Raw genomic sequence first — 47,371 nt, 5'->3', positions numbered from 1 at the left:
GTTTAAATTGGCCCTAACTAATCAAATCGAAGGCACTATGTTGATAATCAATAATATAAGGACCGAAAGATTGTTTTGTGGCAGGATTAAACGAAACATATTCTAACACGCGATCGCGGTTGAGGCAGGCCATAATCATTCCCACGGACATGGGTTTAGTCCCCCCGGTGAAATCTGCCGCAATTTCATCGGCAGAATAGTGACTTTGGCGGTAGATTTTGTTAACGGTACTAAAGGTTTCTTGAGCATCCGCAGGAGAAACACCTTTTTCAACAATTACCTTCAAGGGCGGTAAAGTCGGGCGATTTTTGCTTGCTGCATCTTTTTGTACATTCAAGTATAGTTCTTCACACTGTTTTTGAATGTCGGGAATTTTATCTTTAGAACTGCTGCCGAATTGGTCGCCGTGACTATCATCAGAAGGAATTAACCAGACGGTTTCTAAAGTCCGGTGAGTTTCGTAGTGATATTTAATAGCAAAGATAGCACTTGCTGGATTACTAACCAGCAAAATTAACCCTTTTTTGCCATCGGGTTGGGTCAATCCATTCTTGCTAAACCTTCCTTGGGTGAGAGGACGACGGAGTTTAAATCCGACACTCATCGCCATGATTAATCCTAACCCCACAACGATCATAAGACTATGGACGAGATAGTTTTCTGGGATGGGAATCGGAGTGGTTTTTAAGAAATCCTTAATACCGAATTCCAGCAGTTTGAGGAGATTATCGACGATTAAACCGGCGATCGTCAATCCCACTAAGACTCGAATCGGCAACCCCACCCACCGGAAAATTCGCCCCAGTTGCAGGCTGGACGAAAATCCGGCGATCGCACTCCCGCAGCGACGGGCGATCGCCTGGGTTCCTTTGTTTGTGGAGGTTACTATTTGGGCGATCGCATCTTTTCCCTGCTTTGCAACACTCATTGTTCCCGTTGCACCTTTTTTCATAACGTGCAGACCCGTTTTTGTAACTTTTTTTAACCTAGATGATAACTTAGGTTGCGAATTGTGAGGTTTCATAACGATTTCGAGGAGTGGGTGGCTGGATACTATAGAATTGTAGTCGGAATTGGAAGGTTAGCCTTCCAGGGCCGAGTACAATGGCAACACAGACCGGAAAATAGCTAATGCCATGAATGAATCTTGTTATACCGCTATTACTTTTGCCCCTGTTCAAGGATTTATCGAAAAGTCTCGCAAATTGCGCGACTTGTATGGCAGTTCCTTTCTGCTATCATATCTCTCCCGCATCCTCTGCCAAGCGGCAATTCAGCAAGATTTAAAGGTGATTTCCCCAGCGATTATTGATGTGACTCAGGGAACGCCCAATCAGATTATTATCCACGGTTTATTTAGCAAAGCTGATGCTGAGGCGACCTTTAAACAAGGGTGGCAAAATATTGTAGAAACCTGCCGCCAATGGATTGAAGAACAGGTGTCGGTTTTTGACTATTGCTGGAAGCGAGAGTGGAAAGATTGGAGTCACTATGCCTGGGAATTTTTCTGGGCCACTGGCGATACTATTACTGCTGCGAAAGAAGCCCTCAATGATATCAAACGTCCCCGGGATTGGGTGGGAATTAATTGGAAAGGGGAAAGTTCTACTCTATCGGGAACTGATGCGATCGCTTGGCCGAAATTGGGATTAGTTAATCCTAAAATCAGACCGGCAAAACCCGAAAAACAGGAAATTGAAGAATTTTATGCTGCCTTGAGTCAAAAACTCGGGGAAAGTTATCTCGATCGCAGTCCTAAATTCAAGCTATTAAAAGGAACGGGACGAGAGATAGTAGCCCAAAAAATTGGCGAGGCAATTATTACCCCTCGGGAACACTTAAGCATTCCTGAACTGATTAAACGCTTGATTACGGTCGATGCCGTTGCGGAGAAAATTCAACTGGAAATCAAGCATCCCAGCATCGAACTCTCGGAAGAGTTCATCCAAAAAGCCCTACAATCCACAACGATTGAAATTCCCGAAAAACCGTTTAAAGAAGTGAATCGCCATGAGGAAGAATCTTGGACGGGATGGTTTCAGGGGGATGGCGATCGCATGGGAAAATACCTCCAAGAGTTAGCAGCAGAAGGAGAAGAAACCGAACGCGAAGAACTAACAAAATTTAGTAAAGCCTTAATGGACTGGGGTGAAAAGGACCTAAAACCCTACATGAAAGATAGCAAACTCGGTCGGATTGTCTACGCCGGGGGCGATGATTTCATGGGGGTGTTATTTCAAAGCGCTACCCCGGGCAAACTTAGTGCTACCGACTGTTTAGAGTGGTTTGCAGGATTCCCAAAACTGTGGAAAGAACATGGCTATGCTGATAAAATTACCGTCAGTGTCGGATTTGTTTGGGCGGCCCCGAATGTCCCTCAGCGGGATGTGTTACAACATGGGCGAGAAGCCGAAAAAGCAGCCAAAAGTTGCGGACGCGATCGCCTTGCTTTGCGAGTGTTATTCAACAGTGGCAATCACCTAGAATGGGTTTGTCCCTGGCGGTTTTTAGATATCTTATCCGCCTATCGCGATCGTAGCCAAAAAACCCAAAATTGGGCGCATATTTACCAAGATGTTGCCATGTTAGAAGCCCGTCATGCTTTCACCAAGCAGCAAATTAACATTGCAGAAGCATTAGTCGATATTTATTTCCCAGGCTACAAAGACATTTTATACCGAAAAAACTGGTTTAATACAGCGGGAAGTGCCGGAATTTTGGGCGAACCAGAAAACCACTATGAACAGGGAGAAATCAGCCAATACAAGTTTAATGCAGCCGTGAATGAATGGATTATCAATCTGGCGAAAGTAGGCTTTCATTTATGTTCCAATACCTCATCCTCATCCAACCTCTCGGATTCCTCTACGGTAGCGCAGGAAGATTCCTCTCTCCTGAAAATTTAGTCGGGCGATCAGGCACCAGTTTCCCCCCTTCTGCGGCCACATTATCTGGCATTTTTGCCGCACAATGGCAAACCGCAGCGCATAAAGAAAAACTGGAAAACTTGCAACTAGCGGGGCCATTCTGGGCCGAAGAGAGTGATGTTCAAAACTTCTATGTTGCCACCCCCTTTAATTGTTTAGTCAAAGACCAGATTATCCAACATATCCTCACTTGGCAGGGCGAAAAATGGTTACTCCCCTCGGGAGAGAAACCGCCTAATGATAAATTTTCAACTGGCAGTTGGGTGGGGATAAAAGATTGGGAACACCTGCAAGGCAAGGGAGAAATAAAACCAAAAGTCAAAACAAAAAATCCTTGGAAATTTTTACCCCATCTCCATCCTCGCCTGCGAGAGAATGAACGCCACGTCAACACCGACGCTGCGGATCATCAAGGCAGTTTATTTTTAGAAAACGCCGTTCAACTTGATCCAGAGACTTGTTTAGTCTATTTATCTAACGAAGAAATCCCCGAGGGGTGGTATCGGTTTGGGGGAGAAGGTCACTTGGTAGAAATCCGTTGTGAGGCGATCGCAGAACCGGCGAAAACCTTACTCGCACAACCCTTGCAACGCAGTTTTGCCCTAATTACACCGGCAATCTGGGGTTCAAATCGCCTGTCCTATCGGGAACCCAAAGTCAACAGAAGGAACGAGTGGCAAAGCGTGTGGTACGGCACAGACTCCAACCCCAAATCCATGTTAACCCAGCGATCGCAACCGATGAGATTTCGCTTAGGCAACTGCAAAGATGGACCACCCAATCAAGCGAAACTCCTCTCCCGAGGGCGATATGCCGTTCCCCCTGGAACCGTCTACATTGTAGACCAACCCCTAAACAAAACCTGGCAAGAATGGCCCAAAGACTGGTTTCCCACAGAAGGATATTCCTTCAAACGCTGGGGATGCGGACTATCCTTGTCTCTGGATTGGGCAGTATCTGAACCTCTCACCTAACTATCGGAGAATCTGAAGAATGTATCATAAAGCTTATGGCATCATCGAAACCTTAGCCCCCCTCCATGTGGGCGCATCTGCCGGAGAGGAAACCGGCAACCTCAACCTAATTTTTCGCGACCAATTTACCCTCACTGGGATTATCCCCGGCAGTTCGATTCGGGGACGATTTCGGGCAGATATGCGCAATCGCAACTGGAAAGGTGCGAATCTCTGGTATGGACATGAAGCGGACGCAGACGAGGAACAACAAGCACAAACGAAGGAAAATGAATCTAATCAAGATCGAACCACCGAGGCGATCGTTAAATTCGAGTATGCCTCCTTGGTTTGGCTTCCCGTGTACTGTCCCAACCAACCCATCGTCTGGGTATCCTGTCCTCGCTTGCTGAATCGCTATCAAAAACTCTCCGGTTTACCCAAAGCCGAATTTAAGCCGTACAGCTATTATATAAAGGGTAGCTTATCGATGAAAACTCTATTTTTTAGCTTGGGATTCTTGAACCTTCAGGAAAAAGACCCCAATCTAAAGAACTACATCCCCGCCTCTCTGGAAGACCTCAATTGTGAGAAAAATATTGTCCTAGTGGTCAACGATACCGATATGGCAATTATTCATGAAATGGCCTTATTTCGACAAAGCCGCGTTGCCCTTGAACCTACAAAGAAAACAGCAAAAAAGGGGGCATTTTTTGATGTAGAAGCTTTACCCCAAGGAACCGTATTGACCTTTCCCCTCGCCTTGAAACCCACCGCAGAAAACCACCAGCCTTGGGAGAAATTTACCGAAGCAGCAGGGTTTAGTAGTAGCAAAGAAATGTACTTTGGCGGCTTAGAATCTATCGGATTTGGTCGCACTCACGTCACCTTAAATCCCTATCCAAAGGCAAACTAATATGACTCAAACTCACGACCAACCGGGATTATATCTATACGACATTGACCATCATGCCCAGGATTTGGTGATCCAGAATCGTAATAAAAAGAACGTCCTCAACGAATCCCATAAAATGAGGATGGCGGTTGCTTATGGCTTAGAACGGTTTTGGGGCGAACATTTGCGCTTACAAGGAGAAAACACCGAAGAGAACAAAAATAAAGGGAAATATTGGAAAGCCGTCTGGGATGCTTTAGAGGAAATTCTTCAGCCCACCGAAATTAACTTGCCAAATCAGAATATTAAATCTCAAAAAGCCAATAAAGAAGAAAGCCAAAAGATCCAAGAAATGGCAAAAGCGATTTGGGAGTTGCCCCTAGAACACCAGCGAATTGCCTTGATGGTACTCACTCAGCTTTGTGACTCCCTAGTTTGGTGGACCCAACGCTATAAGAAAAAAGGAGACGATTAGACAATGGTATTTGCAAAAGCATTTGAAGACGCCAAGACAACAGCAGTTAAGCAAGGGAAAAAAATTGAAATTGAGATTCCTAAAACCGCAGCACCCGTGAATATAGAACCCGAACAAATCCCCATGATGTATCGCGCCCAAGTACAAGGGCGTTGCAACCTCCAGTTTGCCGGAGATAATAAGGATTTAAACCGTTGGACAGAGGAATGGGTTTATCCAAAAGATGATAAAAGCCCTACCTATCAGTATCCCGAACCCCCTCTTGGGCTTCATGGGGAAATTTATCGCATCAAAGTCAAGTTTCCTTTTCGATTGTTTAGTAACTGCGGACAAGACAACATCGCCCGTCCGATCATGGGAAAAAATGGCATTCCTTTTCTACCTGGTAGTAGTATCAAAGGGTTATTTCGACGGGCTTGCAGTGATGAAAAAGCCCTCAAATATTGTGGGGATAAGGATAACTTAAACCCGGGAATTTTGCGCTTTATGGGGGCCTATCCCCTGGGCAATTGGGCCAAGCAAATCAATGATATCGTCCATCCCCAACAAGAACGACAAGTGCAAGGTAAAGGGTCCCCAAAAGCTTTTGCCTTAATTAGTTTGTCCCAACCCGAATTAATTTTTGAGTTTAGCAGTTCTAGTCCGGAAGTAGATTGGCAGGATGTCGAACGAATCTTGCTAAGTGCATTGCAGCAAGGTGTCGGAGGGAAAACCAGTAGCGGTTATGGCATGGGGGGAAATTTTCCCGGAAAACCGAGGATCACCCCCGCTTATCCGATTAGTTTCGAGTTGAAAAATACGGGAGTGAGTTCGTTATTGAGAACCGGGGAACCCGAATTTCGACCCAATTTGTTCAAAGCCACTTTGCGGGGTCATGTTAGCCGCTTACTGGCAGGCGTCTGTCCGGATCAAGAGGCGGTTAACAAAGAAACTAATCGCTTGTTTGGACATACGGCTGAACCGAGTCAGGTGCAGTTTTTGTGGCAGTCAAAACCGGAAGATTTTGATACCGGGGGCAAAAATACCACCTACACCACGCAAGGGGTTTTATATGTCAACACACCCCGAGGGGATGTTGACTTTATTGAAAATGTCCTAAGATTCGCTTTTGTGATGGGGGGATTTGGTAAGTCTTGGCGCAGAGTCTGGCACAAACAATTTTATCCCTCCTATCAAAAACTAGAGATTGGTTGTCATTGGGAATCCCCGGATATTGATGAGATTCAAACTCGTCAGGATTTAAACAAGTTTTTGGAAAGTTTGTTTGATTTAAGTTGCGATCGCCTAGGTTCTAAACCGCCAAAACCTCTAAATTGGAAAGAAGCATGGAATCCAGAACGTGTGGCAGTATATAGCAATGTCGTCACAGAATCAGCGGCAGTGATATTGTTTCACGATGACGTTTTTAAAACTACCCCAGCGATCGGGGGACGTAACCCAAATGACAAAAAACCCACTTCTGTCAGTTCCGTTTGGCATCGGATGTTGCCGATCGCCGGAAATCAGTATTTAGAAATTGTCACCGTTTTTCATGGCGATCGCACTCCTTGGAAGTATCAACAAGAAGACAATCAACTCCATAAATTTATCCAGAAATTAACCGATAAAGGACTACAATTGACCTGGGGAACTGCTCCAGCAGAATCAAGACGCTTAATTCGGTGAATGAATGGTAAGCGCCCTAGAGGCGATCGCCATTTTCGATAGTTTGAAAATGGCGATTGCTTCTTCAGTCCTCAAACGTCCCGATTTATCCCTAATTTAGGTTCTGTATCCTGCCTATAAATTTTATACAATCCCATTCAATACTTAAATAATTTTATACATACAAAGTAAAATAAAGTAGAATAAAACTAACATTAATTTAATGAAATATGGCAATTTACGAACCCATACCAGCGGACTATGACCAACCCTGGAAGGAAGCAATTACCCTCTACTTTGAAAGTTTCCTCAGCTTGTTTTTCCCTGGAATTTATGCCAGCATTGACTGGAGCCAGCCTTATCGTTGCTTAGACAAAGAACTGGAAGAACTGGTGCGCGACTCGGAGATTGGGACGCGATTTCCGGACAAGCTGTTTGAAGTGAAATTACTGAATGGGAAAACCCAATGGATTCTAATTCATGTAGAAGTGCAAAGCCAGTACGATGTTGAGTTTACCGAACGCATCTATCGCTATAACTATCGCGCCTTTGACAAATACAACAAGCCGATAGTCAGCGTGGCAATCTTAGGAGACGATCGCCCCAACTGGCGACCCTCGTCCTATTCCTATCGTTTAGATGGATATCGGTTACTGCTCGAATTTCCCACAGTCAAAGTGCTGGACTATCAAAACCAGTGGGAAAGCTTAGAAGCCAGCGATAATCCTTTTGCTATGATGGTGATGGCGCATTTAAAAACCCAAGCCACCAGCGCCAACATGGAAGAACGACAACAGTGGAAACGGTTGTTATTCCGGCTGCTGTTGTCAAAAGGTTATAGTAGAGAGCAGGTAGTGAATTTATTTCGGTTTGTTGACCGGATGATGAGCTTACCTAAAGAACTCGAAGAACAACTTACCACAGAAATCATTGAGGGTCGGGAGGAGAGACAAATGCCGTTTATGAGTCAGTTTGAAGAAATAGCACAAGAAAAGGCAACCCTGCGAACCCAGCGTCAGAATACTCTCGCAGTTTTGGAGGTGCGGTTTGGAGAAGTGCCACCGGAAGTGGTGGAGGTGGTGAATGGGATTGAGGACATCCCTACCCTCACGCAACTTCATCGACAAGCGATCGCCATCGGTTCGGTGGCACAGTTCCAGGAATTGCTTAATTCGGTGATTGAAGGTTAAGCGCCCTAGAGGCGATCGCCGTTTTCAAACTCTAGAAAATGGCGATCGCTTCTTCAGTCCTCAAATGTCCCAGTTTATCTAGGATTTAGGCTCCCTACACTGCCTGTCAAATCAATCCAAACCTCGTTAATATGGGTGAAACAGCATCGCTAAACCGCAGGCGCTTTAGTATCTCGTCAGTGCGAGAGGCGATCAACGGTGAAACTGCGATCGCCTCTATTGCGTCTAGTTGCACCACCTGCTTAGAACCTCTCAAATTAATTATGTTTAGAAAACCTAAAATAATTGCGACAATTCTCCTAGCATTCGCGATCGCGGTTGCTGTCCATTGGATTGGGTTCGATCGCCCGAACTTTGCCCAATCCCCCATCCCAGAAACGACCATTGCTGCCAATTCCCTGCAATTAGCCCCTCCCATTGACTGTACCTTAGATGAGGATTGCTTTATTTTGCTGTATCCCGATCGCGACCCCGGACCGGGAGAAGTGGATTTTGGTTGTGGCAGGCAAACCTATGATGGTCACAAAGGCACCGATTTCGGCATTGCCAACATGGATAAAATGAATGCCGGGGTTGCGGTGATTGCGTCGGCACCCGGTAAGGTGTTGCGGGTCCGGGATGGGGTCAGCGATCGCCTGATTACGGACCCGAAGCAAGTGGAAGCTTTGGAAGGGCGAGAATGTGGCAATGGTGTGTTTATCGAACATGGTAATGGGTGGGAAACGCAATACTGTCATCTGCGCAATGGTAGCGTTGCCGTAACTCCGGGAATGGAGGTGGATACCGGGACGGTTTTAGGAATGGTGGGCGCTTCTGGGGCGGCATCGTTCCCTCACGTTCATATTACTGCGCTGTATGAAGGAAAGGTGGTTGATCCGTTTGTAGGACCGGAAGCGGGTCCCGGTTGTCAGGTGTCGCCGAGTCCGATTTGGACGGTTCCCCTGGATTATACACCGACGGGGGCGATCAATGCCGGTTTCGCGGATACGCCTCCGGACATGAACGATTTGTGGGAAGGGCGGTTTCCCCAAGGTGAGCTATCTCAAGATATTCCGGCCCTGTTGTTTTGGGTACATACCTACGGTGTGTTAGCGGGGGATAGTTATCAGTTTAAGTTGATTGCACCCAATGGAGAGGCGATCGCTGAAGATACCACAGAAATCACGTCCCCCAGTAAAACCTGGATGGGTTATGTCGGTAAACGCAACAATCCCGAACGCCCGATCGCACCCGGGGTCTGGCGCGGGGAGTATCAACTCACCCGAGGCGGCGAGGTTCTGGTGGATCTTGTGCGAGAAATTGAGGTGAGGTAATTTATATATATTCTCGTGAGTTGCTTAAGCCAACTCACGAGAATATGTGCGATTACAGTACGCAAGAGCTTGTGCTATTTTTGAGTTATCGCTTCTATTCCGGCCCAGTCTTTAGGAACACCCTGCTGAATATACTTTTCACAACGTTGTAAATACAGAAGCGCCGCCCGATCGCTGGGGTTGGTGTTGAGAATTTGCTGAAAGAGGGTTTGGGATTGCTGGAAATTTCCTTCTCGATAGAAGGCGATCGCCATTTCAAACAGGGCTAAGGTTTTGTTTTTGAGTTCGATGCGATCGTGGGGTTCTGAATTGTAAATTTCAAAGACGGCTACACTGGCTTTTTTGCCTTTAACTTGGACTCGATCTAAAAATCGATATTGATACATCTCCCGGTTTTCTAGTTGATTTAGGGTATCTTCACTAATTAAAATAGCGGAACCATATTGTTTCGTTAATCCCTCTAACCGGGAGGCTAAGTTGACGGCATCGGATATGACGGTACTTTCCATCCGTTCCGCTTCGCCAATGGTTCCTAGCATTAAACTGCCGGTATGTAATCCGATGCCGATTTGAATAGGAATTTGTCCGTTTTCCTGCCGGTGTTCGTTAAATAATTTCACTTGATCTTGCATGGCGATCGCCCCGGATACGGCATCGTCCGCAGAGTTGGGGAAGAGGGCCATAATCGCATCGCCAATATATTTATCGATGAATCCGTTGCGATCGCGGATAATCGGACTGACTCGGCTTAAGTAACTATTAATAAAATGGAATGTTTCTTCTGGGGACATTTCCTCGGATAGGCTGGTAAAATCTCGAATATCCGAAAATAAGACAGTCATTTCTTTTTTGATATGATTGCCCAATTTTACATCGACTATACTTTCTTGTCCCAGGAAATGCAAAAAATCATGGGGGACAAACCGTCCATAAGCCGCATTAATTTTAGCTAATCGAATATGAGTTTTAATGCGAGTGAGGAGTTCATTTTTATTAAAGGGTTTCATTAAGTAATCATTAGCCCCGGCTGTAAATCCTTCTACGAGGTCCGAGACTTGATTTTTGGCGGTGAGCATAACAATGGGAAGGTCGATCGCCGGAAATTTTTGGCGGATTGTTTCGCAGACTTCATATCCCGTCATACGGGGCATCATAACATCGAGAAGGATTAAATCGGGTTTGAACCCGTTATCGATAATTTCCAGAGCTTTTAATCCGGTTTCGGCGCGGGTAATGGCATAATTTTGGAGGGAAAGGGTGTTGGCGAGGACCTGAAGGTTAATCGGTTCATCATCGACAATTAATATTTTGAATTCTGACCCATCTGCTAGGTAGTTTTGGGGCGCAGCAGCGGGGGTTTTTGTGGGTTTGGCGGTGCTAACTGGGGTCGAATTTCGGGCAGGTTCAGGACGCACTAAGGGAGGAGTGGTGGGGATGGCAGCCGGAGTCGCTTGGGGGAGGGTAAAGGTAAAGCGTGACCCTTTTCCCACTTCGGATTCAAAGTAAATGATGCCGTGATGTAATTCGATGAGTTGCTTGGCGATCGCCAGTCCCAGTCCAGTTCCTCCATATTCTCGGGCAGTGGAACCATCCCCTTGCTCAAAGGACTCAAAAATGCGACTATGTTTGTCTTCAGGAATGCCAATGCCGGTATCAGTGACGGTAATTGCGACAAAATCACCCTCGATTTTAGCAGAAACTTCGACGATTCCCGATTCGGTGAATTTAATGCCATTGCCGACGAGGTTATGCAAGATTTGCTGAACCCGATTTTCATCAGCATTAACGGCAATAAAGTCCGGGGGGATGGCATTAATGAGTTGCAAGTTTTTCTCCCCGATGAGGGGTTTACTGAGGTTGAGGACGACTTGGGCGATCGCCCGCAAATCTAGGGGTTTGAGTTGCAGTTCTATACTTTTATGTTTAAGTTGAGAAAAATCTAAAATATCATTGATTAAATGGGACAAACGCCTGCCGCTACTGGTAATAGTTTCGAGGTTATATATTGTTTCTTCTAATAACTCCCCGGTTGCGCCATCAATTAAGGAATCGGCAATGCCAATAATCCCATTGAGTGGGGTTCTTAATTCATGGGAGGTATTCGCTAGAAATTCATCTTTGAGTCCATCAAGGCGTTTAAGTTCTTGATTTTTTTCCTCTAAGGTTTTAGCATATTCGGCTAATTGCTGATAGGATAATTTTAGGTTACTCCACAGGGTGTAACCGATGCTGAATACTCCCGCACTCACGAGGGCTAAGACGGGGGTAAAGACGGGAATTAACCAACCGGATAAAAAGGCGAAGTAGGAACTACCAATGATGACCACTGCCCCCAGGAGAATTCCGGGTCCGGACCAGCGGGTTCTCAGCCAGAGGGAACCGAGAATGGCACTATATCCCGAAGTGAGAAAAATTAACCCCCATTTTAAGGATTGAGGGGTGGCATACAGCATCGGACGATTGTCCAGGGCGCTACTTAAAATTTGACTGGTTAAATTCGCATGAATGACCACTCCGGGCATTAATTGGGGATTGCCGAACAGGGTATTGGTATAGGGGGTTTGGAAGGAGTCATTCAGACTGGGTGCTTCGGCCCCGATGAAGATGATGCGATCGCGGAAGAAATCCGGGGGAATGCGATTTTCCAATACCTCGGTTAGGGAAATGTGAGCAAAGTGATCGAGTCCACCGCGATAGTTAACTAAAATTTGATAGCCACCGCCGTCTCGTTTACTATATTCTCCCTCCTTGCCGGTGAGGGGAATAAATGTAGCTTGACCCAGTTGATAAATGGATTTGGCTTCATCAGCAATTGCTAATTCAATCCCTTCGGTTTCTAAATATTTTAAGGCCAAAAGGGTGCCAATTCCTTCAATTAATGTCTGATCCGGTTTACCGACCAACACCATGCCCCGGCGGATTTTACCATCGCGATCGAGTAACATATCGTTGGAGGCAACTTGTCCAAGTTTAGCTAAGCTGGGCGGGGGGGCAATCGGGTTGTCAACTACTTTTTCTACCCCAATTAGATTAGGGGTAACTTCAAATAAAGCATTTAATTCTTCATGGCCCGGTTCTACAGGCAAATCCCGATAAATATCTAATCCAATCAATCGCGGGTTTTGAGCTTTGATATTTTGGATTAATTGGGTCATGATGCGATCGCTCATCGGCCATTGTTGGACATACTTGATGTCCGATTCATTAATCGTAACAATGGCAATGCGTGAGTCTACAGGTTCTTGGGGACGGAGGCGAAACCAAGTATCTAAGGCGGCCCATTCAAATAGGTGCAAAAACCCGGCGCTACTCAAAGCAACAATCACCCCGGTGACTGCCGGAGTGATTAGGATTGGGCCACGCCACAAGCTGATTTTCTGTTGTAACTGTTGCCACATAGTTTGCTCGAACCCTGTCCTGTTTTAAGAGATAGATGCACCCGGTGGAAATTGCCCATCAATGTCTTACGCGCACCCTGAAAGAGAGACTTAGGGTGAGGATTGGATCATCACAGGAGTCGCAGCGATCGCCTCTAGTCCGACTTGTCCAAGGAGACTGCGCCACTCTTCGGCTACAGTGAGATTGTCCGGCTGATTGACTCGGGCAACCGCTAAGGTTGTGAGGGTATCGTACCAAACCCCGGCTTCTGCATAAGCAGTCGCCAAGGAGAGGGCCTCTAAATCCCCTGTCGTGGGGATGGCCGCCACGCGCTTCACCCATCCGGTGACGCTGTAACTATCGGGCTGTAGCCTGCCACTGGCATCTAAGGGGACGAAGAACCAAAGATAGTCCGTCTCAAGTTCCAGTTCCGGTGCCGTTTCCGGCAGGGTAAAACTGACAATTGAGCCACCCCCGTTGATTTCCAAGGTGGTTTGGTAGTGATGATTCCCCTCTTTATCTTGGATGCTAAAAAAGACTTTCTCCGTTGCCGTGGGTGGCACATACACAAAGAAAGTCGGACGCGCAGACATGGTGCGTCCATGTTGGCTGGCGGGTAAGAGGGCGATCGCCTCTAGCCCCTGACCCTCCTGGGTGAGAGTCCCCTCATTCCCTCGGCTACCGCCACCGACGCTGGTCACGGGGGCAGCTTCTCCCGGAGGGGCAAATCTCACGTTACCGCGAGTGCCTCCCCCCACGCTGGTCACGGGGGCCGATTCCCCCGGAGGGGCAAATCTCACGTTACCGCGAGTGCCTCCCCCCACACTGGTGGCCGGTACCGGGTCGCCGGGGGGCTTAAATTGCAGACTAATCAAGGCAGGAACTTTGACCGATTCAGCTTGGACAGGCTGGGCCAAAGCCGATAGGGCCACTGCCCCGGCTAAGGTTGCAAACATGAAGCTAGGAATAACAATGCGTGGCCTGTGGTTCATGGGAACACCTCGTCAGTTTGGGGAAAACATAGAACAGTAGAAACCCCTTCATAACCAATTTCCGACTAAAATAAACGCCGACCAATAATAGGGATGTTTGTACAAGGGGTCGTTTAATAGGGCCAATTGTGCTTGGCGCAACGCCTCGCTTTTCGTCATTCCTGCCTCGGATCGGGTTAATTGGCGATAAAACTCGCTCATTAAATCGGCGGTGGATTGGTCGTGAACGGACCAGAGACTAGCCAGGGTGCTGCGGGCTCCGGAACGGAGTGCAAATCCGGCTAAACCGAGTGTAGCACGTTTATCTCCAGTTGCTGTTTGACAAGCACTCATCACTAATAGTTCAATGGGTTTGAGAACCCCTAGGCGTTGCTTATTGAAAAACTTATCGAAATCTTTAATTGAAATTCGACCATCCCAGGTCAGCAGAAAGGTTTCCTCGGGATTAGAACTAAATTGTCCGTGGGTTGCGAGGTGAATGATCGGGTAAGATTGGCGATTGAGTTGCGCTTCCAATTGGGCCCGGGTAAATTCGCGATCAAGCAAGGTATCCCCTGGAACTTCTTGGGTAATTTGTTGGAACTCTTCGGCGACTCCAGGGAGGGGGGAAAATCCTTGTCGCCCCTCGGTTAAACCGGCAGTGAGGGCGGTGAGTTTTTCCTGGGTGAGACCCTGGGGAAACAGTTGTAACCCGGGACTCAGGGCGGTATTATAGGTTTCAATCAAATAGCGGCTGCCGTCATACAGGGCGGCGAGGGGAATGGACGCGAAACCGCCATCGGGGATAAAAACCAGGGTAGTAATCTCACTTTTGGCTAAATCCGCTGCGGCGGGTCGAATCAACCAGTCATAGACTTGGGCGCACAGGCGCAAGCGTTCCGGGGAGGAATAGCCGGGGTGCATGGCCGATCGCAGTTCTTCGAGAGTGGCTTCGACGCGACTGCCACTCAGGGGCGTAGTATAGTGGCGCAAGGGTTGACCGGGCAGGGAGAGTATCACTTCCAGGCGATCGGGTAAGACAATGGGATAAATGGCTGCCGCATGGGTATCGATTTCCTCTAATTGTACCGGCTGCACATCTAAACAAGCCTCGCGGAAAAAGTTGTCTAATTCGGCGATTTGTAAGGCTTCCATGACTTGTCTAGCCTGTTCAATGTCTTCCGGGGTCGCATCGGGTTGGAGGAGTAAACTCACCAGTTCACGATATACAGGTTCTACACTTTCTTTGAAATCAAACTGCAGGTCCGGAGAGATGGCTACTAAGTCGCGGCGCAAGTTTTTCAAGGTTTCAAAGGCAATATTATACGCACTTAGGGCCGGTTGGAGTTGTTGCTGTTGGGTGAGAATCTGACCCAGTTGCCAAGCAGCCGGGGCGATAATTTCATCGGCTTGGATGGATTGGGCGATTTGGAGGGCTTGTTGGGTCAGGGTTTCGGCCTCTTCCCACTGTTCGGTCTGGCGGTAAAGCTGGCCCAGTTGGGTGAGGGCGTAGGCTTGCGATCGCCCATCTTGCAGGTCCTTGGCGATCGCCAGGGTTTCGGCTAACCCTTGGGCAATTTCAGGCAAGTCTTCCCCCATTTTGCTCCAACTGGCGGCAAAATTGACGCGGGCATAGAGGGCCGCTTGACTCGCGGGAAGGGTGGCAAGGTGAGATTGCAGTTGGGGGCGTAATTCGCGGGCAGCAGCCCAGTCTTTGAGGGCGACGAATAGGCTAAACTGGTTGAGTTGAGCTTGCGATCGCGTTAAGGGTTCGGTGGCTAATTGTTCCGCTTGTTGATAGTAGGCAATGGCGATATCATTGCGGTCTAAATACCGGGCGATATTCCCGATATTGAGTAAGGTAGCGCTAGTATCCCCCGGGGATTTGAGGCGATCGCTAAGTCGCCAACTCTGTTCTAAAACCGCCTGGGATTGTTCTAAATCCCCGATGGTTTGGAGGGCAACCCCCAAACTCCGCAACCCATCCGCTTTCAAGAGAGTATCCGGTTTTTGATCTAATTCAATAATCCATTCTTCTAACAAAGTGCGGGCGCGGCGATACTGGCCCAAGGCTTGCAGGGCTTGGGCTTGGTTAATCAGACTCCCTAATTTACCCAGGTCATCTCCCGCCCGAGTATAAGTCGCTGCGGCTTGTCTCCAGGTGTCTAAGGCGGCTTGATTCTGTCCCGCAGCCAGTTCCAGAATACCTCGGGTATTCAGGGCTTGGGCGAAAATTGCCAACCCTCTGGAGGGCAGGGGATTAACCTGTTGTAAGAGTTCCAAACTCTCAGCGATGGCGGTGGCTGCTTGGGGGCGGCGGCCTAACTTATGATAGGCTAAGGCCAGATAAGTGAGGGTTTGGGCTTGGTTTAAGGGGGCGAGGCGATCGCTATAAATGGCGGCTGCCTCTTCCCATAGCTTGGTTGCTTCTAAGAATTGTCCCTGTTGATAGTGGGTTGTGCCACGGTGGACTAATTCCGTGGGGTCGGGGGTTTGGGAGATAGGGGAGGTGGGGGAGATAGGGGAGGTGGGGGAGGTGGGGAGGATGGGGGAGATAGGGGAGATAGGGGAGGTGGGGGAGATGGGGGTGGCTGGATGGGGGTGGATGATGGTGAGGAGGGTGAGGAAACTGAGGAGGAGGAATTGTCGGATTTTACGGGACTTTAGATAGGTGGTGATGAGTTTTAGCATGACTATTGTGCCTGCTTTATGCGTTCGGTGGGTGAGGAAGGACAGGGAGGGAGGCGATCGCCTAAAGTTGCGGGTAGGGTCGCAATTAAGGCGATATTTCCGTCTGGATTCAGGGTCCATCCGGTGGCTTCTATCAAGGGTTGCGATCGCCCCGGGTTTACAGTCTCGGTCTGGGTTGTGAGATCGGCAGGAAATTGGCGCAAATCTTCCCAGACAGTTTGACCCTGGATTGTCTCCTGGGGGTCTTCCGGTAATCCCCCCCGTCCGACGATGGTAAACGAATTGCCCTGGGCTGCTACACACCCGACGGTGACTTGGTTAGCGATGTCCGAAAGCTGCTGGGGTAAGTCTACCAATCCAGACCCCGGAGTGACTTCGGGGGTGGAGAGGGTGACATTGCCCGAGACTCCCAATTCAGAACTCGCCGTGATATCACTTCGGGGGGTGGGTTGGGATCTAAATTCTAATCCTAGAATCCCTTCGGCGATCAGTTGAATATTGCCTCCATCCCCTTCAAAGGCATTGGCAGTAATATCACTATTTTCCCCGGGAAAGGCGAGAATAACCGGGGCAGAAATCTGGATATTTCCGCCATCGCCACCGGCCCCATCGGTTCCTGCTGTGGCGGTAATTTGACTGCCTCCACGCATCAGGAGGCCACTGGTTAATTCTAATTGTAAATTTCCCCCTTGAGAGGAGGTGGTTTGTCCGGTAATAAATGACTGATTATCTAACAGTAAACTCCCCGCTTGAAGTTGCACATTTCCCCCAATGCCCTCCGTAGCGCTACTGGTGGTAATTGTACTATTATCCAAGGCGATCGCATCGCTGATCTGAATCCTAACTTGTCCCCCATCTCCTTGTCCCTCAGTTTTAGCACTGATTTGAGAACGGTTCATTAAGGAGAGGACTCTAGCATTAATATTCACCTCTCCTCCATCACCCACTGCCGTTGATTGCACACTACTATCAATTGAACCTTCAGATACCACCATCTCTCCCGCCTGAATATTCACACTCCCGGCATGGCCAAGACCTTGGGTAAAACTGGAAATTGCTGCCCCATCATCCATGAAAATCCGGGGAGTAATCAAGGTAATATTCCCGGCATTTCCTCGCCCAGTCCCTCGGATGCGACTCCAGATAAATGAACCCCGCCCATTCGGTCCTAAGCGGGTTAAAGTAACTCCTTCTCGGGCCTCAATTGTAATCGGACCCGCATCTCCTTCTCCATAGCTGGTGGAATTAATTCCTCCCCCATCTCCTAGAATGAGTTCTCCTGTATTTAACTCAATTCCAGCGGAATTGCCGACGGAGGAAGGGCCTCCCACCAAATTTAAAATCCGACTTTCAATATTGTCCAAATTTCCCGTTATCACCAGGCGATCGCGAGCATTAATAGTCACCTTGCCCGCATTCCCCCTCAGATAAGTGCTATTATTAATAATGCTGCCATTGAGTAAATTAACCCTTTCAGCATCAATGTGAATATCTCCTGTATCCCCTTCCCCAAAATTACTGAGATTGAGAATTCCATTATTGTTCAGAGTAAAGGATTCAGCCACCGCAAAAATGCTGCCAGCACTCCCCCTGCCTCGGGTAATATTGGCAACATTAGCCCGGTTGAGTTCCACTGAATTAGCGACTAAACTAATATCTCCCGCTTGTCCGGTTCCAAAAGTGGTAGAGAGAATTTCTCCCGGGGAACCTCCCCATAAACTCCCGGTATTAATTTGGATATTGCCACTGTTTCCCCCAGTCCGAGTCAGGGAAACAATTCCACTACTGCCGCCATAATTGGGGTTAAAATTACCCAAAGCAACGCTTTCTTGAGGCAATGCCATATTTATTCCGGGATATTCCACAGAAATGTGCAAGCGATAGGTATCTCCCCTATCAATTTTATCCCCTTCCAGCAGTTCGACGGGATGAGGAACCGTATCAAATTCCCCAATCCCAATTACATAACTTCCGGGCTCTAACCTATCAAGGGAAAGATAGGAATCTTGCTCTACTGTACTCCCGATCGCCCCATCATTAATACTAGAGTCATCATTTAGGGCAATAATTGCTCCAGTCGTGCGGTCAAACAGGACCATTTCTGTATCTAAACTGCCGGGAATATCCTGATATCCATCTCCCCCATCTATATCAAAAACACCTCTTCCGGGTGCAGCAACGGTAAATGAAAAATAGTCAAAACTATTAGTTGCTGGACCTAATCCGCTATTTCCACTAATAATTTGCTCGGGAGTCCGTTCCACGGTAAGATAAGGAATCTCTCCCGGTCCTGATGCCTCCAGTTCGGGATTCAAATTACTGGTAAATTCTAAGTTATCCAAATTAAAAACTGTTTCCTCTTTCTGGTCAAAGGGAGAGTCCAAAAAGCGCCGACTATTTCCACCAATGCTTACGCTTTCCGTTGCTGTAACGGTGATGTTTCCCCCATTGCCTGTATGAGTGGCGATCGCAATAATTTGTCCCCCAGCTTCTAAGGATAAAGTATTCACATGAACTTCTATATCCCCCCCGGGTTGATGACCCTCAGTCACCGTGGCAATAAATCCGCGATCGCTCAACCGAACATCCCCTAACGGATTATTCGCACCATTAATCCTAATCTGCCCACTCCCTCCACTATCCACCCCTTGGGACTGAGAGAGAATTCCACTAAACAACCCATCAGGACTAAACCCAGAAATATCTAAAATAGGCGTATTAATCTGAATCTGTCCAGCGCTTCCAATTCCTGCTGTCTCCGTGGTAATTCTCCCTCCATTTGTCAGACTCACCAAATTGCCAGTTAGCTCAATATTTCCTCCAATTCCTAATGCTCCCAATTGGACTAAATTGCTAATAAAACTGCGCTCAATCAGGCGGATATCCCCCCAGGCATTGACTCGAATATCCCCAGCCCTAGACCCAATTTCACCCCCATTCCGAGGCATTCCCGCCTGCAACTGAGAACCCCCCATGAGGGTGATATGATTTCCCTGGACCTGAATACTCCCATTGCTGCCGGTGACATCCACCCTCGCCCCATTCGTGAGAGTAACATCAGCCCCACCGATGGGTTTAGAAAACTCAGGGATGGTACTTTCTAGGGCAATTTCTCCCGAACTAATTCCCGCTAAAGTAATGTTACCGAACGGGGCGACTAGCTGTGCCCCATTCAGGACAACATTGCCGCCGAGAATAGCTAAATTACGCTCTTGTACCACTTCTAAGCGGGAACCTTCTAGGGTGATATTTCCGACGGTTGGACCATATTGTAAACCGATGGGAACTGCTACGGTGAGTAGGGGTGATTCGGTGGGATTTGTAGCACTAAAGAGATAGCGATCGCTAAACTGTATCGCCTCCGCTGTAGACAAAACAAATGACCCGCCAATATCCAACGTAGCATTGGGACCCAAAACAATCCCCTTCGGATTGATTAAAAACAGATTGCTGTTGCCATTGGCCCGAATTAACCCATCAATGCTGGAAAGATTGCTGCCCGTAATTCTACTAATAATATTGACAATATCCGGAGCATTATTAAAATAGGCTTCCCCACCCGTGGGAACGGAAAACTCCGTAAAACTATGAAATAAATTTCCCCCGGCAGGGGTTCCCCCTTCAATCCTCAAACCTGTCCCTTGATTGATGACTTGGGACGGATTGGGTAAAGTGCGATCGGGGACAATTTGCCCCTGCACTGAATTGACCAGTCCCCCTCCAGAAAGGGCCAAGAATAGGGCGGTGACTCCAGTCCGGTGCCACCGAGGTTTGAGGATTTTTCCGGCTCGTTTTGCCTTTACCATTGTTTTGATAGACACTAGCAGTTAGCTGGAATTTCACACCCTATTTTCAGAGATTTTTGGACCCTTATGGGGATAAAAAAGGTTGAGGTGAGACCTTCTGCCGAACTCAACGACCTTCAACCCTTCCATCTCCTCAACAATTATACAGCCACAGCATCCAAAATAGCTCCGGAGCCAACTCCCTCAAAATTTTTTAGGGTGATTGGATCTTAGGCGATTTTGACTCTTTTGGAGTGGTTCCCCAAATCGAGCCACGGTCTCACGTGGAGAATGACGGACTGCTCAGTAGAATAGCCTGCATTCTATGGTATCCTGGACGGCGATCGCCTCAGTTTATAGCCACCCCAAGTAGAACTGATGGACTTAAACAACAAAAAGGTTGCGAAACCTGTAAACCCGGGGGTAAATTTATGAAATAATTTAAAAATGCAAGGATTATAGTTTCCTAGAGGTTAAAAAATAGGCATGACGACACAGATTCCATCTGCACCGGCAAAGACCCCCGCATTTTGTGAGGGCATTCAATATTTTGGCGAACAATGGCCGGATTTTGACCGCTACGGCAAAGAACCCGCGATCGCCACGGGGAAAACTGCGATCGCCTCCCCCCCGGATCACTCCGCTGCCTACCAGACCCTCCTGGCTGCCGACGCCCTGCGCTACCTGATCCTCCAAGTCACCGCGTCTAAAGCCTCCGGACACCCGGGCGGATTTGCCAGCGTTGCCGAGGGAATCGCCGCCCTAGTGATGCTCGGTCATAAAAACATTATCACCGAAGTGGGACACCATGCCCCCGGCTTTTACAGTAATATGTTCCTCGATCGCTCCTTAGAGGAAATGGGCATTCATACCGTCCAACAAATGCGCGATCGCTTCCGGGAGCACAAAGGACTCCTCGGACACCTCTCCGGACAAATTCCCGGACTCCTCAACCCCGCTGGACCCCTGGGACAAGGGCAGCATTTCGCAATGGCAGGGGCACTCCTGCATCCCGATATCCTCTTCCCCGTCACCATCGGCGATGGCGGCATCGGCGAACCCTACGTCATGAGTAGCATGGCGCATTTCCACACCGCCTATCCCGAAGTTACCAACTTCCTCCCCATCCTGGTTTGGAACGGATATTCCCAGGAACATCACAGCATGGTGTCCACCAAACCTAACCAAGAGATGATTGAATACTGGGAAGGCAACGGTTTCCAAGAAATCATCCTCGTCAACGCCAAAGACTACGACGATGCCAACCAACCCGGGGAATATGTCGATAGCACAGCCTTTTCCTTCCAGAAACGGCTAGAATTTGCTCAAGCGGTGATTGAAGCCACGGACAAAGCCGCTAAATCCGCCCTGGGAGGCAAACTCACCGTCCTGATTATCAAGCAACTCAAAGGGGCTGGAGTCCATGCCCTGGGGGCCAAATCCCATAACCTCTATGGACATCACACCCTGGATAACGCAGAAATTGTCAGTGCCCTCCAAAACCGTGCCCTGAGTCCCGAAGCGTGGCAACTGGTTCGGACCAACTTTGAACGGGCTGCTGGGGGACCTGCCGCCAGTATTGTCAAAACTGAGTTTGAGTTAGCTTTGCCGGAGTTAGGTAAACTTCCCCTCAAGGAATATGCGATCGGTGAGAACCAAGTCGCCACCACCGCAATGGGAGAACTCGTCGCCTATGTCGGCAAAAAAGACCCCAAATTTGTCGTCACCAACGCTGATGGAAACGCCGCTTCCGGCATCAACAACATCAACGTTGCCCTAAAAATTATTCACCCCACTGCTGACGACGCCTATTTTCAAGGACCCAAGGGACAAGTTTATGAACCTTTAAGCGAAGATGCCTGCGCCGGATTAGCCGCAGCTTTAGCTTTATTTGGGGCGCGGACCCTCTGGTGTTCCTACGAATCCTTTGCCATTAACGGGGTCCCCGTCTGGCAAACCGTCACCCAAGCGATGGCGGAATTACGCCGTCCGACCCCGAGTACGGTCACTTTATATACCGCAGGGGCCTTAGAACAAGGACGCAACGGATGGACTCACCAACGTCCTGAAATTGAAAACTACTTTGCCGCCATGATGCGAAACGGCAACGTTTTCCCCTTGTTCCCCCCGGATTCTAATAGCATCCAAGTCTGTTATGATTGGGCGCTGAGTACCCAGAATAAAGGGATTGTGATTACGGCGAGTAAAACCCCGTTACCGATTCGCACTACGTTTGAGCAATCTCAACAAGCGTTACAAGATGGGGCAGTTGTCCTCCAAGAGATTCCCGGAGATAAAACCGTTGTGTTTGCGGTGATTGGGGATATGACCTTGATTCCCGTGTATGACGCAGCAGAGCAATTAAAAGCCCAAGGGATTGGGTCAAAGATTGTATCGGTTGTGAGTCCGCGCCGGTTGTATCGTCCCCGTGATGTCGCCTGGGAAACCTGTTCCCAAGCCGATGGCGGATTCTTGGATGATGCTGGCTTTGAGAAGTTCTTTGGCGGGGATGCCTTAATTGGCGTTACCGGGGGTGCTTCGGGAATGCTAGAACCGATTATGTTACGCAGTACCGCCAAGCGGGATGTTTTTGCTTGGAAGCGAGGGGAGACGACTGCCAGTGCAACGCAAATTATGGAGTTCAATGGGTTGACTCCGGAAGCGTTAGCCAAGCGCGGGACTGAGTTGGTGGGTTAAGGGTGATTTGGCCCCCAGCCTTGAGGCTGGGGGTTATTTTTAGCTATTCAGTGCCAATAACGAGAACCAATGGATAAAATAGATTGAAACCAGAGGTAACGGCGATGACAACACAACTTGCGGAAAAAATTATCCCCTTGCCCGAACAGCGGTTGATTCTGCCTGGGTATCAGAGTTGGCAAGAATTCAAAGCGATTCAAGCCTTGATGGACCAGGTTGCAGGGGTGCGAATTTCTTATTTAGATGGGTGTGTGGAACTGATGACAACGGGGGAGCAACATGAGACTATCAAAACAATTATTGGCTTTTTACTACAGCTTTATTTTTGCGAAATGGGGATGGAATATATCCCGGTGGGAAATGCAACGCGGGAGTCGGAAACTAAGGGGGTGTCATTTGAGCCGGATGAATCCTATTATATTGGCGATCGCAAATCTCATCCCGATTTAGCCATTGAAGTTGTCATCACCAGTGGCAATCCCAAAAAACTGGAAAAATATAAGCGATTTGAGATTACAGAAGTCTGGTTTTGGGAAAATAACCAACTGGCGCTCTACCGCTTTCGTGGGGACGACTATGAGCAAATTTTGACAAGCGAATTGTTCCCTGATTTGAATATTGAATTGCTGGTCCGTTGTGTGCAAATGCCTTCCCGGATTCAGGCTCATGCCGAATTTGTTCAAGGGATTCACCGACAATAAATCCTCCAGATTTTACGGGGTGAGCGATAAAAAAGCAACACCTGGCGGAGTTGAGAATGGTGCAATAGATAAAATAGACGGAAACCAGAGGTAACGGCGATGACAACACAACTGGCTCCAAAAATTATCCCCTTGCCCGAACAGCGGTTAATTCTTCCGGGGTATCAGAGTTGGCAAGAATTCAAGGCGATTCAAGTGTTGATGAATCAGGTGGCGGGGTTACGAATTTCTTATTTAGATGGGTGTGTGGAACTAATGACGACTGGCGAGGAACATGAATCGATTAAAAAAGCGATCGCCATCTTACTAGAGATTTATTTGTTTGAAATGGGCATTGAGTTCATCCCCATCGGAAAAGCAACTCGGGAGTCAGAAACTAAGGGAGTGTCGTTTGAGCCGGATGAATCCTATTATATTGGCGATCGCAAACCTCATCCCGATTTGGCCATTGAAGTGGTCATTACCAGTGGCAATCCCAAAAAACTGGCAAAATACCAGCGATTTGAATTTACGGAAGTCTGGTTTTGGGAAAATAATCAGCTTGCGCTCTACCGCTTTCGTGGGGAAGACTATGAGCAAATTTTGACAAGCGAATTGTTCCCTAATTTGGATATTGAATTGCTGGTTCGTTGTGTGCAAATGCCTTCCCGTCTCCAAGCTAGAACTGAATTTTTTCAGGGTATCCCTCGACAGGAAATCCCCCGATTTTAGTAGATGAACGATCGCCAAGTTTTTTTGTAAATCCCTTCACGAAACGGAAAACTGAGAGTTCCAGGGTTAATCTAAACATGGGGATAGGATTAAATCTCCTGGTTCTTTTGATTAAAAAATCCCTGGATTTCGATGTCTGACCCGGAAATGACAGGCGTTCACGGGATGCTATGGGAATTAAATTGATTGAAGTCCGCCGACTTATGCGAGGGTGCGCTACCCTGGCAGGTAAGGTACCGATTTTGTCTGTAGGGCTGATTTAGGCGTTATCTAACCCGCCGCCATCCCTACTTTTGTTCTGAGGAGATCCACAAGGAATGACGGTTTCAACGGTTTCTGCAAAAGGGCGAGAACAACAAGAAAAGCAGATTGCCCGGTTTATTAAATTTAGTGTGATGGGGTCAGCGGTGGTGCATCTGGCGGTACTGGCATTTGTGATGCCTTTGATTAATTTAAAATCGGACGGTACCGAGGAGCCAATTGAATTTATTGTGTTGGAAGAGTCTACGGCGGAACCGGAAGAGTTGATGCCGGAATCGGAGGCGATCGCATCTGCCACCCCAGAGGCAATGCCGGAACCGGAGGCAATAGAATCTCCCACCCCCGAACCTACTCCGGAACTGATGCCGGAAGCGGAGGCAATAGAATCTGCCACCGTAGAACCCGAGGCAATAGAATCTGCCACCGCCGAGCCCACTGCGGAACTAATGCCGCAACCGGAGGCAATAGAATCTGCCACCGCCGAACCTACTGCGGAACTGATGGCGGAACCCACTCCGGAGCCCGAACCGTTGGAGGCAGCGCCGCAAACCCCAGTAGCAGAAGTAGCAGAAGCGATAGAAACGCCGCGATCAGAGTTGCGGGCAGAAGCGTTACCCGGACAGAGGCCCCCGGAACCGATTCCCGACCCGGCCCCCATGCCGCCCCAGGAGATGTCCCCCTTTACGAATTCTTCCCCGTTGGACCCTGGGCATAATTCCCGAATTACCGATTCTAATGACATCCAGGGGGATGCGATGGGGACAGAATCCCTTACTCCACAACGACTGCCAGCGGTCCCCGATGTGAAGATTGTCGCGGAAACCCGGGGACTGCCTTCGCCGGTTAGATATGAGTCGCCGTTCAATCCTGGGGTGATTGTGACGGGGGAATCCACTGACCCCTGGGAGTCAAATCTCGATCGCCTGTCTGAACCCTGGAACGAAACTGAGGGGACTCCAGGGCAAAACGAGACTCCATTGCCGGGGGTTGAGGCGGATTCAACTCTAGGGGAGACTGGAAATTTGGGAAACGAGTCGGGACTGGAGGAGATTGCCTGTCGTCGTTGCGATCCTCCCCCCTATCCCCAGCTTGCCTTGGATAATGCCTGGGAAGGGACGGTGATTCTGATCGCCGATATTGCCCCGGATGGGACGGTAATTTCATCGGAAATTCAGCAGTCTAGCGGTTATGATATCCTCGATGATGTGGCTAGAGAGCAAATCAAAACTTGGAAATTTGATCCTTCAGAACAGGGTCAACAGGGACGGGTGATTCCAGTCCTCTTTGCACAGTAAGCTGTTGTTGGGCGAGGATGGAGGAACGGGAATGATGGACAGTGGAAATTGGCAGGAGTGGGTAACGGTTTGGGGTTATTTGGGGTTTACCCTGTTTATTATGGGCTGCATTTGGGTGGCGGGGAAACGATGAGTGATGATCACTTCCAGGCGATCGCCGATGGGCGGGTTTGAGGAAATCGAAAAAGTGGCTACCCAGAGTGGGGTAGACAATGCCAAAATTGAAGTCAGAGACTGGCTCACTCATTCGACCCTATTCTGCAATGAAACACCATCAAGAAGCCCTAGACGGCAGCGAAGGGCGATCATATCAACTTCTGGCAGCGCTACCCGTGGGGGTGGCTCTAATTAATCCTGAGGGCAACCTCGCCTATACCAATGATTATTTCCAGCAGTTGCTGGGGGGCGATGTCTTGGCTGTGGGGGAGGATTCAGGGCCGATGATTGCGCCCTGGGAAAGTCATCAACCTTGGCGGCGATCGCTTTTAGGAGAACCCCTGACCATTGAGAGGATCTACCAGAATCACAACGGTCAGAAAATCGCCCTAGAACTGCGCTCAGTGCCGGTTTGGGATGACAAGGGAGCGATTACGGGCGCACTGATGACGGTGGCTGATATTGGCGATCGCCTTGGCACTGTGAGCGAGGGTCCTGCTCCGGACTCCCCGGCGGAGATAGGGACTCCGGTCTCCCTTCCACTCACTTGTGAGAAATTTCAGACAACGGTTCTGGAAAATTCTGATATATTTATTTATTGTGCTACAATTTTCCCCAGTCACTCCTGGGAGTATCAATACTGTTCTCCTAGTGCCGAGGCAATTTTTGGATATCCATCGGCTGAGTTGTTAAGGCAACCGGGTTTATGGTGGTCGCACATTGACCCAGAAGAGAGAGCAGCGATCGTCCAACCGGCCTTAGAACAACTGGCGGCTGGAGATAACCTCACATTAGAGTATCGATTCCAGCATAAGAATGGCAGTTGGCGCTGGATTTCCCATACCTTCAGTGTTCAACCGGAAGTGGGGGCGGATTCCTGGAGGATCACAGGCATTGCCCTAGATATTACGGAATGGAAACAGGCCCAAAAAGCCCTTCAAGAAAGTGAAGAGCGCTATGCTGCGCTGGCTAAAGCTTCACCCGTGGGCATTTTCCGCACGGATCTCCAGGGCAATTGTCTCTATGGGAACGATCGCAGTTTTGAAATGATTGGCTTATCGGAACAAGAGTCAATGGGACCGGGGTGGACAAGGACCTTACACCCACAGGACCGCGATCGCACCATTTGTGAGTGGTTGAATTTTGTTGAGCATGGCATCCCCTTTAATTGTGAGTACCGCTTTCTGCAACCCGATGGCAGTGAACTTTGGGTGGTTGGACAAGCAGGAGTTGAAAAAGATGCAGAAGGAAAGCCCATAGGGTATGTCGGCACGATTACCGATATCACGGAACGCAAACAAGCCGAAGCGGCGCTGCAACTCTCGGAAGAACGACTCAAAGCGGTGTTACAGAATGCCTCCGTGCTGATTTCTAGTCTGCGGTTATATAGTGAGGAATTTTGGGAATATGAGTATATTTCCCCGGGAGCTGCGGCTTTAGTCGGATTCACGGCGGAAGAATTGTTAGCACAACCGGACCTCTGGCTATCTCGGTTACCGAGGGAGGATAAAGAGGCGATGGTGGGTAATTTAGAACGGGTTTGTGTGGAAGGGGCGATCGAGGTTGAGCATCGGTTTCGGCATAAAAACGGCCAGTTCCGGTGGTTATTGCAAACCTTAATTTCCCGCCGGGATGAAGCAGCTAACTGCTGGATGATTACTGCCGTCACGAGCGATATTACCGAACGCAAACAAGCGGAAAACCTGCTAGAAGATTACAATCGGACCTTGGAAATGCAAGTGCGCGATCGCACCGCTGAACTGGCTCAAATCAATCAACGCTTAGAGCAAGAAATTTGCGATCGGCAGCAGATGGAAGCCTCCCTCCGTAAGAGCGAACAGACGTTATCCGCCCTGTTGGAAAACGTTGGGGCCTGCATTTACCTCAAAAATTTAAACAGTCAATATACTTACATGAATCGCGTAGGGGTTGAATGGCTGGGCGGAGTCAAATCCGAAGTGATCGGTTTTGATGATTTTAAGTTTTTCTCCCCGGAAATGGCCCAGTATATGCAAGAAAAAGACCGAGAAGTGATTCAAACTGGATCAATTATTCAGTCTTTTGATATTGGAGTGGTTCAACATAGCAACGAATTACACCACTATTTAACCATCAAAGTTCCCCTCAAAAATCCCGATGGGACCATCTATGCCCTCTGTGGAATTTCCACGGATATTACAGAACTCAAACAAACCGAAGCAGCTCTACGTTTAAGCGAAGAACGGATTCAGGCCCTTTTAAATGCGATTCCTGATATGATGTTCCGGCAACGGATTGATGGCACGTATCTGGATGTAGAGTCTCAAAATCAGATTTTCAATCTCCCCCCCAAAGCGCTAATCGGCAAAAATTTGCGAGAGTTGCCCATGCCTGAATCCACCAAGATGGATTTGTTTGAGCGGTTCCAAAGGGCGGTGCAAACCGGAACCTTGCAAACTTATGAACATGAACTGGTACAAGAGGATGGAGTACATAGCTACGAAGCTCGCATTGTCAAAAGCGGAGTAGACGAAGTGGTTTGTATCGTCCGGGATGTCACGGAACGTAAGCGGGCAGAAGTCGCTTTACATGAAAGCGAAGAACGGTATCGCTCGGTCATTGCGGCGATGGCGGAGGGGGTTGTCTTACAGGAAGCCAGCGGGGAAATTCGCACTTGTAATGCGAGTGCGGAACGGATCCTCGGGTTATCTCGGGAACAAATGACGGGAAAAACCTCCTTAGACCCCGGCTGGCAAGCGATTCGGGAAGATGGAACTCCATTTCCGGGACATGAACATCCGGCAATGGTTACCCTAGCAACCGGGGAACCTTGTGCGAATGTGGTCATGGGTGTGCATAAACCCGATGGCAGCTTAACCTGGATTTCCATCAACTCGCAACCGTTATTTCACCTGGGGGAAGACCGTCCAGCAGCAGTGGTAGCCTCGTTTTCTGACATTACCGATCGCTTTGAGGTGCAACAGGATCTGCGCCATAGTGAGGCGCGCTATCGGGCGATTTTAGAGGACCAGACTGAGCTGATTGTGCGATTTCTGCCCGATGGCATAGTCACCTTTGTGAATGAAGCGTTTTGCCGATTTTTTGGGGTGACCCGAGACGAGGCGATCGCCCATCACTATGAACCGGCGATCGTGGCCGAGGACCGGGAATCTGTGGCCCAACTTGTGGAGCAAATATCCCCGCAAAATCCGGTGGTTACTTTTGAAAATCGGGCGATCGCCCGAGGAGAACGACGCTGGACTCAGTGGGTGACTCGCGGCATCTTTGACGAATCCGGGCGGATTTTGGAATACCAAGCGGTGGGACGGGATATCAGCGATCGTAAACAAATCGAAGAGGCATTAAGCACCAGTCAGCATTTTCTCCAAAAAGTGGCCGATGCCATTCCCCATATTTTATATTTGCGCGACCTTTCTACCAACACCAGCGTTTATCTCAATCAGCAATCCCTCGGTATTTTAGGCTACTGTCCCGCTGAACTCGGGGAGGCCAACCCTAAATGGGCTCTGGAACGCTATCATCCCGAGGATCAATCTCTCTTCTCCCAGGGAACTGCTCGTTTTCTCTCACTTCAAGATAGTGACGTCCTCTCTACCGAATACCGATTTCGCCACAAAAATGGGGACTGGCGTTGGTTGAATGCCCGCGAAGTCGTCTTTTCCCGATCGGCGGAGGGAACACCCTCTCACATTTTGGGTTCCGTTGAGGATATTACCCCCCGTAAACTCGCGGAAACCGAACTCGAACGGGCCAAAGATGCGGCAGAAGCAGCCAACCGCGCTAAAAGTGCCTTCCTCGCTAACATGAGTCATGAATTAAGAACTCCCCTGACGGCTATTTTAGGCTTTTCGCAACTGATCAGTGCGGCGGCTAATCTCACCCGAGAACAGCAAGAACATCTGAATATCGTTCGCAAAAGTGGGGAACATCTCCTCGACCTGATTGAACGGGTACTTGACCTCTCCAAAATTGAGGCGGGGACCATGACCCTCAGTGAAAATGATTTTGACCTCTGCAGCTTATTAGTTGATGTGCAGAATATGTTCTCTTTAAAAGCAAGAGAAAAGGGGTTAGCCCTCACGATTGATTCGGCAGTCAATGTTCCCCATTATATTAGAACCGATGAGGTAAAACTGCGTCAGGTTCTGATTAATTTGCTGGGTAATGCGATTAAATTTACCGCTGAGGGTCAGGTCTCTTTACGAGTCAGCAGAGTGGGTAAAGAGTCGGAAATCCCTGGGGTTACCGGTGGGGACTTAGCCAAAATTTGCTTTGAAGTTTCGGATACAGGAATCGGCATTGACCCGATGTACTTTGAACATCTTTTTAAACCCTTTGCCCAAACGGGGGTGAGGATTTATTCCCAAGAAGGAACAGGCTTGGGATTAAATATTAGCGCTCAGTTTGTCCGCTTAATGGGTGGGGAGATCTCGGTCCAAAGCAGTGGGAAATTCTATAGGGAGGGGGAGCCATGTTGTGAAATTATTACCGACTCCCCCTCCAAGTTGGGTCCCGTTACAACCTTTAAATTTGAGATTCCTGTCCGGGTTGTCACGGGGGGAGAAATTCCTGGAATTAACCCCCTTGTGCTAGTTCCCCCTATCCAGCGGCAACAACCGGGCTACCGAATGATTGTGGTTGATGATCACGATTATAACAGCCAATTGTTGATAGAAATTCTTCAACCTTTTGGGTTTGAATTAAAACGAGCCGTTGACGGTGCAGAAGTCCTGCAAATGTGGCAGCAGTTTTTACCGCATTTAATTTGGATGGATATGCGGATGCCTAAAATAGATGGGTATGAAGCTACCCGTCGGATTAAAGCGCATTGTCGAAATAATCCTCAAATCCCCGTTCCAGCAATTGTCGCGATTACCGCGAGTGGTTGGGATTTTGATAAATCACAAATTTTGGCGGCAGGTTGTGATGGTTTGGTTCGCAAACCCTTCCGAGAGGTGGAGATTTTTGAGGCGATCGCCACTCATTTAGGCCTATCACGGGACACCAATAGAACCCCAGAAACTGCGGGTTTTAAAGAGAAATCTATCTCACTGAAACCATCGGACCTGGCGAATATTCCTCGGGAATACCTGGATAGTTTACAGGATGGTTTAATCCAAGGGGATTTAGAACTGATTGCCTCGGCGATCGAACAAGTGGGTTTAGAAGAACCTGCTTTAGCCCAGGCCCTTTACTCTTTAGCTAATCAGTATCAATTTGAAAAATTACTGGCTTTAATTTTAAGGTAAAGTCCTCTTAATAGATTTTTAGTGATTAGAAATTTAGGATAATATTCACAAATTATGATAATGGATTATTCTAAATCTGTTGAGGCAATTCTGGTTAATCAGTTGGATAGGAACAGGGTGAATTTTGCTTAAGAATAACTTTTTAGTAGGGTTAAATGGCACAAGAGCTTTTTGACTAAATCAATTGAACGGGAAAAAACTGGAACGGGATAGTAAGGGGTTTGCGGGTAGACTTTTTGAGAGAAAAGTGGTAAAGTAAACATAGGGCTGGCAATGCGGGGAAAACAATCCAGTTATGCGGAGATCGGGCCAAGGTGGGGGAATCGGCGAACAAGGGGCGATCGCCTTCTTCGACCCCAAACCCTTACAGGGTTTAATCACTCCATTCTACGCGCGATGGGGATCACCGGAACTTCCTGGGGTTCACGGAAAGCATCGGGAATAGGACAATCCGCCCAATATCCCCTCTAGGCTAAGATCTAGGATAGAGGTACAGTATTTGAGCGATCGGGCAACAAACCCTCGGGCCCTAATGGGTTACGGATTAGCAGAATCTGGTGAAGAAACCCGGTTTGTCTTCCGGGGACTGAAGGGGGATCGTAGAGCCTTTGAGTATAGCATGGGAGATTCACCCCAAGGGATGGAAAAATCAGGGATAAAAAGCTGGATTGATTTTTCAAGCCCCAGAATCTGCTATTATTACCGTAAAAAGACAAGTTATCCCTGACTTTTTGATGAATGAATGTTGGATTTATTCAATTTTGTAATCGCTCCACCCCATCCCGGGGAAGCAGGAGAGGCTCGGTTTTGGACACAGGTGGAAAGGATAGAGAGTTAAAATAGAATTGTTCGACCTACCACTTTGGAAAAATTCAGGAGAGTAGTCCTTATTCTCAAGAGACAGGAGTGACTCAATCAATGATGAATCAGCGGTCTGCATCAAACCCTAAAGCTAATGTATTGGTGGTGGATGATACCCCCGTTAACCTTTTGCTGTTGAATCAAATCCTCTGCCGAAACAACTATAAAATTAGAGTCGCTCCTAATGGAAAAATGGCATTAAAATCCGTTATGGCTAATCCACCGGATTTGATTTTGTTAGATATTAAAATGCCAGATATGGACGGGTACGAAGTGTGTCGTCAACTCAAAGCAGACCCGCGAACGGAGGAAATTCCTATCATTTTTATCAGCGCCTTGGATGGGGCGATTGATAAAGTAACGGCTTTTAATTTAGGGGGAGTAGACTATATCACTAAACCCTTTGAGCCAGTGGAAGTTTTGGCGCGCATTGAACATCAATTGCGCCTGCGGGAATTGATGGTAGAGCTCAAGTCTCAAAATGCTCAATTGCAACTGCTATTAACGACGACTCAATCTATTAGTGAAGCGGGGGATATAGATTCGGCCTTAGCCATTATTTTAGAAAAACTTTGTCAAACCCTGGGCTGGGATTTTGGGGAAGCCTGGATGCCGAATGACTCCGCTACGGAACTGGTATATGGACAGGCGTGGTATGGGAATGATGCCAAACTTGCAGAATTTCATGATTCTAGTAAAACCCAGGAGATTTTTCAAGGCCGGGGATTTGCGGCTAGGATTTGGCAGGAGCAAGATTTAAAATGGATTGCTGATGCCTCTCAGGAAGAGTCAGAACTGTTTTCTCGGGCGGATATCGTCGCAACTGCGGGACTAAAAGGAATGCTGGGTATTCCCATTTTGCTGCGGGATAGTACCACGGGGAATAACTCAGAAGTGTTAGCGGTTTTAGTGTTTTTTCAAAAAGATGAAATGCAACCGGACCGGCGATCTCTGGAATTGCTCCAAGCCGTGGCCAGTCAGTTAGGCTCAATGATTCAGCGTAAAAAAACCGAAGCAGCTTTAAAAAAAGCCAATTTAGAATTAGAACGGCTGGCTCATCTGGATAGTTTAACCCAAGTTGCCAATCGCCGCCGCTTTGATGAATATCTCGATTGTGAATGGAATCGCGCACAACGGGAAAAACAGCCGCTTTCCTTGATTTTATTCGACCTTGACTATTTTAAAGCCTATAACGATTACTACGGACACCAAGCGGGCGATCGCTGTTTGCAACAAGTAGCCCGGTCCGCAGGGAGTGCAATTAGCCGCAAGACCGATTTACTCGCTCGGTATGGGGGAGAAGAGTTTGTGATAATTTTACCGAATACCAATGGTTCCGGGGCGCTTAAGGTGGCCGAAACCATTCGAGTTCGCCTCAAACAGTTGCAAGTACCTCACTTAGATTCCCGCGTCAGTCCTTGGGTCACCGTCAGTCTGGGGATCGGCACCACGATTCCCACGGACTCAGAGAAACCCGAATCGTTAATTGCTGTCGCCGATGCCGCCCTCTATGAAGCCAAATCCCAAGGACGCGATCGGGCTATCCTTAAAGCACTCCTCCCAGACCCTTGACCCCTCAAGGGAGGGAAGGTTCAGCCCAGAGGGCGGGCTTCCTAGAGCATTTTTCCAGCTAATCCCTCTAATTGGCTCAACTTGCGATAAAGTAGTCCTGGGGTCTCACCCGTTCTCGGGTCAACCCCCAGAAAAAATCCCGACTGCGGAGGCGGGTTTTTCATCAAGGCAGCATCGATTCCTCGTTTTTATACAACAGATGAGTGAGCAACGCGAGACTGATTCCCCCATACCCGATTCCCATCCGTCCCCCGAACCGACGGAGAATCTCACCCAGGAATCGGCAAAATCAGCAGAATCAGCCCAAAAATCCTGGACCGATCGCCTTGGAGAAGTGTGGAATCAGGCCACAGACCGCCTAAAACAACTCTCCCTAGGCGATCGCCTTCCCCAATATCGCCTTCCCCAATATCGCCTTCCCCAATATTTTCAGGATTGGTTCAGCGTCAGCGAAGACCGAGTAGCTGAAATTTTGACGGCAGTTCGCGCTCAACTGCCCACCACCGAGGCCCTATTAATTGGCAAACCCCAAGCGGGCAAAAGTTCCATCGTCCGGGGACTCACCGGGGTTTCAGCAGATATTATCGGCCAAGGATTCCGTCCCCACACCCAACATACAGAACGCTATGCCTACCCCTCCAGTGACCTGCCGTTACTGATTTTTACCGATACCGTCGGACTCGGGGATGTCAACCAAGATCCGGAGGCGATCGTCCAAGAGTTAGTCGGGGATTTGCAACAAGAAACGGGTCGGGCCAAAATCCTGATTCTCACGGTGAAAATCAACGATTTTGCTACGGATTCCCTCCGCCAAATTGCCCAACAGTTACGCGTCGCCTCACCTCACATCCCTTGTTTATTGGCGGTGACCTGTTTGCATGAAGTCTATCCCCCCAATACCGAAGACCATCCCCCCTATCCCCCGGATTATCCTTCGGTGAATCGGGCGTTTGAGTCGATTAAAGCCGGGTTTGGCGAAATTTGCGATCGCGCCGTTGCCCTGGATTTTACCCTAGAAGAAGATGGCTATACTCCGGTATTTTATGGCTTAGAGGCTCTCAGCGATGCCCTGGCCGACCTCCTCCCAGAAGCCGAATCCAGCGCCATTTATCAACTGTTAGACCAAGGCGCAGGGGAGGAAATTGGCACGTTGTATCGAGATGTGGCTCGACGGTATATTTTAGCCTTCTCCATCATGGCGGCCACCCTCGCGGCGGTTCCCCTGCCCTTTGCCACTATGCCGGTCCTGACGGCGTTACAAGCCTCAATGGTGGGATTGTTAGGCCGACTCTATGGACAAACACTCACGCCATCCCAAGCAGGAGGAGTCGTCAGTGCGATCGCCGGTGGATTTGCCGCCCAGGCGATCGGGCGGGAATTAGTCAAATTTGTGCCAATTTTCGGCAGTGCGATCGCCGCCTCCTGGGCCGCCGCCTATACTTGGGCCCTCGGTGAAGGAGCCTGTGTGTATTTCGGGGATTTAATGGGCGGTAAAAAACCCGACCCGGACAAAATTCAAGCCGCCATGCAAGATGCCTTTGACTCGGCTAAAGAACGATTTAAAGGCATTAATCGTTAAGGTTTTGCTCGATCGCCCCTAATGCTTTCAGGGTAGCTTTTTGAGCCTCGGTTAATCCCCGGGCCCCGGTAATATTCATCCCAGCGTAGGGTTTATTCACGATCGCCTGTAAGCAATCTCCTGACTCCAACTCCCACACTTTGATTGTTTCATCATAACTCCCGGAAACCAGCCTTTTTCCATCGGGATGAAACACCAGAGATAACACCGCACTCCCATGTCCATCTAAGGTTTTGAGGCAGTCTCCCGTTTCTACATCCCAGAGATTCACCGTACCATCTTCCCGGCCAGAGGCGAGGGTTTTTCCGTCCGGGGAAACCGCCACCGCCCAGATGGAGTTTCCTTGACCCTGTAACGTTTTCAGGCATTTACCTGTTCGGAAATCCCACAGGTTCATTGTGCCATCCCCGGTCCCAGAAACCAGGATTGTGCTATCGCTACTAAACGAGAGAGAGACTACCCGACTGGTATGCCCGGGTAAGGGGTTCATCCCCTGTTCCGTTTGCAAATCCCAGAGTTTTACGGTAGAGTCCGCACTCCCACAGGCCAAGGTTTGACCATCGGGGGATAAGGCCATCACTTCACCAAAACTGGGGGGTTTCCCAGGGTTCGTGAGATTCTCACCCGTTTGGATATCCCAACGGTGGAGAGTGCCATCATCGCTAATACTTGTGAGGTAATCTCCAGTAGAGGGAATGGCGAGGGATAGCACTTTACTGGGATGTCCCTGCCAGGTTCTCAAACATTCGCCGGTGGTTAAATCCCAGACTTTGACGCTGCGATCGGCACTGCCGGAGGCGAGGGTGTTGCCATCGGGGGCGAGGGCCAAGGACCACACGGCACTGGCATATCCTTGTAACGTTGTGAGGCATTCTCCCCGAACGATATCCCAGAGTTTCACCGTTTCGTCATCACTTCCTGAGACCAAGGTGCGGCCATCGGGAGCAATGGCCACAGTTCCCACGCGACTATTATGCTCCGGTAACCGATGTACACAGTCCCCGGTGGTCATATCCCAGACTTTCACGGTCCCATCGGCACTCCCGCCGATGAGAGTGCGGTTATCGGCAGCAACTGCTAAGGACCAAACGGAACTACTCTGTTCCTCTAAGGTTGTATGACAGTTTCCGGTGGTTAAATCCCAGAGTTTCACCGTTCCTCCCGCACTACTGGAGGCGAGGGTGATGCCATCCGGGGTGATTGCTACGGATAAAACCCACTCTGTATGTCCCTCTAGGGTTTTGCGACAGACGCCGGTTTCCACATCCCAGAGTTTCACCGTTTGATCTGCACTACCGGAGGCGATGGTTTCGCCATCGGGGGTCACGGCGACCGACCAGATGATGCTACCATGTCCGTATAAGGTTGTATGACAGTTGCCGGTTTCTAAATCCCAGAGTTTAAGGGTGCGATCGTTACTACCGGAAACGATAGTTTGGCCATCAGGGGTAACGGCAACTGCTCTCACAAAATGGCTATGACCTTGCAAAGTTTGTAGACAGGTCCCGGTCCGGACATCCCAAGTTTTGACCGTCCCATCATCGCTACCCGAAACGAGGGTTTTGCCATCGGGGGTGACTGCCACGGACCAGACTGCCGCCGAATGTCCTTGGCACAATACCAAGGGTTTACCCTCGACTTGCCACAGATAAATTTCTCCATTGGCATCTCCCGTGGCGAACCACTCCCCATCGGGACTAAATGCTGCTGATAAAACCGTTCCAAATACGGTAGTAAAGGTACAATGTTTTAAATTAGCTTGAGCTAAATTGACATTCCGTAAATTTGCCGAAGTAAAATCAGCCCCTAAGATGACCGTATCTTGGAGGTCGCTATTATCCAGGGCATTGGGGTCAAGTTTTAAGAGTAAAGTCACGGCATTTCCGCCTAGATATCTGGCTTCATTTTCACATTGACCTTGGGTGGATTGGACTAATTGCAATAAGCGACTTTTGGTGGTTTCTCCAGGGTCAACACTGGGCAATAATAGCTCTAACACCGCTTGGGTTAAGGGCGCTTTGCCAAAGGTTTGGGAGAGTTCGGATGCCGGGGGAAACTGTTTGAGGTCTGCAAATTCCGCAAAATCCGGGGCTAAAATGCCCAATTCTACGGCAAATTTGTAGGCAACAAAAAACTCTAAGAGTGAGCGATGGGCGGGAGTATAGTCCCCTTCTGCATTCCGAATCAGCATGGTTTGAGCCATCATGTCATAATGCCAGTGGTCTAAATCTTTTTGTTGTTGGACCACGGTACTGAACAGGCGACGCAGGCGATTGGGAAATTCCCGGAAATTGAGACTCATGCGATCGCTGGAGAGCATTTCCCAGGACAGTTCGCAGAGGAAATATAATTTATCCGCCATTGAGGTAAAAGTGCGCTCGGTTTTAATATCCCGTTCCATTTTGCGGCGCACGGCATAAAAGTAAATTCGGGATAAATCAATGGGTTTCCCTGACTCAATTTCCGGTAATGCTTCTAAAATCAACTCAATCATGACCGGACGTTTTGCCAAATCCAATAATTTGGCATTTTTCATGACTTTTTCCACCGTTGCCACTGTTGCCCGCTTGCTAATCACATCGCGGATTTGGGTGGAATTAAGTTTTTCAATTTCCAGGACTTCAAACTGAGGAGTTGCCCCAATTAAATTGGCAGTGGATGCTTTTAATTCTGCATTTAAAAGGGCGCGTCCTTCTTGAGCTTCGGGAAAATGTTCTGTCCGACAGGTGAGGATAACTTTGGACCCGGGAACGACAACTTTGGCGAGTTCCCAAAAGTTATTAATCATTTGTTGGCGATCGACTTTGGCTGCCATTTCATCAAAGCCATCAAAAATTAATAACAATTTCCCCATGCGATTCAATTGCTCAAAGGCGGAATAACCGGGTAAGCCAATTTCATGCTGCCGGAAAAAGAATTCTGAAAACAAGGATTCGACACTGACAGCTTTGGCATAATCCCGTAAGGGAATGACTAAGGGCAGACGGGGACGGGGAAGTCCTTCTTCTTTGGCAGCGCGATATTTCTTAACTGTTTCCCAGGCATAATGAAGGGCAAACCAGGTTTTGCCGGTACCAAATTCCCCTAAAATTGAGATATGTTCTTTGGCTGGATCATCCACCCAGCGGTTGATATAGCGATCGATCCAGCCGTTGCGTTCATCGTACCGACTTTTAGCAATTCGTTGATGAGTAATCGGGTCTAGTTCTTCTTTGGTGCAGGCCAGGGGGACATATAACCGTTCAATGTCGCGCTGCATAACTTCGGCTTCTAACCAGTCGATATATCGACTAAAATCTGCTACTTCGTCGATGAGTTCGTCAAAGGTGTAGCAAAATAAAATTTTCTCATTTTCAACAATATCTACTGCTGCTTGACTAATCCGCCTGGGGGCAACTAACCAGCCTTCATCGGCTTTTTGAATATCCACGGATTCCCGTAAATGATTGACATCACTAATGGTAACTTCTCCTTCAATTCCCCGGACTACAATGCGATCAAATCCGCGACGGGCGCGGATATTAATAATCCATTCAAAGTAAGTTTCGGTTTGAACTTCATAAGACTCGAAGTCATATAATGCTTCTAGCCAGTTGCGTAATTGCCGCGCAAATTCTGAATTAAAGCGGGGTTGGGTTCCGGCAGCCGGAAGAAGGGGGTCGGGCTCGCTGGCGGTGAGTTTGGCAATTTCTTGGCGGATGTCTTCTAGGGCATTAAGGTTTTCCAGGCGCTCTAAAATTTGGCTGGTATTATACCGCAAATCTTCAATTTTGCGAAATTCCAAGACTTCGGCAGGGGTGCGGGTGCGGTGGGCAATTTCCATAAAAATACTGCTAAATTTCGCCAATTCCCGCTGATAGTCAATATGGCTTTCCCGAATTTTATCTCCCAAGGCAAAGCCATCGATATAGGATTCGGCTTCGCTGAGGAGGGTATAAGGGTCGTTGCGATCGAAGGCTTTGCGAAAGCCTTGATAAATTGCGTTTTGTCGAAAGAGTTCGAGGACGAGTTGGAGTTGGTCAAAGTCGAAGTTATCGAGGTTTTGAATGCCATATTCAACTAAGGCATACCGATACACTCCGGTAAAATCTGCCGGAGGATGGTCAGTATCAATTTGAAATTTTTGGAGTAATTTAATAACTAATTCGTTGCGTCTAGCGGTATTAATGATGAGGGGAGTGGCAACGCGAGCGATCGCCAGAATCGCCCGAACGATCTCGTCAATTCCTACCATAGTTTTTTCCTCGATCTTCGATGGCTAATAACCTCTAGGTGGAACAGCAATGGCTGTTTAGGGAATCGGGGGTGGGTTCGGGTCTCAAACCCTGAATCCGTCGCGGGTGGGGTGGATCTTCGGTGGCGATCGCGGCCCGGATCATCACTGGGGGCAATGAGGTTACGGTGGAGTCCCTCATCAAAACTAGCGCAATTTTCCCAAGTTAGCCTAGGGTGGGTAACCCGCACTCGATGAGAAAGTGGGAAAAATCAGTTAAGCGCCCTCTGTCTATTCTATTCGGTCCCCAGAAATACTCAATCTACCTCCGGGCCTTTGGACTGGATTGAGGAGGGGAGAGGTAACCCCCCAACCCCCTTCCCCTGACGGGAAGGGGGAGAATCAAAGCCCCTCCCCTCTGAGAGGTCTGTTTCTGCCATTTCCCAACCGAGTCCAGACCCCCGGCAGGGCGATCGCATCACCCAAGCACCGGAACCCGGGGCTTACCCCCCCCCAAAAACCCTTACCCTAAAAGCCTTTTACTCCCCTGAAGCCGACTAAAAAGAGCGCGAACAGGTGGGAATGTAGGGGTAGAGAATGCCCGTCTGGGAGACCTGTGGTTTGGGACCCTCATCGGTAATCTCTCCCATTAGGGCCGATATGCGATGTTTCAGATTAGCGAACCAAGATTTAACATAGAAATAACCGCTTGGGAAACTTATTGATGAGTTACTGTCCGAATCCCGATTGTCCGAATCCGATAAATCCTGACCTGACGATGTTTTGTCGCGCCTGTGGTACCAAGCTGGTGTTGGGACAACGGTATCGTTTGGTCAAACTCATCGGGACGGGAGGGTTTGGTAGAACGCTGTTGGCACTGGATGAGTTCAAACCCTCGAAACCGCAATGTGTGGTTAAGCAATTTTATCCCCAATCCCAACAGAATGCGGAGAAGGCGAATCAATTATTTCAGCAAGAGGCTATTCGCCTGGAACAATTGGGAAAACATTCCCAAATTCCGGAACTGTTTGCTCATTTTGAACAGGAAAATCGGCAATATATTGTCCAGGAATTTATTGACGGACAAAATTTAACCGAGGAACTCGCCGAACAGGGTCGATTTTCTGAATCGGCAATTGTTAGTTTGCTGGAAGATTTATTGCCGGTTTTAGATTTTGTCCACAAAGGTCAGGTGATTCATCGGGATATCAAACCGGAAAATATTATTCGGCGTCGTCACGATCGCAAGTTAGTGTTGGTCGATTTTGGGGCGGCGAAATATGCCACCGGAACCACTCTGAATCAAACGGGGACGACCATTGGCACGAAGGGTTATGCGGCCCCGGAACAAACTTTTGGCAAGGCGGTATTTGCCAGTGATATCTACAGTTTGGGGGTGACTTGTATTCACTTGTTGACGACCCGGGAACCGTTTGAGATGTATGATGCAATGGAAAGTACCTTTGTCTGGCGGGAGTATTTAGGCATCAACAAGGTGAGCGATCGCCTCGCAACGGTCTTGGACAAGGCGATCGAAGGTAGTGTGAGGCGGCGCTATCAATCCGCTGAGGAACTGATCGCCGGGTTGAAGGCCACCCCCCCCAAAGTGAGTAGGACCATCACTCCTCAATCCCGATCGCCTGCACCCACGCCTCCACGGGCGATCGCTACGGTGCGTGTGAGTACGCCTCCGGTTACGGTGTCGGAAATTGGCAGTTTGAAGGGACATGGTGCGCCAGTCAAAGCGGTGGCCATTAGTGCTAATGGTCAACTGTTAGTCAGTGGCAGTCGTTCGGGGATTAAATGGTGGCAACTCCATGAGGGACAAGAATTGCCCACCCTGCGCAGCAGTTGGCCCGAGGAACCCTTTGCTGGGGTGAGTGCGGTGGCCTTTTCCCCCGATGGACAACTGTTGGCCGCAGGCAGTGCCGGGGGGGCGATCGCCTTATGGGATGTGACGTTACGGCGGATTCTGCGCCTGCTCAAAGCGCCATCGGGGGTCAAGTCTGTGGCTTTTTCCCCTGATGGCCGACTGTTGGCTGCTGGAGGAACTGATGGGGCGATCGCCCTCTGGGAGACGGCTTCTTGGCGGCTATTTGGCCCTTTGAATGGTCATTCTGCTACAGTCAACTCCGTGGCCTTTTCTCCCGATCGCCGCACTTTAGTCTCGGGAAGTGAGGATACTTCCATTGTGTTCTGGGATGCGACGACTCAGGAGGATAAGCAGACAGGATGGGGACGCTCAGGGGCTGTAAATGCGATCGCGATTTCTCCCTGTGGTCGCTTCCTCGCCAGTGGTTGTGCGAATCGCACAATTTTGTTATGGGAACTGCCCTCGGGACAGCAAATCGGCACGCTTACCGGACATTCCAACGGGGTCAATTCCGTGGCTTTTTCCCCCGATGGAGCAACCCTTGCCTCGGGCAGTGATGATACTTCCATTGTGCTATGGGATGTGAAAACTGGACAAGAAAAGCGTACCTGCTGGGGGCGATCGGGGGTCGTGTATGCCGTCGCCTTTACTCCCGATGGCAATACCCTCGTTAGTGGCACCGAGGATACTACGGTTAAAATTTGGCAGTTGCGGGGATAATCTTCACCCCACCCCAACTCGGGTTAGGGGATTGCAAAAAATAAATCATCCAAATGTTTGTAGTAACCCCTGAAGGGGTTTCTTTAAAGATGACTCGGTGAAGGAGTCACTACGAACGTTTTGAAGGGTTTATTTTTTGGAGTTCCCTTATTCCTCGTCCAGTCTTAACTCAACCTCCGGTTTTCTGTCTAAGAGCAAGATAATTTCAAATTCAGTTCCTATTCCCTCTTGGGAGTTAAGATTGATTTGACCCTTATGCTTATCTCGGACAATTTCATTACTAATGGCTAATCCTAATCCCGTCCCTTTTCCCACGGGTTTGGTGGTGAAAAAAGTATCAAAAATCCGCTGTTGAATTTGAAGGGGAATTCCCATTCCATTGTCGGCAATCCGGATAATCACTGCGGATTGGTCTTCACGGTTGAGCAATTCGGTGGCGATCGCTAACTGAGGCGTCCAAGTTGGATTTTTATTCAAATTCTGGGCTTCTTTTTCTTTCCGTTCTAATAAAGCATCAATGGCATTTCCCAACAAATTCATAAAAACTTGGCTCAACTGTCCCGAATAACAGTCCACTAACGGCAAGTCTCCATAATTTTTGACTAGATTAATATCATACTTGATTTGATTGTTTAAAATCAACAGGGTACTATCCAAGCATTCATGTAAATCTGCTGGTTTACGCGCCGTTTCATCCAAATGGGAAAAGTTTTGTAACCCGCCGACAATCTTCGTGAGTCGGTCTGAACTCACCACCAAAGATTGCACCAGCTTGGGTAAATCTTTCCGTAAAAAATCTAAATCAATATTCTCGATGGTTTCGGCAATTTTGTCCGAAGGAGTCTCCATTTCTTCCTCATACACCGACACCAGTTCTAACAAATCTTGACAGTAATTGGCTAAAAATCCCATATTTCCGGAAATACAATTCACGGGATTTTTAATTTCATGAGCAATCCCCGCCACCATCCGCCCTAAAGATGCCATTTTTTCCGTTTGAATGGTATGGGAACGGGTTTGCTCTTGCAGCATCTGGGTGGTGAGTTCATAGATTTGCGATTGGGCGATGAGTAACTGATGAACGTCTAAGAGGCGATAGACATTTGGTTCCATCTCGACTACAATCGGTTCATAGAGAAACTCCGGCGATCGGCCTAAAGATTGCCTTGCCGCCATCCCAATAGGCAGATAGCTAGGAAAGGTAAGAGGCTCAATTTTGGTAAAGTTATGTAAGGCTTTTAACGGTCGTCTGGAGAATAATTCTAACCCGTAGGGGCGACTCAAATGTTCCAAAAATTTCCGACGGGAAATTGTGCCGACAAACTGACCTGAGTCGGTTAAAATAGCCCCGGGAAGCAGGGGGTTTTCGGCTAAGGCTTTCGCCAAGTCGGAGCCGGGACAGGTGACTTCTATGGCAAAATCAAACAAAGTCAAATCGGCGAGGGTGGAGTCTAAATTGAGTTTACCAACCAGTCGCTCTGGGGTAAGGGGAACGAATTGTTCTAAGTTTTCCACGGATGTTGCCAGCATTACGGGTTTCCTCGTGAGGGACGATGGGAATCATGGGGAATTTAAAAGTTATTTATTTTACAGAATTTACTTATTTTACAATAACTCTCCCCTCTAGGTTAATTCATTAAAAAAGTTTAATTTAAAATTAACCGGGAATTAACCTAGGGACAGGAGTTAAGAATTAGGCCCAAAAACCTGCTGTCCCTAATTCGTTACGGATTAGCAAAAAATTGGTTAAAACCTCCGGGTTTCTTGTTTGTATGATACCCCAATCCTAAAGGAAGTTTGATAACCGGCTCAAAAAGAGGGAGGGATGAATTGAGGAACTCCTGTTAAGCTGCAGAGATTTGTAAATCCTTAGATGGGGATAAGTCCCCAGGCAAACCGGGTGGGGTTCAAGGTGGCGGATTTGTTAATTTTCGTGACAAATGGAGCAGTCACGGCCCTCTTGCTTGGCCCGATAAAGGGCCTGATCTGAGGAGGCAATGAGACGTTCTAAGGAGTCATGTTTTGTGGGGATAACCGTAGCAATACCGATACTGAGGGTGATGCGATCGCAGACTGTCGAGTTCCGATGGGGAAGATGGAGGGTTGCAAGGGCCTTACGGATGCGACTGGCAACGGCGATCGCCCCATCGGCAAAGGTATTGGGCAAAATTACGGCAAATTCTTCCCCGCCATATCGCGCCACTAAATCCTCCCGACGACTGCCACATTCTTTTAAAACTCGTGCCACTTGTTGCAAACAGTGATCGCCTGCCTGATGTCCGTAAGCATCATTATAACCCTTAAAAAAATCAATATCGCATAACAGCAGAGATAGGGGTTTTTTCTCCTCCGTGAGACGGTCCCATTGTTGAGACAGATAGCGATCAAACATTCGTCGGTTAGCGACTTGGGTTAATCCATCTAAAGTCGCCTGCCGGTGTAACTCTTGATTGGCAACTTCCAGTTGTTGATACAGTTTTTGGAGTAATTCTGTGGCTAATTCGTGAATGTGGGCATGGGCGAGTAATAATTGATGTACGTCCAACAAGCGATAGGTCCCCGGGGCGATTTCCACTACAATGGGTTCATAAAGCAAATCCGGCGATCGCGACAAAACTCCCTGAACTGCAGCGACAATGGTTACGGAACTTTTAAACCGTAAATATTCAATTTGAGTAAACCGATATAAAACCTGAATTTGCCGTTTTAAAAACAATTCTAACCCGTAAGGTCGGGAAAGCTGCTCAAAAAATCTCCCCCGAGAAATCATCCCGACCAGTTCACCTTCCCCCAGCAAAATCACCCCAGGCAACAGGGGATTTGCATTAAACGTTTCCGCCACTTCCCGTCCCCTAACTTCCGCATTCACTTGATAATCATAAAGGGAAAGTGCGGATAGAGTTGACTCTAAATGCAACGTTTTCATACAGACGCGATCGGACAGCAAGAATAATGAATCTGGGGAAGACTGATTCAAGATAGAAGAGTTCCCCAGATCCATTGGACTCGATGTATAAACTTTCATGTCTTCTCCATCATTTAGAAGGTTTAGCATTGTCTATTTCAGGGGTGAGTTAGCCCGCCTGGATGGTTGAGCCGCGAGGGTTCACCGGGATTGGATAGAGTTGGTCCGTGGATTTGCGGTCTGAAACCCCAGGCGATTAGGTACAATAATGGCAAAATTCGGATAAGGATATCGTAAACTGATCGAGGAGATTTCTGGGCAATCCTACAGATTTTTTAATGTTTTGATCCAATTACTTCAGGGGATGAGGATTGGGAAGTATTTTTTTTTTATAATTCAGGAATTGGATAAAATTAAATTAAATTTCCTTTAATGTTTTGTTAAACTTTAAATCTATTTCAGCTAGTTTTCAATCATTCGTTACCCGGAGGATTCCCAGGGGTGGACCTGGAAAAGCCCACTGCCGGGGTGGCACTGGACCCTGGACAAAGTGGACTGGGGATCAGCCCCAGGTTTTCCCTCGCACCCTGTAATATAGTGAGGATGGTTTGCACTTGGCTCCAATCTCAAGAGCATCCAGAGAATTATTCTGGGTTCATTGCCGTTCCTTGACTGGGAGGATTGACAGCAAATGGCGACCCCACCCTGTAAACAATGGGGACTGATTAGGGGACTTTCCCCGGGTTAATTGATATCTAAGCTCCTCACTGCGAAAAATAGGCCCAACCGCATGATGAATCAAGTACACAACGCCTTTACCCTGTTTATGAGTCTGCTTGTAGAGGCTCTGCCATTTTTGCTCCTCGGGGTGTTGTTTTCTAGTGCACTGTTGTTGTTCGTCGATGAAACAAAGCTCCTTTCATCCATCCCTCGCAACCCGGTCCTCGGGGCGTTAATTGGGAGTTCCATCGGGTTTCTGTTTCCCGTTTGCGAGTGTGGCAACGTCCCCGTGGCGCGACGATTACTGATGCAGGGAGCCTCCCCCTCAGTGGCGATTGGGTTTTTACTGGCGGCTCCCACGGTGAATCCGATTGTGATTTGGTCCACTTGGACGGCATTTCGGGACCAACCCGAACTGGTGGTGTTGCGGGTAGTCTTTTCCCTGGCGATCGCCACGATTATTGGCTCAATCTTTAGTTGGCAAAAAGATTTAACTCCCTTCGTTCAACCGATGGTTGCAAGGGCGATGGCTCAATCTTCCGAGGCTAAATCTGATAAGATCCGCACTCAGGATATGTCCTCGGATGCGCCACTCTCCTCACCCCTGTTACAGTCAGGAACCTTTTTATTAGGGACCCCAGGCAGTCCCCAGCGCCTCGATGCCACCACGATGGAAACGGTATTATTGGCATCGAAAGCGGGAAATTTTGGGGGTGCAGGGGCGGCCCTTCCGGGCGATCGCCTGTTTTCCCAGCGCCTGCGCTTGTTTGTGGAGAATGTCATGGCTGAACTGCGGGAACTCGGAGGGGTCCTCGTCTTGGGCAGTGCGATCGCCGCTATCATTCAAGTGGCCGCACCTCGGGACTTAATTATCAGCTTAGGACAAGGCCCCGTGACTTCCATTATTGCTATGCTGGTTCTTGGCGCTGTCGTGTCCATTTGTTCCACCGTGGATGCTTTTTTTGCCCTCTCCTTTGCCTCCACCTTTACCACCGGCTCCCTCTTAGCCTTTTTAGTCTTTGGACCGATGATTGACATCAAAGGTATCGGACTGATGATGTCAATTTTTAAGGTAAAACCCCTGGTTTACTTGTTCTTAATTTCAGGGCAGTTAACCTTTTTACTCACCCTGGCTTATAACTTGAAATTTAGCTAGGAAAAATTGGGGATAAAACTGCATCTCCGGTCCCCTCCCCTTAGCAAGGGGAGGGTTAGGGTGGGGTCCTCCTGACGTGGCGCCAGTCACGTCAGGAAGAATGAGTGGGTAGAGGGTGTCGGCGGTGACGGGCGATCGCTCGTTACGAAGAAAGAGGTTAGCACCAGGCTCCATACAGGCGCACTCATCTCAAAGAGTGCGTGAGGTGGCGGTAAGCGCAGCTATCCCGTAGGGAATCGTCCAAGAAGAACCCCACCCTAACCCTCCCCTTGCTAAGGGGAGGGGACCGGAAGTGCAGTTATGTGTGAAAAACCTACTTTCAAGAAGAACCCCACCCTAACCCTCCCCTTGCTAAGGGGAGGGGACCGGAAGTGCAGTTATGTGTGAAGAACTTACTTTCAATAAGAACCCCACCCTAACCCTCCCCTTGCTAAGGGGAGGGGACCGGAAGTGCAGTTATGTGTGAAGAACTTACTTTCA

General features: G+C 48.6%; 26 protein-coding genes. 17 read left to right on the top strand and 9 right to left on the bottom strand.

Annotated features, from left to right (window positions below):
• Positions 1-13: 13 nt before the first annotated feature.
• A complete protein-coding gene (locus NG792_RS16885; RefSeq protein WP_261199082.1) occupies positions 14-928 on the bottom strand; it encodes a hypothetical protein in 915 nt (304 codons plus the stop codon).
• A gap of 208 nt (positions 929-1,136) precedes the next feature.
• On the opposite strand from NG792_RS16885, the gene NG792_RS16880 reads away from it, so the two are divergent.
• From NG792_RS16880 to NG792_RS16850, 7 genes are all read left to right on the top strand, one after another.
• On the top strand, positions 1,137-2,906 hold the full coding sequence (locus tag NG792_RS16880; RefSeq protein ID WP_261236154.1) for a Cas10/Cmr2 second palm domain-containing protein: 1,770 nt from the start codon (positions 1,137-1,139) through the stop codon (positions 2,904-2,906).
• Positions 2,825-3,901 (top strand): type III-B CRISPR module-associated protein Cmr3, encoded by a 1,077-nt coding sequence (locus tag NG792_RS16875; protein WP_261236153.1) that lies wholly within the window; start codon positions 2,825-2,827, stop codon positions 3,899-3,901. Before NG792_RS16880 ends, NG792_RS16875 begins: the two co-directional genes overlap by 82 nt.
• Before the next feature lie 19 nt (positions 3,902-3,920).
• On the top strand, positions 3,921-4,796 hold the full coding sequence (locus tag NG792_RS16870) for an RAMP superfamily CRISPR-associated protein (RefSeq protein ID WP_261199079.1): 876 nt from the start codon (positions 3,921-3,923) through the stop codon (positions 4,794-4,796).
• Between the two features lies 1 nt (position 4,797).
• Complete coding sequence (locus NG792_RS16865; protein WP_261199078.1) at positions 4,798-5,250, top strand: hypothetical protein; 453 nt, start codon at positions 4,798-4,800, stop codon at positions 5,248-5,250.
• A gap of 3 nt (positions 5,251-5,253) precedes the next feature.
• The gene (locus NG792_RS16860; protein ID WP_261199077.1) at positions 5,254-6,915 is read left to right on the top strand and encodes a hypothetical protein; all 1,662 of its coding nucleotides are present in this window, start codon (positions 5,254-5,256) and stop codon (positions 6,913-6,915) included.
• A gap of 209 nt (positions 6,916-7,124) precedes the next feature.
• Complete coding sequence (locus NG792_RS16855; protein WP_261236152.1) at positions 7,125-8,084, top strand: RpnC/YadD family protein; 960 nt, start codon at positions 7,125-7,127, stop codon at positions 8,082-8,084.
• A gap of 131 nt (positions 8,085-8,215) precedes the next feature.
• Positions 8,216-9,397 carry a M23 family metallopeptidase gene (locus NG792_RS16850; RefSeq protein WP_261236151.1) on the top strand — a complete coding sequence of 394 codons (1,182 nt, stop codon included), beginning with the start codon at positions 8,216-8,218 and terminating at the stop codon, positions 9,395-9,397.
• 74 nt (positions 9,398-9,471) lie between these two features.
• Here the strand turns inward: NG792_RS16850 and NG792_RS16845 are convergent, their stop codons facing one another.
• The 4 genes from NG792_RS16845 to NG792_RS16830 all read right to left on the bottom strand — a co-directional run bounded on the left by NG792_RS16845 (position 9,472) and on the right by NG792_RS16830 (position 20,258).
• Positions 9,472-12,795 (bottom strand): CHASE2 domain-containing protein, encoded by a 3,324-nt coding sequence (locus NG792_RS16845; protein ID WP_261236150.1) that lies wholly within the window; start codon positions 12,793-12,795, stop codon positions 9,472-9,474.
• A gap of 90 nt (positions 12,796-12,885) precedes the next feature.
• Positions 12,886-13,767 (bottom strand): DUF928 domain-containing protein, encoded by an 882-nt coding sequence (locus NG792_RS16840; protein WP_261199073.1) that lies wholly within the window; start codon positions 13,765-13,767, stop codon positions 12,886-12,888.
• A 48-nt stretch (positions 13,768-13,815) separates the two neighbouring features.
• A complete protein-coding gene (locus NG792_RS16835) occupies positions 13,816-16,437 on the bottom strand; it encodes a CHAT domain-containing protein (RefSeq protein ID WP_261236149.1) in 2,622 nt (873 codons plus the stop codon).
• A gap of 2 nt (positions 16,438-16,439) precedes the next feature.
• Complete coding sequence (locus NG792_RS16830; RefSeq protein WP_261236148.1) at positions 16,440-20,258, bottom strand: DVUA0089 family protein; 3,819 nt, start codon at positions 20,256-20,258, stop codon at positions 16,440-16,442.
• A gap of 450 nt (positions 20,259-20,708) precedes the next feature.
• On the opposite strand from NG792_RS16830, the gene NG792_RS16825 reads away from it, so the two are divergent.
• The 8 genes from NG792_RS16825 (at position 20,709) to NG792_RS16790 (ending at position 35,304) form a co-directional block, all read left to right on the top strand.
• Positions 20,709-22,919: a phosphoketolase family protein gene (locus NG792_RS16825; protein WP_261236147.1), complete on the top strand. Its 2,211-nt coding sequence runs from the start codon at positions 20,709-20,711 to the stop codon at positions 22,917-22,919.
• Between the two features lie 104 nt (positions 22,920-23,023).
• Positions 23,024-23,620 carry a Uma2 family endonuclease gene (locus NG792_RS16820; RefSeq protein ID WP_261236146.1) on the top strand — a complete coding sequence of 199 codons (597 nt, stop codon included), beginning with the start codon at positions 23,024-23,026 and terminating at the stop codon, positions 23,618-23,620.
• A gap of 99 nt (positions 23,621-23,719) precedes the next feature.
• Complete coding sequence (locus NG792_RS16815) at positions 23,720-24,331, top strand: Uma2 family endonuclease (protein WP_261236145.1); 612 nt, start codon at positions 23,720-23,722, stop codon at positions 24,329-24,331.
• Positions 24,332-24,648: 317 nt separating this feature from the next.
• Positions 24,649-25,887 (top strand): energy transducer TonB, encoded by a 1,239-nt coding sequence (locus tag NG792_RS16810; protein ID WP_261236144.1) that lies wholly within the window; start codon positions 24,649-24,651, stop codon positions 25,885-25,887.
• Positions 25,888-26,150: 263 nt separating this feature from the next.
• Entirely contained in the window at positions 26,151-31,292 is a 5,142-nt protein-coding gene (locus tag NG792_RS16805) for a PAS domain S-box protein (protein WP_261236143.1), read from the top strand.
• 295 nt (positions 31,293-31,587) lie between these two features.
• On the top strand, positions 31,588-31,737 hold the full coding sequence (locus tag NG792_RS16800; RefSeq protein ID WP_261199065.1) for a hypothetical protein: 150 nt from the start codon (positions 31,588-31,590) through the stop codon (positions 31,735-31,737).
• Positions 31,738-32,210: 473 nt separating this feature from the next.
• Positions 32,211-33,725: a diguanylate cyclase domain-containing protein gene (locus NG792_RS16795; RefSeq protein WP_261199064.1), complete on the top strand. Its 1,515-nt coding sequence runs from the start codon at positions 32,211-32,213 to the stop codon at positions 33,723-33,725.
• 199 nt (positions 33,726-33,924) lie between these two features.
• Complete coding sequence (locus tag NG792_RS16790) at positions 33,925-35,304, top strand: GTPase family protein (RefSeq protein WP_261236142.1); 1,380 nt, start codon at positions 33,925-33,927, stop codon at positions 35,302-35,304.
• Here NG792_RS16790 and NG792_RS16785 read toward each other — a convergent pair.
• A complete protein-coding gene (locus tag NG792_RS16785) occupies positions 35,294-39,538 on the bottom strand; it encodes a WD40 domain-containing protein (RefSeq protein WP_261236141.1) in 4,245 nt (1,414 codons plus the stop codon). The genes NG792_RS16790 and NG792_RS16785 overlap by 11 nt on opposite strands.
• A 34-nt stretch (positions 39,539-39,572) precedes the next feature.
• A complete protein-coding gene (locus NG792_RS16780; RefSeq protein ID WP_261199061.1) occupies positions 39,573-39,719 on the bottom strand; it encodes a hypothetical protein in 147 nt (48 codons plus the stop codon).
• A gap of 522 nt (positions 39,720-40,241) precedes the next feature.
• On the opposite strand from NG792_RS16780, the gene NG792_RS16775 reads away from it, so the two are divergent.
• Positions 40,242-42,110: a protein kinase domain-containing protein gene (locus tag NG792_RS16775; protein ID WP_261236140.1), complete on the top strand. Its 1,869-nt coding sequence runs from the start codon at positions 40,242-40,244 to the stop codon at positions 42,108-42,110.
• A 147-nt stretch (positions 42,111-42,257) separates the two neighbouring features.
• Here the strand turns inward: NG792_RS16775 and NG792_RS16770 are convergent, their stop codons facing one another.
• The gene (locus NG792_RS16770; RefSeq protein WP_261236139.1) at positions 42,258-43,640 is read right to left on the bottom strand and encodes an ATP-binding protein; all 1,383 of its coding nucleotides are present in this window, start codon (positions 43,638-43,640) and stop codon (positions 42,258-42,260) included.
• 394 nt (positions 43,641-44,034) lie between these two features.
• Entirely contained in the window at positions 44,035-45,165 is a 1,131-nt protein-coding gene (locus NG792_RS16765; protein ID WP_261236138.1) for a GGDEF domain-containing protein, read from the bottom strand.
• A 640-nt stretch (positions 45,166-45,805) separates the two neighbouring features.
• Between NG792_RS16765 and NG792_RS16760 the strand changes: the two genes are divergently transcribed.
• Positions 45,806-46,891: a permease gene (locus tag NG792_RS16760; RefSeq protein WP_435387586.1), complete on the top strand. Its 1,086-nt coding sequence runs from the start codon at positions 45,806-45,808 to the stop codon at positions 46,889-46,891.
• The last annotated feature ends 480 nt before the right edge of the window (positions 46,892-47,371 follow it).

Source organism: Laspinema olomoucense D3b (genome assembly GCF_025370785.1).
Taxonomy (GTDB): domain Bacteria; phylum Cyanobacteriota; class Cyanobacteriia; order Cyanobacteriales; family Laspinemataceae; genus Laspinema; species Laspinema olomoucense.
The sequence above is the reverse complement of the archived record's forward strand: the minus strand, read 5'-3'. Positions and strand labels throughout refer to the sequence as shown.

Excerpts from the sequence above, each read along its gene's own strand:
- NG792_RS16885 (WP_261199082.1), bottom strand. The coding sequence starts at position 928 with ATGAGTGTTGCAAAGCAGGGAAAAGATGCGATCGCCCAAATAGTAACC.
- NG792_RS16880 (WP_261236154.1), top strand. The coding sequence starts at position 1,137 with ATGAATGAATCTTGTTATACCGCTATTACTTTTGCCCCTGTTCAAGGA.
- NG792_RS16875 (WP_261236153.1), top strand. The coding sequence starts at position 2,825 with ATGTTCCAATACCTCATCCTCATCCAACCTCTCGGATTCCTCTACGGT.
- NG792_RS16870 (WP_261199079.1), top strand. The coding sequence starts at position 3,921 with ATGTATCATAAAGCTTATGGCATCATCGAAACCTTAGCCCCCCTCCAT.
- NG792_RS16865 (WP_261199078.1), top strand. The coding sequence starts at position 4,798 with ATGACTCAAACTCACGACCAACCGGGATTATATCTATACGACATTGAC.
- NG792_RS16860 (WP_261199077.1), top strand. The coding sequence starts at position 5,254 with ATGGTATTTGCAAAAGCATTTGAAGACGCCAAGACAACAGCAGTTAAG.
- NG792_RS16855 (WP_261236152.1), top strand. The coding sequence starts at position 7,125 with ATGGCAATTTACGAACCCATACCAGCGGACTATGACCAACCCTGGAAG.
- NG792_RS16850 (WP_261236151.1), top strand. The coding sequence starts at position 8,216 with ATGGGTGAAACAGCATCGCTAAACCGCAGGCGCTTTAGTATCTCGTCA.
- NG792_RS16845 (WP_261236150.1), bottom strand. The coding sequence starts at position 12,795 with ATGTGGCAACAGTTACAACAGAAAATCAGCTTGTGGCGTGGCCCAATC.
- NG792_RS16840 (WP_261199073.1), bottom strand. The coding sequence starts at position 13,767 with ATGAACCACAGGCCACGCATTGTTATTCCTAGCTTCATGTTTGCAACC.
- NG792_RS16835 (WP_261236149.1), bottom strand. The coding sequence starts at position 16,437 with ATGCTAAAACTCATCACCACCTATCTAAAGTCCCGTAAAATCCGACAA.
- NG792_RS16825 (WP_261236147.1), top strand. The coding sequence starts at position 20,709 with ATGACGACACAGATTCCATCTGCACCGGCAAAGACCCCCGCATTTTGT.
- NG792_RS16820 (WP_261236146.1), top strand. The coding sequence starts at position 23,024 with ATGACAACACAACTTGCGGAAAAAATTATCCCCTTGCCCGAACAGCGG.
- NG792_RS16815 (WP_261236145.1), top strand. The coding sequence starts at position 23,720 with ATGACAACACAACTGGCTCCAAAAATTATCCCCTTGCCCGAACAGCGG.
- NG792_RS16810 (WP_261236144.1), top strand. The coding sequence starts at position 24,649 with ATGACGGTTTCAACGGTTTCTGCAAAAGGGCGAGAACAACAAGAAAAG.
- NG792_RS16805 (WP_261236143.1), top strand. The coding sequence starts at position 26,151 with ATGAAACACCATCAAGAAGCCCTAGACGGCAGCGAAGGGCGATCATAT.
- NG792_RS16800 (WP_261199065.1), top strand. The coding sequence starts at position 31,588 with ATGCGGAGATCGGGCCAAGGTGGGGGAATCGGCGAACAAGGGGCGATC.
- NG792_RS16795 (WP_261199064.1), top strand. The coding sequence starts at position 32,211 with ATGATGAATCAGCGGTCTGCATCAAACCCTAAAGCTAATGTATTGGTG.
- NG792_RS16790 (WP_261236142.1), top strand. The coding sequence starts at position 33,925 with ATGAGTGAGCAACGCGAGACTGATTCCCCCATACCCGATTCCCATCCG.
- NG792_RS16785 (WP_261236141.1), bottom strand. The coding sequence starts at position 39,538 with ATGGTAGGAATTGACGAGATCGTTCGGGCGATTCTGGCGATCGCTCGC.
- NG792_RS16780 (WP_261199061.1), bottom strand. The coding sequence starts at position 39,719 with ATGAGGGACTCCACCGTAACCTCATTGCCCCCAGTGATGATCCGGGCC.
- NG792_RS16775 (WP_261236140.1), top strand. The coding sequence starts at position 40,242 with ATGAGTTACTGTCCGAATCCCGATTGTCCGAATCCGATAAATCCTGAC.
- NG792_RS16770 (WP_261236139.1), bottom strand. The coding sequence starts at position 43,640 with ATGCTGGCAACATCCGTGGAAAACTTAGAACAATTCGTTCCCCTTACC.
- NG792_RS16765 (WP_261236138.1), bottom strand. The coding sequence starts at position 45,165 with ATGCTAAACCTTCTAAATGATGGAGAAGACATGAAAGTTTATACATCG.
- NG792_RS16760 (WP_435387586.1), top strand. The coding sequence starts at position 45,806 with ATGATGAATCAAGTACACAACGCCTTTACCCTGTTTATGAGTCTGCTT.